The following is a 56,881-nucleotide window of genomic DNA, read 5'->3' on the forward strand; positions in this document are numbered from 1 at the left end:
GGGCGGGAGGGGTGGATCTTGGCATTAGTGCTCCGGTACGCCGGGCGGTTGCTCGGCGGGCTTGTCAGTGGGGGCTGGCAGCGGTTTTTGCGGCACCTTGGGGCCAGCGGTGACGATCACCAGTTTATCGGCTGACAGGTGTTTGTTCATGGCGGCCTTGACCTGTTCGACGGTAAGGGCCTGGGACTGCTGCATGAAGTCCTCGAGCCAGGTCAGCGGTAGGTTGTAGAAGCCGATGGCCCCCAGTTGGCCGACGATACTGGCGTTGCTGGCATTGGACAGCGGGAAGCTGCCGGCCAGCTCGCGCTTGGCGTCGTCCAGCTCTTGCTGGGTCGGGCCGCTTTTCAGGTAGTCGGCAAGGATGTCCTGGACCAGCTTGAGTGTGCCTTCGCTGAGTTCGGCGCGGGTTTGCAGGTTGATCATGAACGGGCCGCGTACCTGCATCGGGCTGAACACCGAGTAGACGCCGTAGGTGAGGCCGCGCTTTTCACGTACTTCACTCATCAGGCGGGTGCCGAACGCGCCACCGCCAAGGATCTGGTTGCCCAGCGACAGGGCTGGCCAGTCTGGGTCCTGACGGTCGATACCCAGTTCAGCCAGCATCAGGTGGGTCTGTTTGGACGGGAAGTCAATGTGGGTCAGGCCCGCCTTGGGCTCAGCGGGCTGGGCCGGTGCCGCCAGCGCCGGGCCCTTGGGCAGGCCGGCGGAAACCTGGGCGGCAATGGCTTCGGCTTCGGCGCGGCTGAGGTCGCCGACCAGGGCGATGACCGCGTTGCCGGCAGTGTAGGCCTTGGCATGGAAGGCGCGCAGCTGTGCCAGGGTGATGCCGTTGATGCTTTCGGCGGTGCCGTCGCTCGGGTGAGCGTAGGGATGGTCGCCGTAGAGCTTGCCGAACAGCGCCTTGCCAGCGATCTTGCCGGGGTTCTGCTTCTCGTATTCGAAGCCGGCCAGCATCTGGTTCTTGATGCGCTTGAGGGCGTCCTCCGGGAACGTGGGCTTGCCAGCGACCTCAGCGAACAGCTTGAGCGCCGGCTCACGCTTGTCCTGGGTGCTCAGGCTGCGCAGCGAGGCCACGGCCATGTCGCGGTACGAGCCGTTGCCGAAGTCTGCGCCGAGGCCTTCGAAGCCTTCGGCAATGGCGGTTACGTCCTTGCCTGCCACGCCCTCGTTGAGCATGGCGTTGGTCAAGGCGGCCAGGCCTGGCGTGGCGCCGTCCTGGCTGCTACCGGCGGCGAATGTGACGCGCAGGTCGAACATCGGCAGTTCGCGGGCTTCGACGAACAGCACCCGGGCGCCTTCGGCGGTGGTCCAGTTCTGGATGTTCAGCTGGCGCCGGCTGGGCGCCTTGCCATCCAGCTCGGCCAGTGACTGCAGGGTATTGGCCGGGCGGGCCGCAGTGCTGTCGGCCTTCGGCGCGTTGTCGGCCAGGGCCGGGGCCGCCAGCACTGCCGCCAGCGTAAGGGCGCGGATGCCCGTAGCCAGCAGGGTGAGGCGTGGTGCGCGACGATCACTCATGAGCGGACTCCTCGGGCAGTACATGGGCAACGCTCAGGCGTTCGCGGGTGAAGTAGGTGCGCGCAGCGTTCTGGATGTCTTGCGGGGTCACGCGCTTGAGCTCGTCCAGTTCGCTGTCGATCAGCTTCCAGGACAGGCCCACGGTCTCCAGCTGGCCGATGGTGGTGGCTTGGCTGCTGATGGAGTCGCGATCGTAGACCAGGCCGGCGATCACCTGGGCGCGCACGCGTTCGAGCTCTTCGGCGCTAGGGGGCGTGGTCTTGAGCTCTTCGAGCAGTTGCCAGATGCCCTTTTCCACGTCTGCCAGGGTTTTCTGCTTCTGCACGTTCGGCGTGGCCGAGATCAGGAACAGGCTGTCACCACGGGTGAAGGCGTTGTAGCTGGACGACGCCCCGGCCACCAGCTCCTGACCGCGCTCCAGGCGGGCCGGCATACGGGCACTGTAGCCGCCGTCGAGCAAGGCCGAGATCAGGCGCAGGGCATGCACCGTGCTCGGCTCCTGGGTGGTCGCCAGGCCGGGTACGTTGAAGCCGTAGATCAGGCTTGGCAACTGCGTGCGCACGTGCAGGGTCAGTTGGCGCTGGCCTGGCTCGGCCAGCTCCAGCGGCAGCTTGGCTGGCGGCACCGCGCGTTTGGGAATGCCGGCGAAGTACTTTTGCGCCAGGCCCTTGACCTCGTCGACGGTGACATCGCCGACCACCACCAGGGTGGCGTTGTTGGGCGCGTACCAGGATTCGTACCAGTGCCGCAGCTCCTCGACCTTCATGCGTTCGAGGTCGGCCATCCAGCCGATGGTCGGGGTGTGATAGCCACTGGCCGGGTAGGCCATGGCGCGGAACAGCTCGAATGCTTTCGAGTTGGGCTGATCATCGGTGCGCAGGCGGCGCTCTTCCTTGATCACTTCGATTTCGCGGCTGAACTCGTCGGCGGGCAGGCGCAGGCTGGCCAGGCGGTCGGCTTCGAGTTCCAGGGCCACTGGCAGGCGGTCGCGGGCCAGCACCTGGTAGTAGGCCGTGTAATCGTCGCTGGTGAAGGCGTTTTCTTCGGCGCCCAGGTCCCGCAGGATGCGCGAGCCCTCGCCGGGGCCGACTTTGGCGCTACCCTTGAACATCATGTGTTCCAGGGCGTGGGACAGGCCGGTCTGGCCCGGGTTCTCGTAGCTGGAGCCGACCTTGTACCAGATCTGCGAGACCACGACCGGTGCGCGGTGGTCTTCGCGCACGATCACCTTGAGGCCATTGTCGAGGATGAATTCGTGAGTCGGTTGCACATCGGCGGCGAAGGCCGCGAGCGGCAGGCAGAGCGTGCCGAGCAACAGGCCAGCGGCGCGGCGGGCTAGAGCATTCATACGGTGTTTAACCTGTTCGGCGGCCCGCAGGGTTTAGCGTCGGCGGGCCAGGAGGTGCTAGGATACTGATCCGGTTGCCTGGCGACCATGCCTGTCGCCGTTCTGGCCCGCAGGACACTAAGACAAAACGTTGCGCATGAACCAGCCGGCTTCAAGATAGTCTGTTCTGCGTATAGAGAATTCCCGATGCGCCATTGCTGGCGCATCGCTACCCTGAGATAGCCGTCCTCCATGTTTGGTTCCAACGACGACAAAAAAGCGCCGGCCGAGTCTGGCGAAAAGAAAGGCCTGTTCAGCTGGTTTCGCAAGAAGCCGCAGCAACCTGTCGCCGAACAGCCGCAAACGCCCGAGCCACAGTCTGCTGAACCGGTAGCGCCGCAGCCTGCCGTCGAGCTGCCTGAAGCGCCGCCGCTCGCGCCTTTGGCCGCGCCGGCCCCGGTTGCTCCCGAGGTGCCCCAGCCTGCGCTGCCGCCTACTGCCTTCAAGGCCCCCGAGCCCGAGCAGCCAGCGGCAGGTGCGGGCTTGCCCGCGAATCCGCAAGCCGCCACACCGGTCGAAAGCCCTTCGCCACTGGTGCAAGCCCCTGAGGCCCCGGTAGTTCGCGGCGCAGAACCGCCTGTCAGCAACCTGGTGCTGCCGGTCGCCGAAGAACCCGTGGCCCTGGTGCCGGACCTGGAGCCTATCGCCCCGCCAGCGATCCCTGAACGCCCGGTAGTCGCAGCGCCTGCCGCGCCTCAGCCGGCGCCCGTGGTTGTCGAGGCAGCAGCGGTCGCGGCGCCTGCCCCGGTCGAAGCTGAACCGGTTGCCGTACCGGTCGCCACCGAACAGTCCAAGCCCGGCTTCTTCGCCCGCCTCAAGCAAGGCCTGTCCAAGACCAGTGCCAGCATCGGCGAAGGCATGGCCAGCCTGTTCATGGGCAAGAAGGTTATCGATGATGACCTGCTCGATGAGATCGAAACCCGCCTGCTGACCGCCGACGTCGGCGTCGAAGCGACCTCGGCCATTGTCCAGAACCTGACCCAGAAGGTTGCCCGCAAGCAACTGGCCGATGCCGATGCGTTGTACAAGTCGCTGCAGGAAGAACTGGCCGCGTTGCTGCGCCCGGTCGAGCAGCCGCTGAAGATCCAGGCGCAGAACAAGCCCTACGTGATCCTGGTGGTCGGCGTGAACGGCGCTGGCAAGACCACCACCATCGGCAAGATGGCCAAGAAGCTGCAGTTGGAGGGCAAGAAGGTCATGCTGGCCGCGGGCGACACTTTCCGTGCTGCGGCCGTTGAGCAGTTGCAGGTCTGGGGCGAGCGTAACCAGATCCCGGTGATCGCCCAGCACACCGGTGCCGACTCCGCCTCGGTGATCTTCGATGCCGTGCAGGCCGCCAAGGCCCGTGGCGTCGATGTGCTGATCGCCGACACGGCCGGCCGTCTGCACACCAAGGACAACTTGATGGAAGAGCTGAAGAAGGTTCGCCGGGTCATCGGCAAGCTCGACGCCGAGGCGCCTCACGAGGTGCTGCTGGTGCTCGACGCCGGTACCGGCCAGAACGCCATCAGCCAGGCCAAGTACTTCAACCAGAGCGTCGAGCTGACTGGCCTGGCGCTGACCAAGCTGGACGGCACCGCCAAGGGCGGGGTGATCTTCGCCCTGGCCAAGCAATTCAGCATCCCGATCCGTTTCATCGGTGTCGGCGAAGGTATCGACGACCTGCGCACCTTTGAAGCCGAGCCGTTCGTCAAGGCGCTGTTCGCCGAGCGAGAGCATCCATGATCCGATTCGAACAGGTCGCCAAGCGCTATCCCAATGGCCATGTAGGCTTGCATGAGCTGAGTTTCCGGGCGCGCCGGGGCGAATTCCTGTTCGTCACCGGGCACTCGGGTGCCGGTAAGAGCACTTTGCTGCGTTTGTTGCTGGCCATGGAACGCCCGACCAGCGGCAAGCTGCTGCTGGCAGGGCAGGACCTGGGCCAGATCAGCAATGCGCAGATCCCCTTCCTGCGTCGGCAGATCGGTGTGGTGTTCCAGAACCACCAGTTGCTGTTCGATCGCACGGTGTTCAACAACATCGCCTTGCCGCTGCAGATCCTCGGTTTGTCCAAGGCCGATATCACCAAACGCGTGGATTCGGCGCTGGAGCGTGTGTCGCTGGCCGACAAGGGCGAGCTGTTCCCGGCGGACCTGTCCACGGGGCAGCAGCAGCGGGTGGGTATTGCGCGGGCCATCGTCCATCAGCCAGCCCTGTTGCTGGCCGACGAACCCACCGGCAACCTTGACCCGCGCCTGGCCGCGGAGATCATGGGCGTGTTCGAGGACATCAACCGCCTGGGCACCACGGTATTGATCGCCAGCCACGACCTGGCACTGATCGCGCGCATGCGCCACCGCATGCTGACGCTGCAGCGCGGCCGTCTGATCGGCGATGGGGAGGCCGGGCAATGAGCACTACACGTACGCCGAAGGTTTCCGAGCGGGTTGCGCCGAAACCCGCTGACCCGCAGCCTGGAAAGAAAAAACGCGACGACGATGACGGCCCGGACTTTCGCACCTTGCTGCATGCCTGGCTGGAGAGCCACCGGGCAAGCATGGCCGACAGCTTGCGTCGCCTCGGCAAGCAGCCGATCGGCAGCTTCTTTACCTGCCTGGTCATGGCCGTGGCCTTGAGCATGCCCATGGGCCTGTCGTTGCTGCTGAAGAACGTCGAGAAGCTCGGCGGGTCCTGGCAGCGCGCCGCGCAGATTTCGCTATACCTGAAGCTTGACGCTGGCAGCAAGGACGGCGAGGCCCTGCGTGACGAGATCAAGCGCATGCCCGGGGTGGCCGATGCGTTGTATGTCAGCCGCGACCAGGCGCTGGAAGAGTTCCAGCAGCAGTCCGGGCTGGGCGAGGCCTTGCGCGAACTCCCCGAAAACCCGCTGCCTGGCGTGGTGGTGGTGACCCCGAGCGAGGTCGACAAGCCCGCGCTGGAGGCGTTGCGTCAGCGCCTATCGGAGCTGCCCAAGGTCGAAGTGGCACAGCTGGACTTGGTATGGGTCGAACGCCTGGCGGCGATCCTCAAGTTGGGTGACCGCTTTGTCTTCGGGTTGGCGGTCATGCTGATTTCTGCGTTGCTGTTAGTAATCGGTAACACAATTCGTCTACATATTGAAAACCGCCGCACCGAGATCGAAGTCATCAAGCTGGTAGGCGGCACCGACAGCTACGTGCGCCGGCCTTTCCTGTACATGGGGGCCTTGTACGGCCTGGGTGCGGGTTTCTTGGCTTGGGGTATCCTGGCGTTCGGCCTCAACTGGCTGAACCAGGCGGTTGTCGGGCTGTCCGGCTTGTACGGCAGTGACTTCGCCCTGGGCGGCGTGCCGGCGTCCGATGGTCTGTCGCTCTTGATCGGAGCGGTGCTGTTAGGGTATATCGGTGCATGGATCGCGGTCGCTCGGCACTTGAACGAGCTAGCGCCTCGATAGTTTTTCCCGTGCCAGCATTGACTTTATTACCGTTTTGGGAACTTGTTCATCGGTTTCCGGTCAATGTTGGCAGTGCCCACAAGGCGCGAGTCTAGTAAGTCGGAGGTTCTTGAATGACCACATCGTTGCAACCTGCCTATGCCTTGGTACCCGGTGCAAACCTGGAAGCCTATGTGCACACGGTCAACAGCATCCCGCTGCTGACGGTCGAGCAGGAGCGTGATCTGGCCGAGCGTCTCTATTATGAGCAGGATCTTGAGGCCGCTCGGCAAATGGTGATGGCCCACCTGCGTTTCGTCGTACATATCGCCCGTAGCTATGCAGGCTATGGCCTGGCCCAGGCCGACCTGATTCAGGAAGGCAACGTCGGCTTGATGAAGGCCGTCAAGCGCTTCAACCCTGAGATGGGGGTGCGCCTGGTGTCCTTTGCCGTGCACTGGATCAAGGCAGAAATCCACGAATTCATCCTGCGTAACTGGCGCATCGTCAAGGTGGCTACCACCAAGGCCCAGCGCAAACTGTTCTTCAACCTGCGCAGCCAGAAGAAGCGTCTGGCCTGGCTGAACAACGATGAAGTTCATCGCGTGGCTGAAAGCCTTGGCGTTGAACCCCGTGAAGTGCGTGAGATGGAAAGCCGGCTGAGTGGTCAGGACATGGCCTTTGACCCGGCGGCGGAAGCCGACGACGACAGCGCTTTCCAGTCGCCAGCGCATTATCTGGAAGACCACCGCTACGATCCGGCGGTACAGCTGGAGGATGCCGACTGGAGTGACAACTCCACCAGCAACCTGCACGAAGCGTTGCAAGGCCTGGACGAGCGTAGCCGTGACATCCTCTACCAGCGCTGGTTGGCTGAAGAGAAGGCGACCTTGCACGAGCTGGCGGACAAATACAGCGTTTCGGCCGAGCGTATTCGGCAGTTGGAAAAGAACGCAATGAACAAGGTCAAGGCGTTGATCGCGGCCTGATTCGCGCCTTGCTGGATGAAAAGCCGTGCCCTGTGAGGGGCGCGGCTTTTTTATGGGCTTCTGGGGCTGCACTGCAGCCCCGGATAATCAGCGTTTGCGCGAGGCATCCAGCTGCATCAGGTAGCTAGGCCCGCCCAGCTGGCTCATCTGCCGCCGGATCCAACCCGCCCGATTGGCCACATAGGCGCTGGGCCGGCTGGCGCTCCACTTGATCGGGCTGGGCAGCACGGCAGCCAACTGCGCGGCCTGCTGGCGGCTGAGGCGGCTGGCATCGACACCGAAGTGGTAGCGCGCGGCAGCCTGGGCGCCAAACACCCCATTGCCCCATTCGGCGCTGTTGAGGTAAACCTCGAGGATCCGCTCTTTCGACCAGAACAGCTCGATCAGCGCGGTAAACCACGCCTCCAGGCCCTTGCGGAACCAGCTGCGGCCCGACCACAGGAACAGGTTCTTGGCCACCTGCTGGGTCAAGGTGCTGGCCCCACGAATGTTGCCACCCCGTTCGTTATAAGCCAGCGCTGCCTGAATGGCCGGGATGTCAAAGCCCCAATGGCTGGCGAACTTCTGGTCTTCACCGGCAATGACCGCCACCTTCAGGTCATCGGCGATGTTCTGCCACGGTTGCCAGTCGCGCTGCAGGTCGATTGGCTCGCCACTCACCCAGGACTGCACCTTGCGCTCGGCCATCAACGCCGTGCCGGGTGGCGGTACCCAGCGAAACACCAGCACCAGCACGATACTGCCGGCAGCGAACCAGAGCAGGGCGCGGGTGAGGCGGCGGATAAGGGATGGCAGCATGTCGATGGCTTGGCCGGGCAGGTGGAAGGGGCCATTATACAGACCCGATAGTAGGAGTCCTCCCATGCTTCGCAGCTTCCTGATGCTTGCCGCCTTTTTCGGCTTTACCGGTGTGGCCTTGGGCGCATTTGCCGCGCACGGGCTGAAAAACCGCCTTACGGCAGATTACCTGGCGATCTTTCATACCGGGGTTACCTACCAACTGGTGCATGCCCTGGCGATTTTCGGTGTTGCCGTGCTGGCGGCGCACTTGCCTGGGCGCCTGGTCGGCTGGGCCGGCGGTCTGTTCGCGCTGGGTATCGTACTGTTCTCCGGTAGCCTGTACCTGCTGACCCTGACGGGTGTAAGCAAGCTCGGCATCATCACGCCCATTGGCGGGCTGTGCTTCCTGGCCGGTTGGTTGTGCCTGGGCCTGGCAGCCTGGCGGCTGGGCTGACCGAGCGGTCCACAATCGCGACTAATGGCGTGCACCGCCCTTGGGTTCAAGGGTTGTTCAGCGCTAGAATGCGGGCCCCAAAGAACAACGGTGGCCGTGCGCATGCGCATTCAACTGAACGGTGAACCTTACGAACTGCCCGCTGGCGAAAGCGTCGCGGCCCTGCTGACCCGCCTGGAACTCACCGGGCGCCGGGTAGCCGTGGAACTGAACCTGGACATCGTGCCGCGTAGCCTGCATGACAGCACGCAGCTGAACGACGGCGACCAGGTCGAAGTGGTCCACGCCATCGGCGGCGGCTGATTACAGCTCGGCGGTTCACATGCAAGCCCAGTAACCTTTTCCCGAGGAACAACGATGAGCAACGTTCGTAGCGACAAGCCCTTTACCCTGGCCGGGCGCACTTTCCAGTCGCGCCTGCTGGTCGGCACCGGCAAATACCGTGACATGGAAGAAACCCGCCTGGCCATCGAGGCCTCGGGTGCCGAGATCGTCACCGTCGCTGTGCGTCGTACCAACATCGGCCAGAACCCGGGCGAGCCGAACCTGCTCGACGTACTGCCGCCAGACCGTTACACCATCCTGCCGAACACCGCTGGCTGCTACGACGCGGTCGAAGCCGTGCGCACCTGCCGCCTGGCCCGTGAACTGCTCGATGGCCACAACCTGGTCAAGCTGGAAGTCCTGGCCGACCAGAAGACGTTGTTCCCCAACGTGATCGAGACCCTCAAGGCCGCTGAAGTACTGGTCAAGGACGGTTTCGACGTGATGGTCTACACCAGCGACGACCCGATCATCGCCCGTCAGCTGGCCGAAGTCGGCTGCATTGCGGTCATGCCGCTGGCAGGCCTGATCGGTACCGGCCTGGGCATCTGCAACCCCTACAACCTGCAGATCATCCTGGAAGAATCCAAGGTGCCGGTGCTGGTCGATGCCGGCGTGGGTACCGCCTCCGATGCCACCATCGCCATGGAAATGGGTTGCGAGGCGGTGCTGATGAACTCGGCCATCGCCCACGCCCAGCAACCGGTGCTGATGGCCGAAGCCATGAAGCACGCTATCGTGGCAGGTCGCATGGCCTACCTGGCCGGCCGCATGCCGAAGAAACTCTATGCCAGCGCCTCTTCGCCGCTGGATGGTCTGATCAAGTAAGAGCTCCTGATGACTGAATCGCAAGAAACGCCGATCACCGCCGAAGGCGAAGAGCGCCCACACCGCCGTATCAAGAGTTTCGTGATGCGCGCCGGTCGCATGACCGAAGGCCAGCAACGCGGCCTGGACCAGGGTGGCCCACAGTTCATCCTGCCCCTGGCCGACAGCCCGGTGGACTATGACCAGGTGTTCGGCCGCGCTGCGCCGCGCACCCTGGAGATCGGTTTCGGCATGGGCCACTCCCTGCTGGAGATGGCGGCTGCCGCCCCTGAACTGGACTTCATCGGTGTCGAAGTACACCGTCCGGGTGTTGGCGCGCTGCTCAATGGCGTGTTGACCCAGGGCCTGAAGAACCTGCGGGTGTACGATTGCGATGCCATCGAAGTGCTGAACCGCTGCGTGGCCGACAACAGCCTCGACCGGTTGATGCTGTTCTTCCCGGACCCTTGGCACAAGGCACGCCATCACAAACGCCGCATCGTCCAGCTGGAGTTCGCCGAGCTGGTACGGCGCAAGCTCAAGCCCGGTGGCGTGTTCCACATGGCGACCGACTGGGAGCCGTATGCCGAGTACATGCTGGAGGTGATGAGCGCTGCGCCGGGTTACCGTAACCAGGCGGCGGATGGCGCCTATGTGCCGCGCCCGCAAGAGCGGCCGATCACCAAGTTCGAGCGCCGTGGTGAGCGCTTGGGGCATGGGGTTTGGGATTTGAAGTTCGAAAAGGTGGATTGATCACCTGATTCAGCCGATTGAACCGCAGCGCCTGCAGAAATGCAGGCAAAAAAAACCGCCTTGAGAGAGGCGGTTTTTTTATGCGAGCGTAGGACGGAGTCCCTGCTTACACGCAGCTCTGCAGACGCAGATCAACCCCGCCGATCAGCCACCACGCCGATCAACACCAGCACCACCAGCAGCACCGGTGCCAGCGCATAGTTATTGAACTGGCTCAGCCCCTTCACCACCCATGGCGTGGCATAGATCAGCGCCGCACCGCTGCCGATCATCACCAGCAAGGCCATCACTGGCACGCGCAGCGCGCCCGCCAAGCTGCCGATGCGTTGCTCGGCCCAGGCTTTGATATCGGTGCCGAACAGCACCAGCAGGCAGCCTACCAAGGCCAGCGAAATCTCCGACAGGTTGCTGCGGCTCCAGCGGGAAACCGTCGCGAGCAGATCAAGTACCAGATCCATGGGTCATCCTTAGGTCAAGAAATACTGCAGCAGGTCATTGAGGAACAACTGGCCGCGTGGCGTGGCTACCAGTCGATCCGGTTCGACCTGCAAAAGGCCCTTTTGTTCGGCAGCACGCCGTGCCTCGACCAGCTGTGCCAGCGGCAGGCCGGTGCGCTGGGTAAACAGTTCGGCTTCCACGCCATCGGTCAGGCGCAAGGCATTCATCAGGAATTCGAAGGGCAGCTCGTCGGCCGGCAGCAGCTTTTCACCGGCCTTGAACGGCTTGGCCAGGTTCAGGTAGTCCTTGGGCAGGCGGGTTTTCCAGGTGCGCAAGATGCGCCCGTCGGCGAAGGTCAGCTTGCCGTGGGCGCCGGCACCGATACCGATGAAATCACCAAAGCGCCAGTAGTTGAGGTTGTGCTTGGCTGCACGGCCTGGCTGGGCATAGGCGGAAACCTCGTACTGGCGGTAGCCGTGCTCGGCCATCAGCGCCTGCCCCGCTTCCTGGATGTCCCACAGGATGTCGTCTTCGGGCAGCTCGGGGGGCTGGTTCCAGAACACCGTGTTGGGCTCTACGGTCAGCTGGTACCAGGACAAGTGGGTTGGCCCCAGCTCGATGGCTTGGCGCAGGTCACCCAGGGCATCGTCCAGCGACTGCTCGGGCAGGCCGTGCATCAAGTCCATGTTGAAGTTGTCGAACCCTGCGGCGCGGGCCATGCCCGCAGCGCGGATCGCTTCGTCGCCATTGTGGATGCGCCCGAGCGCCTCGAGCTTGGCGGGCTGGAAGCTTTGCACGCCGATGGACAGGCGGTTGATGCCGGTTTGCCGGTACGCCTTGAATTTCTCCTGCTCGAACGTGCCTGGGTTGGCTTCCAGGGTGATTTCGATGTCTGGTGCGAACGGGATGCGTTGTTCAACACCGCGCAGCAGGCGGCCGAGGGCATTGGCGCTGAACAGGCTCGGCGTGCCGCCACCGAAGAAGATCGAGCTGATCGGGCGCCCCTGCACGGCCTCAAGCTCTTGATCGAGGTCGGTCAGCAGGGCGTCGACGTACGCCTCTTCAGGCAGCTCGGGGCCAGCCGCGTGGGAGTTGAAGTCGCAATAAGGGCACTTGCGCACGCACCACGGGATGTGGATGTACAACGCCAAGGGCGGCAGCACGGCGAAACCCGCCGCCCCCGTCGGGAACGGCCGGGTGGACAACGTTTCGATCATGCCAGGCCCAGGCGTTGACGCAGCAGGGCCATGGCGCGGGCGCGGTGGCTGAGCTGGTTCTTGTCGACCGGGGCGAGGTCCGCGCTCGAGCAATTGCGCTCCGGTACCCAGAACAGCGGGTCGTAGCCAAAGCCGTGCTCGCCGCTGGCTTCGAACATGATGCGCCCGTGCCACAGGCCTTCGCACAGGATCGGCAGTGGGTCGTCGGCGTGACGCACCAGCGCCAGCACGCAGACGAACTGCGCGCCACGCTCAGCCTCAGGCACCTCTTTCAAGGCCTCCAGCAGCTTGGCATTGTTCGCCGCATCACCCTTGCCATCGGCATAGCGTGCGGAGTAGATGCCCGGCGCACCACCCAGGTAGTCGACTGCCAGGCCCGAGTCGTCGGCCAGTGCCGGCAGGCCAGAGATGCGCGCGGCATTGCGTGCCTTGAGAATGGCGTTCTCGACGAACGACAGGCCGGTTTCCTCTGGCTCGACCTGGCTGAATTCGCCGATCGAGCGCAGCTGTACGGATGCTCCGAGCATCGCCTGGAGTTCCTTGAGTTTGCCGGCATTGTGGCTGGCCAATACGAGTTGCTGGAAATTCATCATTCGCCTGGGAACACTTCCTGGTTGAAGCTGAGAGAGTTACTGATGCCGCCGGTTTCGACATTGAGGTCGAAGGTCACGGTTTCGGGCTGTTCGATCTTGAACTGGGCGATGTAGTACACCGCACCCTGTTCGTTGATCTGCTTGAAGGACAGCGGGCTACTGCGCCCGGTCAGGTCCTTCACCGTGCCGCTGACGACCGCCATGGCCGGCTTGTTGGCCTTGAGCACGGCAATGTTGAGCACGCCCTGGTTCTTGCTGCGCACCAGGCCCGTGGCCGCAGCCACCTCTGGTGTCAGCATGCTCGAGGTGAACGCGCTGTAGTGTACCGTCACGTCGCCAAACACTTCCTTGCGCTCGGGACGGGCGGCATCGGCAGCCAGTACGGGCAGGGCCAGGCACAGGCTGATCAGGAACAGGGTCAGGCGACGCATGGTGCGATTCCTCCAGTGGGCGTCAAACCGCGAGCTGGTGCTCCTGCAGGCCAGGGCTGCTGACGCGATAGATGCCGATCTCACCTAGAAGATTAGGCCATAGCCGGCCGCCCCACCCATTACGGTGCAAGTGGTCGACGGCCAGGCGGTCAAGGACCTTGGCATGGCGCTCGTGGCACAGCTCTTCGAAGTCGGCGAAGGTGCAGAAGTGGATGTTCGGCGTGTTGTACCAGGTATACGGCATGAAGTCCGAAACCGGCATGCGGCCTTTGGTCGCCAGGTACCAACGGCAGCGCCAGTGGCCGAAGTTGGGGAAGGTGATGATGCATTGACGGCCCACGCGCAGCATCTCGTCGAGGATGCGGTCGGGGTACTCCACGGCCTGCAGGGCCTGGGTCATGATCACCACGTCGAAGCTGTTGCTGGCGAAGTTGCCCAGGCCCTGGTCCAGGTCCTGCTCGATGACGTTGACGCCCTTGGCCACGCACGCGGCGATGTTGTCGGGGTCGATCTCCAGGCCGTAACCGGTGACCTGCTTGCGGTCACGCAGCGAGGCCAGCAGTTCGCCACTGCCGCAGCCCAGGTCGAGTACCCGGCTGCCGGCGGGAATCCAGTCGTGGATGATTTCCAGATCGGCTCTCATGCTGTCCTCAGATGGCGATGCGGTTCATGTAGTTCGAGAAACCCTGCATGTAGCGAGGTGTGGGGATCAGGAAGGCATCGTGCCCGTAGGGCGAGTCGATCTCCAGGTAACAGACGTTCTTGCGTGCGGCCATCAGTGCGTCGACGATCTCGCGGGAACGGGCCGGCGAGAAGCGCCAGTCGGTGGTGAACGACATGATGCAGTAGTCTGCCGTGACGCCGGCGAGGGTGGCGGCAAGGTCGCCACCGTGGGCCGCCGCGGGGTCGAAGTAATCCAGCGCCTTGGTCATCAGCAGGTAGGTATTGGCGTCGAAACGGCCGGAAAACTCCTCGCCCTGATAGCGCAGGTAGCTTTCGACCTGGAACTCGACGCTGTGGAAGTCGTAGTTGAGCTTGTCGCTCTTGAGCTCACGGCCGAATTTTTCACCCATCGAATCATCGGACAGGTAGGTGATATGGCCCACCATGCGCGCCAACATCAACCCGCGCTTGGGGATCACGCCCTGGTCCTGGAACGAACCACCGTGGAATTCCGGGTCGGTGAGGATGGCCTGGCGGGCCACTTCGTTGAAGGCGATGTTCTGCGCCGACAGCTTGGGCGCCGAGGCGATATCGACGCAGTGCCGCACCCGGTCGGGGTAGGTGATGGTCCATTGCAGCGCCTGCATGCCACCGAGGCTTCCGCCCACGATCGCGGCCCACTGGCCAATGCCCAGGCGGTCGGCCAGGCGCACCTGGCTGTGCACCCAGTCTTCCACGGTCAGTACCGGGAAGTCGGCACCATAGGGCTTGCCGGTGGCCGGGTTGAGGCTGCTGGGGCCGGTGCTGCCATTGCAGCCGCCGAGGTTGTTCAGGCTGACCACGAAGAAACGGTTGGTGTCGATCGGCTTGCCGGGGCCGATGCAGCTGTCCCACCACCCTGGCTTGCGGTCGGTTTCGGCATGGTAGCCCGCGGCATGGTGGTGGCCGGACAAGGCATGGCAGATCAGCACGGCATTGCTCGCGCTGGCGTTCAGGGTGCCATAGGTCTCATAGACCAGCTCGTAGCTGGCTAGGGAGCGGCCACAGGCCAGTGCCAGCGGCTCTTCGAACCGGGCTGTTTGCGGTGTAACCAGACCGACGGAATCTTCGGGAAGGACAGTGGACATCGACCCTGCTCACGCTTGACGGAGGCGTAAGTCTAAAGAGCGCTACCCCCTGCGGCAAGCAATGGCTTGCCGCAGAAGGCGCCGATGGCCAAGGAGGGTGTCAGATCATCCGCCACAGCTCTTGCGGCATGCCCGCATAGGCGGCAAGCGGAGGCATGACGAACGACTGAATGACCTGAATGGCCAGGAAGGCGAAGATCGGCGAGATGTCCATGCCGCCCAGGTTTGGCACCAGGCGCCGGAACGGAGCCAGTACCGGTTCGCTGATCTGGTACGCGAGCTCCGCAGCCGGGTTGTGGCTGTTGGGTGCGACCCACGAGACGATCACCATGACGATCATCGCGACCCAGAAGATCTTCAGGAACAGCGAGGTGATGCCGATGATGGCCCACATCAACAGGTGCAGCACATCACCGAAGGTGCCATAGGTGACCATCAGCACGAAGGCCATCAGCAGCGCCTGAATGATCACCGCCAGCAGCAGGGACGAGGTGTCCAGGCCGCCGATGCTGGGGATGACGCGGCGGATCGGCTTGAGCAGCGGCTGGGTGGCGCGCACTGTGAACTGGCACAGCGGGTTGTAGAAGTTGGCCTTGACCAGTTGCAGCACGAAGCGCAACAGGACGATCACCAGGTACAGGCTGACCAGGGTTTGCACCACGAAAATCGCGGCGCCTGACAGTGCATTCATTTAGAGCTCCTTATTTGCCCAGTTGTTCGGCCAGCTCGGCGGACCGCGTCGCTGCGGCCTGCAGCGCCTGCTCGACGATGGCTTCGAAGCCGCTGGCCTGGAACGACTTGATCGCAGCTTCGGTGGTGCCGGCTGGCGAGGTGACGCGGCGGCGCAGTTCGGCAGCGTCTACATCGCTGGCAACGGCCATGCGCGCAGCGCCCAAAGCGGTCTGCAGGGTCAGCTGGGAGGCGGTTTCGCGGGGCAGGCCGAGTTTTTCGCCGGCGGCGGTCATGGCCTCGATCAACAGGAAGAAGTACGCCGGGCCGCTGCCGGAAACGGCGGTCACAGCGTCCAGTTGCTGCTCTTGATCAAGCCACAGGGCGGTGCCCACGGCAGACAGCAGTTGCTCGGCCTGCTGGCGTTGTGCCGTGCTGACTTGCTCGGTGGCATACAGGCCGCTGACGCCTTGGCGCAGCAACGCTGGCGTGTTGGGCATGCAGCGCACCACCGGGCGTGGGCCAACCCAGCTTTGCAGGCTGGCGCAGGTGATGCCGGCGGCGATGGAAACGATCAGTTGGCCTTCCTGCAGGTGGGCTTGCAGGGCCTGGCAGACGTCCTTCATGACCTGCGGCTTGACCGCCAGCACGATCACGTCGGCACCGGCGATTGCCTGGGCGTTGTCTTCGAAGGTTTCGATGCCGTGCTCGGCCTGGATGCGGGTGCGGGTCTCGGCGCCCGGGTCGCTGGCGCGGATCTGCGAAGCCTCCAGGCCCTGGGCACGCAGGCCGCCGATCAGGCTGGCGGCCATGTTGCCGGCGCCGATAAAGGCAATACGTGTCTTGCTCATGTCAGGTCCTTGTGGGAAAGAGTGAGTAAAGCATGGAATCAGACGGGCCCGTAATCGCGGGCGCCGAACAGGGCGGTGCCGATACGTACCCAGGTCGCTCCCTGGGCGATCGCCGCCTCCAGGTCGTGGCTCATGCCCATGGACAAGGTGTCCAGGCCAAGGTCCAGACCTTGCCGAAGCTCGCGCAGGGTGGCGAACGCCGCCTCCTGCACGGCACGCTCATCGCTAGGTTCAGGGATCGCCATCAGCCCACGCAGGCGCAGATTGGGCAGGCTGGCGACCGCCTTGGCCAATGCCGGAAGGTCGGCAGGGGCGCAGCCGGACTTGCTGTCTTCGCCACTGACATTCACCTGCAGGCAGATGTTCAGCGGCCCCAGTGCGGCAGGGCGCTGCTCCGAGAGGCGTTGGGCGATCTTCAGGCGGTCCACGGAATGCACCCAGTCGAAATGCTCGGCAATGGCTTTGGTCTTGTTCGACTGAATGGGGCCGATGAAGTGCCAGATCAAGGGCAGGTCGCCCAATGCCTGCTGCTTGGTCAGCGCTTCCTGCAGGTAGTTCTCGCCGACATCGCGCACGCCTGCGGCGTGGATTTCACGGATAGCGCTGGCGGGCTTGGTCTTGCTCACCGCCAGCAACTGGATGCTGGCCGGGTCCCGCCCGGCGGCCTGTGCGGCGCTGGTGATGCGGGCGGCGAGGGCGGATAGGTTGTCTGCTATGGTGGACATGGATCGATGCCGGCGGCGATAGGGTCTGCGGCATTCTACCTGCTTGATCGCCTTTGGGGAGTCTCATGGATGTGACCGACCTGTTGGCCCGTGCCGTGGAAGCGGGGGCTTCGGACCTGCACCTGGCTGCAGGCCAGGTACCGATGCTGCGCCTTGATGGCGAGCTGCAACGCATGGACGCGCCGCCACTGCTGTCGGCGGCCCTGAGCGATGCGATGACACCCTTGCTGGCGGATGAGCAGTGCCAGCAATGGGCACAGGGTGATGAGCTGGACGTCGCGTTGCAACTGCCAGCGCTGGGCCGCTTTCGCCTGAACCTGTTTCGCCAGTTGAACGGCCTGGCGGCAACCTTTCGCGTGATCCCGAAACGCATAGCGACGCTCGATGAACTCGACCTGGGCGAAGTGTTTCTAGCTGTTGCGCAGTGTACCGATGGCCTGGTTCTGGTGGGCGGGCCAACCGGCAGCGGCAAGTCCAGCACCTTGGCGGCGCTGCTCGATCAACTCAACCGCGAACGGCCTGTGCATATCATCACGCTGGAAGACCCTATCGAAGTTATCCACAGCAGCCAGCGCAGCCTGGTCAATCAGCGCGAAATTGGCCGCCATTGTGGCGGCTTCGCTCAGGGGCTGCGCAGTGCGCTGCGACAGGACCCGGATGTGATCGTGATTGGTGAGTTGCGTGATCTGCAGACCATACGCCTGGCGTTGCGGGCGGCGGAGACGGGGCACCTGGTGCTGGCGACGGTGCACACCCGTTCGGCCATCAATAGCATCGACCGATTGGTCGAGGTCTTTGCTGCCGAGGAAAAGCCACTGGTGCGGGCGATGCTGGCCGAGTCGTTGCGGGTGGTGGTGGCGCAGGTGCTGGTCAAGCGCGTGGGCGGCGGCCGTGTGGCGGCGCGGGAAGTGCTGGTGGCCAACACGGCGGTGCGTAACTTGATCCGTGAGGGGCGGCTGGCGCAGTTGCAGTCGGTGATGCAGTCGGGAGCCGCGGCGGGCATGCGGACGATGGAGGCGGCGTTGCGTGAGCTGCACGCTAAAGGATTGACCGAAACCTTGTAGCGGCCTTGCGTCGCGAAAGGGCCGCAGCGCGGCCCCAGGTTTTCAGCTTCGCATCAAAGATCGCCGGGGCCGCGCTGCGGCCCTATCGCGACGCAAGGCCGCTCCTACACATACACACAAAGCTTGATCAGCGCTTGGCCAACGCCAGTTGCTGCTCTTTCGGCAATACGCGCTTGGCCACGACATAGTGCTTCTGCCAGTAAGGCTTGCTCAGGTTGTCGATGCTCACCCGCTTGCCGCGGCGCGGGGCATGGATGAAGCGATCGTTGCCCAGGTAGATGGCAACGTGGTTCACCCGGCGGCTCTTGATGTTGAAGAAGATCAGATCACCCGGCTTGAGGTCGCCCTTGGCGACCTTAACGCCGTGGCCCTGGGCCATGGCATTAGACGTGCGCGGCAGGTCGACGTCGGCCACGTCGTTGAAGGCGTATTTGACCAGCCCGCTGCAGTCGAAGCCCTTCTTCGGGCTGCTGCCGCCCCACACATAGGGCGTACCGAGCACATTGACCGCGCGGCTGAGCACATCGCTGCTCTGCTTCGGCGACATGGCAGCCACCGGCGCGCTGCGGCTGCTGGCGGCATTGTTCGGGCGCGCGCGCAGCGTGGTGTGCTTGGTCGGCGCGTGTTTCACCGAGGCATTGGTGGTATAGCCGGTGAAACCATTGGGAAGACGTTGCTCACGATTGGTGGCGTGGGCGGCCAGGGGTAATAATAGACAGAGGGTCAGCCATGTCTTGAGTAAAGGCGGCATAGATGAAGCTCTTTATGAATAGTTATGTGTTGGGCGCGCAACTTTATAACAGCTTTTTGATCAATTTTTGATCCGTTGGTCGATTGGCAGGGTGCCATACGTCGGCCAGCAACGAGAAAGTCACATTTTTTCTTAGAAAATTTTCGGATAACCCACGAGGGCTATGAATGAACAGTTATCAACAGAGTGAACCGCTTCACGACACCCACAGCAAGGTCATCGGTTACCTGTTGTGGATTTTTGGCTTCACCGGCTCGCACCGCTTCTACTATGGCAAGCCGATCACCGGGACCCTTTGGTTCTTCACCTTGGGCCTGCTGGGCATCGGTTGGCTGATCGACCTGTTCCTGATTCCCGCGATGGACCGCGAGGCTGACTTGCGCTTCCGGGCCGGCCGAATCGACTACAACATCGCCTGGATTCTGCTGACGTTCCTGGGCATCTTCGGCGTGCATCGCCTGTACCAAGGTAAATGGGTCACCGCGATCATCTACTTCTTTACCGGTGGCCTGTTCCTGGTCGGCGTGCTGTACGACTTCTGGACCCTGAACAGCCAGATCTCCGAAGCCAACAGCGACCGGCGCTGAGGGTACGAAAAAAGGGTAAGAAAAAGGCCTTGGCGCATCACTGCGGCAAGGCCTTCTGGTTACTGGCGGGTCTGGCGCTGTTGCAACAGCAGGTTGCTGAAGCCAGCGCCGGCAAGCTGCTTCTGCGCCCCGGTCAGCTGTTCACGATTGCTGAACGGCCCGACCAGCACGCGGTACCAGGTCTCGTCCTTGACCGTGCCCGACTCCACCTTCACCGACTGGCCCAGCAGAATGATCTGCGCGCGGACCTTGTCGGCGTCAGCCTGCTTGCGGAACGAGCCGGCCTGCAGGAAGAACTGGGTGGTCGCCGCTGGCTTGATCACCGGCGGTGCCGGGGGTGGCGTCTGGCCCAGCAGTGCAGCCTGGGCCCGCGCCGTGTCGATCTTCGCCGCTTCCGCCGGGGTAACCGGGGTCACCGGCTGGGCTGGTACCGGTGGGGTTTTCTCGGGTACCGCTTCCGGCGGCACGATGACTTCGGACTCCGGCAGCAGGGTGTAGAAGTCGTACTTCGGCTTCACCGGCTGCTGCGGGGCGGTCGCTGGGGTCTTGCTGGCTTCGGCGGCCTTTTCCGGTTTTTGCTGCTCCGGCTTGGTGCGCGTAATGTCACCGCCACCCGGTTCCAGCTTCATCAGAAAGACGATGAACGCGCCTACGGTCAGCCCGACCGCCAGCCATACCCAGCCGGGAATCGGCTGTTTGGCCGGCGCCTGTTGGCGGCTGGCGCCGCGCTTTGGAGCAGGTTTTTTCTTGGCAGCCAACTTACATGCGCTCCAGGGTTTCCAGGCCGAGCAGTTCCAGACCTTGCTTGAGGGTGCGACCGGTCAGTGCGGCCAGGCGCAGGCGGCTTTGTTGCTGCTCTGGGGTGTCGGCAGCGAGGATCGGGCAGTTCTCGTAGAAGCTCGAGAACAGGCCCGCCAGGTCGTACAGGTAGCTGCACAGCACGTGCGGAGTGCCCTTGTCGGCCACGCTGTTGAGCACTTCGCCAAACTGCGCCAGGCGCGCGGCAAGGTCCTGTTCCTTCTCGGCCTGCAGCACGATCTGGCCATCGACCTCGTCGAAGCCCTTGCCCAGCTTGCGGAACACGCCCGCCACGCGGGTGTAGGCATACAGCAGGTAAGGCGCGGTATTGCCTTCGAAGTTGAGCATCAGCTCGAAGTTGAAGCTGTAGTCGCTGGTCCGGTGCTTGGACAGGTCGGCGTACTTGACCGCGCCGATGCCGACCACTTCACCGATGTGGCGCAGTTCGTCTTCGGACAGGCTCGGGTTCTTCTCCTTGACCAGGGCGTAGGCACGCTCCTTGGCCTCGTTGAGCAGGTCGATCAGCTTCACGGTGCCGCCGTCGCGGGTCTTGAACGGGCGGCCATCGGCGCCGTTCATGGTGCCGAAGCCCATGTGCTCCATCTGCATCGGGTGGCCGACGAAGCCGGCGCGGCGCGCCACTTCGAACACCTGGTTGAAGTGCAGGGCCTGGCGCTGGTCGACAAAGTACAGGGCGCGGTCGGCCTTGAGCACATTGCTGCGGTAACGCACCGCCGCCAGGTCAGTGGTGGCGTACAGGTAGCCACCGTCGGCCTTCTGCACGATCACCGGCAGGGGCTCGCCTTCGCTGTTCTTGAATTCTTCGAGGAACACGCACTGCGCGCCCTGGTCCTCGACCAGCAGGCCCTTGGCCTTGAGGTCGGCGACCACGTTGGCCAGGTCGTCGTTGTAGGCGCTTTCGCCCATGACGTCGGCCATGGTCAATTTGACGTTGAGCAGCTCGTAGGTTTTCTGGCAGTGGGACAGCGAAATGTCCTTGAAGCGGGTCCACAGCGCCAGGCACTCAGGGTCACCGGCCTGCAGCTTGACCACCAGGCCACGGGCACGGGTGGCGAATTCTTCGGATTCATCGAAGCGCTTCTTCGCCGCACGATAGAAGTTCTCCAGGTCCGACAGCTCGTCGCTGGTGATCGGGTTTTCCTGCAGGTAGGCCATCAGCATGCCGAACTGGGTACCCCAGTCGCCCACGTGGTTCTGGCGCACGACCTGGTCGCCAAGGAACTCCAGTACCCGTGCGACGCTGTCGCCGATGATGGTCGAGCGCAGGTGGCCGACGTGCATCTCCTTGGCCAGGTTGGGTGCCGACATGTCGATCACCACCTTCTCGCTGGCACCGGCCTTGCGCACACCCAGGTGGTCGTCGGCCAGGGCGGCGTCCAGGCGGTTGGCCAGGGCACTGGTGTTCTGGAAGAAGTTCAGGAAGCCCGGGCCGGCGATCTCGACCTTGCTGATGTCGTCACTGGCCGGCAGCGCGGTGATCAGCTTTTCTGCCAGGTCGCGTGGCTTCATGCCGGCCGGTTTGGCCAGCATCATCGCGATGTTGCTGGCGAAATCGCCGTGGGTCTTGTCCCGGGCGTTTTCCACCTGGATCGCCGGCGACAGCCCTTCAGGCAGCACACCGTCGGTGACGAGTTGGGTGAGGGCTTGCTGGATCAGCTGGCGAATGGTGTCTTTCATGGGGTTCTCTTTTCGACCGCAAGCGCGGTGGAGCGCTTCGATGCGCAGGTGGAAAAACTGGGCATTATCCGTTGCCGAGAGCGGGTTGCCAACCTTTGCCAAGGTTCGGGCTGTCAGTAAAGGTCTACCGGGTCCACATCCAGGGACCAGCGAACCTGCCGGCCGCTCGGCATCTGCTCCAACACTAGCAACCAGGCACTGATCAGTCGATGCAGAGGTGCCCGGGTATTGGCCTGTATCAACAGTTGGGCGCGGAAGCGGCCTGCTCGGCGCTCCATCGGAGCCGGTACGGGGCCCAACAGTTCAATACCTGGGAGCTGCTGTTCGGCCACCAGGCGCTCTGCCGCGCTGCAGGCTTCGTCGAGAAAACCCTCGGCCTGGCCCGGTTTGTGCGCCTCGGCGCGCAGCAGGGCGAGGTGCGAAAAGGGCGGCAGGCCGGCCGCGCGGCGCTCGTCCAGGGCCTGTTCGGCGAAGGCGAAATAGCCTTGTTCGGTCAGCTGTACCAGCAACGGGTGGTCGGCCAGATGGGTCTGGATGATGACCTTGCCGGGCTCTTCTGCACGCCCGGCGCGCCCGGCCACCTGCACGATCAATTGCGCCATGCGCTCGCTGGCGCGGAAATCGCCCGAGAACAGCCCGCCGTCGGCGTCAAGGATGGCCACCAGGGTCACCCGTGGGAAGTGGTGCCCCTTGGCGAGCATCTGGGTGCCCACCAGGATGCTCGGCTGGCCGCGCTGGATCGTGCCGAACAGGTTGTGCATGGCGTCTTTGCGCGCCGTGCTGTCACGGTCTACGCGCAGGATCGGGTAGTCCGGGAACAGCACCTTGAGGCGCTCTTCGGCCCGTTCGGTGCCCGCGCCCACCGGGCGCAGGTCGACGTGGTTGCACTGTGGGCACTGGTGCGGCAGGCGTTCGTCATAGCCGCAGTGGTGGCAGCGCAGCACGCCGGAACGTTGGTGCACGGTCATGCGTGCATCGCAGCGAGGGCATTCGGACAACCAGCCGCAATCGTGGCACAGCAACGTCGGGGCAAAGCCGCGGCGGTTGAGGAACACCAGCACTTGCTGGCCCGCTTCCAGGGTTTGGCGGATGGCCTGCTGTAACGGGCCGCTGATGCCGCTGTCCAGTGGCAGGCTTTTCACATCCAGGCGCAGCATGCGCGGCGGGCGGGCGCCGCCGGCGCGGTGGTTCATGCGTAGCAAGGTGTAACGGCCGGTCTGGGCGTTGTGCAGGGTCTCCAGCGAAGGCGTGGCCGAGCCGAGCAGGATCGGAATGTTCTCCTGGTGGGCGCGCACCAAGGCCAGGTCGCGGGCGTGGTAGCGCAGGCCTTCCTGCTGCTTATAAGAGCCGTCGTGTTCTTCGTCGATGATGATCAGGCCGGGGTTTTTCATCGGCGTGAACAGCGCCGAGCGGGTACCGATGATGATGTCTGCCTCGCCATCGCGGGCGGCCAGCCAGGCATCCAAGCGTTCGCGGTCGCCGACGGCCGAGTGCAACAAGGCAATGCGGGCGTTGAAGCGCTGCTCGAAGCGCGCGAGGGTCTGCGGGCCCAGGTTGATTTCCGGGATCAGTACCAGTGCCTGCTTGCCGGCCTCGAGTGTTTCGCGGATCAGCTGCAGGTAGACCTCGGTCTTGCCGCTGCCGGTCACCCCGGCCAGAAGGAAGGCATTGAAACTGCCGAACCCCGTGCATACCGCGTCGAAGGCGTTGCGCTGTTCTTCATTGAGCGGCAGTTCGGGCTGCGCCAGCCAGTGCTCGTGGCGCGGGGTCGGCAAGTGGCGGCGAACTTCGACCGTGACCAGTTCCTTGGCCAGCAGCAGGTCGAGGCTGTCCTTGTTCAGGTTGAGCTTGCCCAGAAGGCTGTGCGCCACGCCGTGTGGATGCTGCGCCAGGGTCTTCAGCGCATCGCGCTGGCGTGGGGCGCGAGCGATACGCGGGTCATCGTGGCGGGCATCAGCGGCCACATGCCAGAACCGCTCCTGGCGCATCTCTGCCGGTTCACCCTGGCGCAGCAAGGTCGGCAACGCCCAGTTCAGGGTGTCGCCCAGGCTGTGCTGGTAGTACTGGGCGGTCCATAAGCACAGCTTGAACAAGGCGGGTGGCAGCGGCGACACCGGGTCCAGCAGTGCGGTGGCCGGTTTGAGCTTGTCGGCGGGCACTTCGCTCTGGTCGCACACTTCCACCAGCACCCCGATCATCTCGCGGCGCCCGAAGGGCACGCGAATGCGCATGCCGGGCGTGAGGGGCTGGCGCGCCATGCTCGCCGGTGCCCTGTAGTCGAAAAGGCGACGCAGCGGGGAGGGCAGGGCAAGGCGCAGGATGACATCGGACACGCGGAAGGTCTCGCAAGGGCGTTTCAAAGACTGGCGAGCCTAGCAGACGACAGTCGGTGCAAGCGACAACTTGCGCTGAGGCTGGGCTCTGGTATTATTCGCCGCCTAATTACGTGCGGTATTCAACAATTGGTGTTGGGTGGCGGCACGCAGCTCGAGGAAGTGACCATGAAAGCAAATATTCATCCGAACTACGAAGTAGTTGCAGTCACCTGCAGCTGCGGCAACAAGTTTGAAAGCCGTTCGACCCTGGGTAGCACCCTGGCGATCGACGTTTGCAACCTGTGCCACCCGTTCTACACCGGTAAGCAGAAAGTCCTGGACACCGGTGGTCGCGTACAGAAGTTTGCCGATCGCTTCGGCATGTTCGGTGCCAAGAAGTAATAATGCGCATGGCGAATCCCTCGGGTTTCGCGCTGTTGCAAAAAAAAGCGCCCCTTGTGGGCGCTTTTTTTGTGGCCGCGATCTGGCATTTGCCGGCCCTGGCGTTCTGCCCGCTGCCGGCCAACCCGCAGCCCGTGGTGGTGCGGCAGGTGGTGGATGGCGATACCTTGCGCCTGACCGATGGCCGCAGTGTACGCATGATCGGCATCAATGCCCCGGAGATCGGGCGCAAGGGGCGTACCAGCGAGCCCTATGCCGAGGCCGCCAAGCGGCGCCTGCAGGCCTTGGTCAAGGCCAGCGACGGGCGTGTCGGGCTGGTGCCGGGTGCCGAGGCCAAAGACAAATACGGCCGCACGCTGGCACATATCTACGGCCGCAATGGCAACAATCTTGAAGCACAGCTGCTCAGCGAGGGGCTTGGCTACCGCGTCGCCGTTGCCCCCAATGTGCGCTTGGTGGGTTGCCAGCAACTGGCCGAGCAAGTAGCGCGCAAGGCGGGTATCGGCCTGTGGCGCAGTTCGCCGGTGGCGCGCGCGAGGGATGTCCGGCAGTCCGGCTTCGCTGTCATCGGTGGCCGCATTCAAGGTGTCGAGCGTAATCGCGGCGGCGTCTGGCTGACGCTGGATTCCACCGTGGTGCTGCAGGTTCCCGCTCGTCTGCAACGCAACTTCCCGCCCAGCTTCTTCGATAACCTCAAAGGACGCCAGGTCGAGGCGCGTGGCTGGGTGCTGGATCGTTCCCGCAAGGGCGGCCTGCAGCCTGGGCAGCGACGCTGGGTGTTGCCATTGACCGATCCGAGCATGTTGGAACGCATTTCAGGCTGAAAAGATGTAGACATTTCGCTATTGGATTGTACACACTGTCAGTCTTATGCCCCGTGGGTTATAGCGTAAAGTCGTAGGCTAAAGGCCTTGACACAAGTGACCGACCAGTCTTGTGACTCCCCGGCTCTTTGCGTATCCTCGGCGGTCCGTCAGAACAGTAAATAGCGGAATGCCCACCATGTCAGACCTGAAAACCGCCGCTCTCGAATACCACGCTCAACCTCGTCCGGGGAAACTGAGCGTCGAGCTCTCCAAGCCCACCGCCACCGCCCGCGACCTCGCCCTGGCTTACAGCCCAGGTGTTGCCGAACCCGTGCGCGAAATCGGCCGTGATCCAGAGCTGGCCTACAAGTACACCGGCAAGGGCAACCTGGTTGCGGTGATCTCTGATGGTACCGCCATCCTCGGTCTGGGTGACCTGGGCCCACTGGCCTCGAAGCCGGTCATGGAAGGCAAGGGTGTTCTGTTCAAGCGTTTCGCCGGTATCGATGTGTTCGACATCGAAGTCGAGTCGGAGAGCCCACAGGCCTTCATCGACACCGTTCGCCGCATTTCGATCACTTTTGGTGGCATCAACCTCGAAGACATCAAGGCACCCGAGTGCTTCGAAATCGAGCGCACCCTGATCGAACAGTGCGACATCCCGGTCTTCCACGATGACCAGCACGGCACCGCGATCGTTACCGCCGCCGGCATGATCAACGCCCTGGAAATCGCCGGCAAGAAGCTGGAAGAAGCCAAGATCGTCTGCCTGGGTGCCGGCGCTGCCGCCATCTCGTGCATGAAGCTGCTGGTCAGCATGGGTGCCAAGGTCGAAAACATCTACATGATCGACCGCAGCGGCGTGATTCACGCTGGCCGCGACGACCTGAACCAGTACAAGGCGCAGTTCGCCCACGCAACCGACAAGCGCACCCTGGCTGACGCCCTGAACGGTGCCGACGTGTTCGTTGGCCTGTCCGGCCCGAACCTGCTGAGCGCAGAAGGCCTGAAGTCGATGGCGGCCAACCCAATCGTGTTCGCCTGCTCGAACCCCGATCCGGAAATCTCGCCAGAGCTGGCTCACGCCACCCGCAACGATGTGATCATGGCCACCGGTCGTTCCGACTACCCGAACCAGGTCAACAACGTACTGGGCTTCCCGTTCATCTTCCGTGGTGCCCTGGACGTTCGCGCCAAGCGCATCAACGAAGAAATGAAGATCGCCGCCGCCATCGCCCTGAAAGACCTGGCCAAGCTGCCGGTGCCGAAGGAAGTCTGCGAAGCCTACGGCGTCGAAGGCCTGGAGTTCGGCCGTGAGTACATCATTCCGAAGCCTCTGGATGCCCGTCTGATCACCGTCGTTTCCGATGCCGTTGCCAAGGCAGCCATCGAATCCGGCGTGGCGACCCTGCCGTATCCGAAGCACTACCCGCTGAACAGCGTGGATGAAGTGTTCAACGGCTGATTCTGGTCGTAGCCACACAAGAAAGCCCCGGCTCGTGAGAGTCGGGGCTTTTTTTGTGTGCGCCAGGCATGGCGCGTTGCGCGTAAGCGCAACCCGCTTGGCTGTGGTGGCCAAGTGGGTGACTTGGAGGTGAAAGTCCTCTACACACCCGGCAAGGGGAAGTGTTAGCCGGAGGCAAGGGTGTCGCGGGTGACTGCGAATCTGAAGGAAGCCCGAGGCAAAATGCTGGCCTGACGAACAGGAAGCGGATAGAGGCGGCACAGCGGGGTGAGGTGGCACAAATCGCCAAAGCCCAATACTTGCACGGAGCGCTGTGACGTAGATCCGACAGGCATAAGCAGGAAGGTCGCGCGAATTACCCTGGGAGATCTGTACGTTTGCCATTGTGCTACCGCGCGTCGAAAGGCGACGGGATGAGCGTGCAGAAGTCAGCCGAAGCCGTAGTAAGTGGCGGTTAACCGCGCTACCAAGGGCCGAACAGGTTATGCCGCCAGTAGGCGTCACCGTCTCGTTGGTAACCGTAATGCAGAAATTTCCCACAGCGGAAACTGTCATCCCGAGTCCCGGCCAGAAGCCGAGGGTGACGCCTGACAGTGCAAAGGTATCGACGGCGTCCGTGACGTGGACGAACGCGGAGCCGGACACGCTGATGGAGCAGGTGCTTGCACCGGCCAACCTCAGACGTGCGTATCAACGCGTGGTCAGCAACAAGGGAGCACCGGGTGCCGATGGCATGACGGTCGCTGACTTGGCGGGCTACGTGAAACAGTATTGGCCAACCCTCAGGGCCAGGTTACTGGCCGGTGAATACCATCCCCAAGCAGTGCGAGCGGTTGAAATTCCCAAGCCGCAGGGCGGCACACGGCAACTGGGAATCCCCAGCGTCGTGGATCGCCTGATCCAGCAAGCACTGCAGCAGCAGCTCACACCTATCTTCGACCCACTGTTCTCGGACTACAGCTATGGTTTTCGTCCGGGCAGAAGTACGCATCAAGCCATCGAGATGGCTCGTGCTCATGTGACAGCGGGACACCGCTGGTGTGTGGAACTCGATCTGGAGAGGTTTTTCGATCGGGTCAATCACGACATCCTCATGGCCTGCATCGAACGTCGGGTCAAAGACAAGTGCGCACTCAGGCTTATCCGCCGCTACCTTGAAGCCGGGATCATGTCGGGCGGTGTCGTCAGCCCACGGCAGGAGGGAACGCCGCAAGGCGGCCCGCTTTCGCCGTTGCTGTCGAACATCTTGCTCGACGAACTCGACCGCGAGCTGGAGCGACGGGGCCATCGCTTCGTACGTTATGCCGATGATGCGAACATCTATGTGCGCAGTCCTCGGGCTGGCGAACGGGTGTTGGTCAGCGTCGAGCGCTTCCTGAGAGAACGTCTGAAGCTGACGGTGAACAGGAAGAAAAGCCAAGTGGCAAGGGCGTGGAAGTGCGACTACCTAGGCTATGGGATGAGCTGGCACCAGCAGCCAAGGCTGCGCGTGGCAAGGGTGAGCCTAGGCCGCTTACGCGACCGGCTCAGAATGCTGCTGCGTAGTGTACGGGCTCGCAAGGTGGCGACTGTCATCGAGCGAATCAACCCCGTCCTGCGAGGCTGGGCTGGCTACTTCAAGCTCATTCAGAGCAAAGGGCCTCTTGTGGATTTGGACGGCTGGGTCAGGCACAAACTTCGCTGCGTTATCTGGCGCCAATGGAAGCGGCCCTCCACGAGGGCGCGCAACCTGATGCGTCTAGGGCTGGGTGAGGAGCGTGCCTGTAAGTCGGCTTTCAATGGTCGCGGCCCATGGTGGAACTCTGGAGCGCCACATATGAATCAGGCGCTGCCGAAGAAGCTCTGGGATCGACTCGGGCTTGTCTCGATACTGGATACGATCAACCGGCTTAGCCGCATGACCTGAACCGCCGTGTACGGAACCGTACGCACGGTGGTGTGAGAGGACGGCGGGTGTAAACCCGCCTCCTACTCGATCTTGGAGGCGTAGGGGCAGTGGGATTCGTCACCACACTTTTGTCGGCTGCGAAATTGGGCGCCGCGCGGGCGGCGCTCGATTTACGCGCCCACTCAAACCTCAAGACAGCACTGCGCTTTTAGAACAGATCCATCGGCGCCGCTTCATCTGCCGGCAGCGGGCTGCCCGGTGCCGCACCGTTGCCCAGCTCATCCACCGACGGCGGCGAGTCTTCAGCCTTGAACAGCTCGAAATAGGCGTTGGGCGTGCTCGGCGAGGCGGCGCGACCGCTGACCGGGTCAACCCGCAGGCTGAGGATGCCTTCCGGCTCCGCAGGGGCGTGGTTGGGCTTGTCCTTGAGCGCCGCGCCCATGAAGCTCATCCAGATCGGCAGTGCCGCTGTGCCACCGTATTCGCGACGGCCCAGGGTTTCGGGTTGGTCGAAACCGACCCATACCGTGGTCACGTAATCGGCGTTGTAGCCGGAGAACCAGGCATCCTTGGACTCGTTGGTGGTACCGGTCTTGCCCGCCAGGTCGGTGCGGCCCAGGGCCAGTGCACGGCGGCCGGTGCCGCGTTTGATCACGTCCTGCAGCATGCTGGTGAGGATGTAGCTGGTGCGCCCGTCGATGATCTGCTCAGCCACTGCCGGCACTTGTGGCGCCGGTGTGGCCTGGCCAAAGGCGGCTGGCGCCTCGCCCGGCATCGCTACGGTGCTAATCGGCTGTTCAGGCGCGGCAAGGCCAGCCTGGTCCTCGGCACCTTGAGGTACACGGGCCGGGTTGGCGGTGAACAGTGTCTCGCCGTTGCGGCTCTCGATGCGATCGATCAGGTAGGGGGTGATCTTGTAGCCGCCGTTGGCAAAAGTGCTCCAGCCAGTGGCGATCTCCATCGGGGTCAGGGTAGCCGTACCCAGTGCCAGCGACAGGTTGCGGGGCAGGTCCTGCTTGTTGAAGCCGAACTTGGCGATGTAGTCGATGGTGCGGTCCACGCCCATTGCCTGCAGCAGGCGGATCGATACCAGGTTGCGCGACTTGTACAGCGCCTCGCGCATGCGGATCGGGCCGAGGAAGGTGTTGGTGTCGTTCTTCGGTCGCCAGACCTTGTCCAGGTACTCGTCGACGAACACGATCGGCGCATCGTTGACCAGGCTGGCGGCGGTGTAGCCGCTGTCCAGTGCCGCGCTATAGATGAAAGGCTTGAAGCTTGAACCGGGTTGGCGCTTGGCCTGCATGGCGCGGTTGTAGTTGCTCTGCTCGAACGAGAAACCGCCGACCAGGGCGCGGATGGCGCCGTTGTAAGGGTCGAGGGTGACCAGCGCGCTCTGTGCGCCCGGCACCTGGCTGAACTTGAGCGTGCCGTCATCCAGGCGTTGCAGGCGCACCAGGTCGCCGACCTGTGCAACATCTGCCGGGCTCTGCGGTGTGCGGCCCTGGGAGTTGCTATTGAGGAACGGGCGCGCCCACTTCATGGTGTCCCAGTCGACGGTTTCTTCTTGGCCGCTACGGGTCAGCACCGTAAGCCCGGCCTTGTCGACCTGGGTGACGATGGCCGGCTCAAGGCCGCCCAGGGTGCGCTGCTTGCCCAGCTCCAGCAGCCAGGCTGCGTGGGTCTTGCCCGGGAAGCGCGCATCGGGGCCGCGGTAGCCGTGGCGTTCGTCGTAGTCGGAAAGGCCGCCGAGAATGGCTTTGTTGGCCATCTCCTGCATGTCGCTCGGCACGGTCGTGGTGACACGGAAGCCTTCGGTGTAGGCATCGCTGCCATAGCGGCCGACCATCTCGGCGCGGGCCATTTCAGCGATGTACGGGGCGTTCACCTCGGGGGTCGGCACGTGGTAGCTGGCGTTGAGCGGTTCGGCCAGGGCGGTCTGGTAGCTGGCCTGGTCAATCTTGCCGAGCTTGTACATGCGGCCCAGGATCCAGTCGCGGCGCTCTTTGGCGCGCACCGGGTTGGCCAGCGGGTTGAAGCGCGAAGGAGCCTTGGGCAGGCCGGCGATCATTGCCATCTGCGCCAGGCTCACGTCGCGGATCGACTTGCCGTAGTAGACCTGTGCGGCCGCATCGATGCCGTACGCCCGGTTGCCCAGGTAGATCTTGTTCACGTACAGCTCGAGGATTTCGTCCTTGGTCAGCTCACGTTCGATCTGCAGGGCCAGGAGGATTTCGTTGGTCTTGCGCGAGAAGCTGCGTTCGCTGGTCAGGAAGAAGTTCTTCGCCACCTGCATGGTGATGGTGCTGCCACCGGTCTGGATATGACCGGTTTTGACCAACTGAGTGGCCGCGCGCATCAGGCTGCTGGGGTCGACGCCATAGTGATTGAGGAAGTTGTCGTCCTCGGCTGACAGAAGCGCCTGGATAAATTGTGGGGGGATTTCCGCGAAGCGGATCGGCGAGCGGCGCATTTCGCCGAACTCGGCAATCAGCTTGCCGTCGCTGCTGTACACCCTGAGGGGGATCTGCAACTGGATGCTTCTGAGTGACTCGACCGAGGGCAGGCTAGGGCTAAGATACAGAAACGCACCGCTCACACCGAGTACGAGCGCGCTAATGACTGCGACGGAAGACCACCAGAAGAACTTCAGCAGACGTATCAAGGCTTTTGGGCGTCCAGGTTGATAAGTGAATTGCGTACGGGTCCGGCGGACCAAAAACGCTGGGCATTATAAGCATTTTTTCGCCTCGCCGGGTGACCGGCCAGGCGGCCCGTCGATCCGTTCGGCCGTGCAGGCCTAGTGTTGACGCGGGTTTGCGGCATACAGCAAAGGAGCAGTGATGCTTGGACGTTTCGGCATGGATGCCGGTTCATTGATGGGGGTGGAAATTGCCCCCGACTCGGTTCGGGTTGTGCAGCTGCGGCGGCGCAATGGGCGTTGCCAGGTCGCGGCCTGGGCGCACGAACCGTATGAGCCCTACAGTGGCGGTGACTGGGCAAGCGACCCTGTGCGCGTGGTAGGTGCCTTGCAGCGTGCCTGCAGGCGCAGCGGCATTCGGCAGCGGCGGGCTGCGCTAGCGCTGCCGGCAAATCAGGTGATCTGCAAGCCTTGCCAGCTACCGGCAGGCCAGAGTGAGGCGGACATGGAAGCGCAGTTGCTGGCCGATGCCGATCGCCTGTTTCCCTTTGCGCTGGAGGATCTGGCCTTGGACTTTCAGGTGCTTGGCCCTTCCAAGGATCAGGCCGGCTGCCTGGATGTGATGGTGGCTGCCTGTCGCCAGCGCTCATTGGAGCCGATTGAAGCCCTGCTTGATGCCGCCGGGCTGCAGCTGGAGGTGATGGAAGTCGACAGCGTCGCGTTGCAGCGAATGTTGCCGCAGAGCGAGCTTGCGGGCTCGGCCTTGTTACGCCTGGAGGCGCAAGGTGCGACGTTGCATTGCTGGCAACAGGGCGTGCCAGCGCAGCGCCGCGAGTTGCACCTCGGGCAAATGCCTGCCCAATTGCATGCGCATTTGGCGGGCGAAGCCCAGCTGAAGTGCTTGCTGGTCGTCAGCAGCTCGGTGATCGAGCAGGGGTGGCTTGAAGGCCTGAGTGAAGCGGTGAACCTGCCCTGTCGGCAACTGCCGCTGCGTGCGGGGCTGGCGCCGGAAGACGGGGGCATGCTGCTGGCATGCGCCTTGGCCTCAGGGGGCATGCGCCCATGATGCGTCTGAACCTATTACCTTGGCGCGAGCGGCAGCGCCGCTCGATGCTTCGGCGCTTCCAGTGGATGTTGCTTGGCAGTGCAATCCTGGCGCTTTGTTGCGTGATGCTGATTGACCAACTGGCACGCCAGCGCGCCCAGCAGCAAGCGACGAGCAATGCCAGCCACCAGTCTGCGCTGGCGCTGCTGGGCAAGCAGCTGGAGCAGCACACCGACGTGCGTGCCGACCATGATGCCACCCAGGCGCAGGTTGCGGCCCTGGCCCGCCTGAGGGCCGATCAGGGGGTGCTGCCTGCCTTGCTCGCAGATGTGGAGGCCGCGTTGCCCGCAGGCTTGCAGCTCACTGAGCTAACGCTTGCGCACGGCCGTTTGCACGTCACCGGTGTGGCCGCATCCGGCGCCGTGGTCGCCCAGTTCATGCGCGACCTCGAACGCTCCGAAGTGTTGCAAGGCCTGGCACTCAAGCATGTGAAGCACCTGCCTTCGGGTGACGAGTTCGTCCTGACTGCGCGCGTGTCGGCGTTCTGGTCGTGAGTGCAGCGTGGTGGATGCGTTGGCAAGCAAGGGTCGAGCGGTCCCGCCGCTTCCGGTGGGGCGCTTCGTTCCTGCTGGGTGTGCTGGTGTTGGCGCTAGGGTGTGCAGTCCGCCTGCCGGAGCTACGGCAGGCTCAAGCGCAGGTAACTGCGCAGCATAAGCAGTTGAATGAGGCACATGCGGCCAAGGCGGCGCAGGTAGTTGAGCTGGCGCGCGCAGAGGGTTCTCTGGCTGCCGCGCGGCAGGCATTGCAGCTCGCCCGATGGCAACTTTCGGCAGGGCAGCGCATGAGTGACTTGCTCGATGCCCTGGCGGCCTCGGCGCATGAATATGGCCTGTTGTTCGAGCGGCTAGACATACATGACGAAGTGAGTCAGGCCGATTACCGAACCACCCCCCTGGATGTGCACGTGGTGGGGCGCTACACGGCGTTGCGCCTTTGGCTGGACGACTGGCTGGGCCAGGCGCGGCTGCTGCGCGTCGAAGACATGAGCCTGCATCAAGCCGAGGGGCGGCCTACCGTGTTGCGCTTGCGCCTGAGGGTTCATGCCTACCATGCCGATGCGGCGCCTCCGGCGCCCGCGTCACTGGCGGATTTGCCCGCCAGGGCAGCGGCCATGCCGCCTTTGCTCGACCCGTTCGCCTCTGGTGCGGCGCGAATGCCGCCCGGCGAACTGGGCGGCGTGCCCTTGGCACAGTTGGAAATGGTCGGCAGCCTGGTACGTGGCACAGCGTATGAAGCCCTGCTGCTGTCCGCAGGGCGGCTGTATCGCGTGCGCCCAGGTGATCGGCTGGGGCGCGATGAAGGTGTTGTGGTGCGTGTCGACGAGCGGCAGGTCGAAGTGCGCGAACGTTGGTTCATGGCCAGTGCCTGGCAAGAACGCACCGCGATACTCACGCTCCGAAAAGCCCTGGACAAGGAGGTCCCGGACCCGCATGAAGAAGCTCTGGAAATGGATGGTGGCGTGGGTCTTGGCGATCCCGCTAGCGTCGGCAACGCCCTACCGGGGTGAGCCGCTGTCGCTGAACTTTCAGGATGTGCAGGTGCGCGCGGTGTTGCAGGTGCTGGCGGACTACGCCGGTGTGAACCTGGTCGCCAGCGACGCGGTGCAGGGCAATATCACCCTGCGGCTTCAGGATGTGCCCTGGGACCAGGCGCTTGATCTGGTGCTGCGTAGCAAGGGCCTGGCCCGTCGCGAAGAGGGTAATGTGCTGCTGGTGGCGCCTGCGGCCGAGCTTGCCGGGCAGTCGCTCGACGCCCGCATGGGCCAGGTGCTGGATGCCCAGTTGCAACCCCTGCAGCGTGAGCTGATGCCGATCCATCACGCCGAAGCTTCAGCGCTCGCGCAACTGCTGCTGGCGACACTGGCGGACGACGGCATCCTGACCGGGCGAGGCAGTTTGAGCGTCGATGCGCGCACCAACACCCTGGTGGCCTACCAACCCGCCGATCGCCTTGACGAGCTGCGCCAACTGGTGGCGCAGCTGGATGTGCCGGTGCGCCAGGTGGCGATCGAGGCGCGTATTGTCGAGGCCAGCGTCGATTACGAAAAGAGCCTGGGGGTGCGTTGGGGTGGGCCTTTGTACGGTGAGCGCGTGCGGCCAGGCAAGGAGCTGTTCGTCGACCTTGGCGTGGAGCGTGCCGGCTCCAGTGTGGGCCTGGGTGTGCTGCGCGGGGGCATCTTGCTCGACCTTGAACTCAGTGCCATGGAGAAGAGCGGCAATGGCGAAATCATCTCGCAGCCGAAGGTGGTCACGGCCGACAAGGAAACCGCCAGGATCCTCAAGGGCACTGAAGTGCCCTACCAGGAAACCAGCAAGAGCGGCGCCACTTCGGTGTCGTTTCGCGAGGCTTCGCTGTCGCTCGAAGTCACCCCGCAAATCACCCCGGACAACAAGGTCATCATGACCGTCAGGGTAACCAAGGACGAGCCTGATTACGTCAATGCCTTGAACAACGTACCGCCGATCCGCAAGAACGAGGTCAATGCCAAGGTTCGCGTGGCCGACGGCGAGACGATCGTGATCGGTGGTGTCTACTCGACCACGCAAAACAATGTGGTCGACAAGGTGCCATTTTTCGGCGATCTGCCGTATGTTGGGCGGCTGTTTCGACGCGATGTATTACAAGAGAAAAAATCCGAGCTGCTGGTCTTCCTGACTCCGCGTATCATGAGTGACCAGGCGATTGCTGTGAGTCGTTGATTCTGTGCGAAATTTGATACTTGTGGGGCCCATGGGCGCTGGTAAAAGCACCATTGGACGCCTCTTGGCCAAAGAGCTGCGCCTGCTGTTCAAGGATTCCGACAAGGAAATCGAACTGCGATGCGGCGCCAACATCCCGTGGATCTTCGACAAGGAAGGCGAGCCGGGCTTCCGTGACCGTGAGCAGGCGATGATCGCCGAGCTCTGCGCGCTCGACGGTGTGGTGCTGGCCACCGGTGGCGGCGCGGTCATGCGTGATGCCAACCGTCAGGCGTTGTACCAGGGTGGCCGGGTCATCTACCTGCATGCCTCGGTGGAGCAGCAGGTCGGTCGTACCGCACGCGATCGCAATCGCCCGCTGTTGCGCACCGCCAACCCGGAAGCGACCCTTCGCGCCCTGCTCGAAGCCCGCGATCCGCTTTACCGCGAAATTGCCGACCTGGTCGTTGAAACCGATGAGCGGCCACCGCGCATGGTGGTGATCGATATTCTCGAGCGCTTGCAGCAGTTGCCGCCCCGATAAGCCGGGACTATTCTCGGCCACCAGCGCCGAGGCGAGGTTCAACTTACCGCGTGCGTCGCCCAAACGGCGCCGCACCCAAGTACATTGTGGGGATACATGCAGACACTAAAGGTCGACCTGGGCGAGCGTAGCTACCCGATCTACATTGGCGAAGGCCTGCTGGACCAGCCTGAGCTGCTGGCGCCGCATATTGCCGGGCGGCAGGTCGCCATCGTTTCCAATGAAACCGTCGCGCCTCTGTACCTCGAACGCCTGGCCAAGACCCTGGGTGCGTATTCAGTGTTGCCCGTGGTGTTGCCGGATGGCGAAGCCTACAAGAACTGGGAAACGCTGCAGCTGATCTTCGATGGCTTGCTCACCGCGCGACACGACCGCCGCACCACGGTGGTAGCCCTCGGTGGCGGCGTGATCGGCGACATGGCCGGCTTTGCCGCAGCCTGTTACCAGCGCGGTGTCGATTTCATCCAGGTGCCGACTACCCTGTTGTCCCAGGTCGATTCCTCGGTCGGTGGCAAGACCGGCATCAACCACCCGTTGGGCAAGAACATGGTCGGTGCCTTCTACCAGCCCAACGCAGTGCTGATCGATACCACCAGCCTCAAGACCCTGCCAGCGCGTGAACTGTCCGCAGGCCTGGCCGAAGTGATCAAGTACGGTCTGATCTGCGACAAGCCTTTCCTCGGTTGGCTCGAGGACAATATGAATGCCCTGCGTGCCCTGGATTCTGCGGCCCTGACCGAAGCCATCAGCCGCTCCTGCGCGGCCAAGGCTGCCGTGGTCGGCGCCGACGAGCGTGAATCGGGCGTGCGGGCGACCCTGAACCTTGGGCATACCTTTGGGCACGCCATCGAAACCCACATGGGCTACGGTGTCTGGCTGCATGGCGAAGCCGTGTCGGCGGGCACGGTGATGGCCCTGGAAATGTCCATGCGCCTTGGCTGGATCGACCAGGCCGAGCGTGATCGCGCAATCCGCCTGTTGCAGGACGCAGGTTTGCCGGTGGTGCCACCACAGGAAATGACCCCGGCGCATTTCATGGAGCATATGGCGGTCGACAAGAAGGTGCTCGACGGTCGTCTGCGTCTGGTGCTGTTGCGCCAGATGGGCGAGGCCGTGATCACCGACGACTATCCGAAAGAGATTCTTCAGGCCACGCTGTCGGCGGATTACCGCGCGATCGTGGCCCAGCTTTGAGGTTGTGACAGCGCAATGACCAGTTTGCATGCCGATGAGGCCTTTCTCGACCATTACCAGTTGAGCCACGATCCGTTCGCGCCCCGCGTGCCCGGTTTCAAGTTCTTCCCTGCCCAGCGCAAGCCGGTGCTGGGCCAGTTGCACCACCTGGCGCGTTACAGCCAGTTGATGCTGGTTGTCACCGGCCCCCTGGGCAGCGGCAAGACCCTGCTGCGCCAGGCCCTGGTGGCCAGCACCAACAAGCAGTCGGTGCAAAGCGTGGTGGTTTCCGCCCGTGGCGCCAGCGATGCGGCCAGTGTGCTTGGCCAGGTCGCGCAGTCGCTGGAAGTCGCCCAGCCTGAGGTCCAGGCTATCTTGTCCAAGGTGGTGCAACTGGCGCTGACCGGGCAGGAAGTGTATTTGCTGGTGGATGATGCGGAACAACTCGACGAGTCGGCACTCCAAGCGTTGCTGGAACTGGCAGCGGGTGTTCCGGAAGGGCGCCCGCACGTGTTCCTGTTCGGCGAATCGTCGCTGATTGCCGGGTTGGATGAGCTCAGCATCGAGGAAGAACGTTTCCACGTCATCGAACTCGCCCCCTACAGCGAAGAAGAGACCCGCGAGTACCTGGAGCAGCGTCTGGATGGCGCCGGCCGGGGCATCGAGGTGTTCACCCGTGAACAGATCGTCGATATCCATGAGCACTCCGACGGTTGGCCTGGCACTATCAACCAGGTTGCCCGTGACACTTTGATCGAAGCCATGATCGCCAGCCGTTCGACGGCCAAGCGACCATCCATGGGGTTGAAAATGCCTAAGAAACACGTGCTCGCGCTGTCCGCTGTGGTCGTGGTCGCCGTTGCTGCCGCGGTTCTCATGCCCAAGAAAGGCGACAAGGCACCTGCCGAGGTGCCGGCCGCCCAGGCTCAGTTGCCCCTCGGTGAAGGCCAGCCAGGTGCTGCCCAGGCCAATAATGGCAACCCGGCCATCGAATTCTCCGGCTCGTCCCAGCCGATGCCGCTGCCGTTGGTAGGTCAGTCGCAACCGGTGATGCGCGAGCCACTGGCCCAGGCCGCTGGCATGGGTGATGGCGAAGAAGGCAGCCCGGCGGGCAATACCGCACTGCAGCCTGGCAACCCGCCGACCGTGACCACCATCGCGCCACCGCAAGGTGTGCCGGCTGGCCCGGCCCCGGTACCCGCGCAGCCAATCGCCAGTGCCCCGGTTCAGCCGGTTGCGCCTGCGCCAAAACCCGTTGCAACCCAGCCTGCTAAACCGGTTGCACCCGCCAAGCCTGCCCCGGCGCCGACCCAGGTCGCTAGTGCCAAGCCGGCCGCCAAACCTGCCGAAAAACCAGTCGCCAGTGGCAGCGCCGGTGGGGGTTGGTATGCAGGCCAGAAACCGGGCAATTATGTGGTGCAGATCCTCGGTACCAGCTCTGAAGCCTCGGCCCAGGCGTTCGTCAAGGCCCAGGGTGGCGACTATCGCTACTTCAAGAAAAACCTGCAGGGCAAGCCGCTGTACGTCGTAACTTACGGCAGCTTCGCCAACCGCGACGCAGCGGTTGCGGCAATCAAGAACTTGCCAGCGAAGGTCCAGGCTGGTAAACCTTGGCCACGTACCGTCGCCAGCGTCCAACAAGAGCTGGCCTCGGCCCGCTGATACCTGCCGGGCGGCAACACCCCGCCGCCCAGTTGCTGAGCGAACCCTGACTTTTCGTCTAGCCTGCTGCGCCCGAGCGCGGCAGGCTTTTCTGTCCCAGACTGCCGGCCACAAGCCTCTCTTGCAGTCATGGCTGAAACGCTTCAGACTCCAGCCAAGCCGCTATCACGGCGCATGGCGCAAAAACATTCAAAATAGCGACATAAATTTTCAATGGTGAGACATGAAAATTTGTGGGCATCGCTGTCGCTGTGCAACAATGGTTTTCCATGGCCACCGCAAAAAAGCTGGCATTTGATCGGCGTGGATGGTAAGTGGTTGTTAAAAAAGAGATTTACCTCCGTTGAGAGGTGAACCTGGTGAGAAAGTGTCTATGAAAACAGGTCTGTACCATCCCGAAGAATTCAAGGACAACTGTGGTTTTGGCCTGATCGCCCATATGACGGGCGAACCGAGCCACCACCTTCTGCAAACCGCCATGCAGGCGCTGACGTGCATGACCCACCGCGGCGGTATCAACGCCGACGGCAAGACCGGTGACGGTTGTGGTCTGCTCATGCAGAAGCCCGATCAGTTCCTGCGGGCCGTGGCCCAGGAGCATTTTGCCGTCGAACTGCCCAAGCAGTACGCCGTCGGCATGGTGTTCTTCAACCAGGACCCGGTCAAAGCAGAAGCTGCCCGCGCCAACATGGACCGCGAAATCCTCGCCGCCGGCCTCACGCTGGTTGGCTGGCGCAAGGTCCCGATCGACACCAGCGTGCTCGGTCGCCTGGCCCTGGAGCGCCTGCCGCAGATCGAGCAGGTGTTCATCGGCGGTGAAGGCCTGAGCGATCAGGCATTCGCCATCAAGCTGTTCAGTGCCCGTCGTCGCTCGTCCGTGGCCAACGCCCACGACACCGACCACTACATCTGCAGCTTCTCGCACAAGACCATCATCTACAAAGGCCTGATGATGCCGCGCGATCTCGCGGCGTTCTATCCAGACCTGGATGACCCGCGCCTGCAGACCGCGATCTGCGTGTTCCACCAGCGCTTCTCCACCAACACGCTGCCGAAATGGCCGCTGGCGCAGCCGTTCCGCTTCCTCGCCCACAACGGCGAGATCAACACCATCACCGGCAACCGCAACTGGGCCATGGCCCGTCGCACCAAGTTTGCCAATGACCAGATCCCGGACCTCGAAGAACTCGGCCCGCTGGTCAACCGCGTCGGTTCCGACTCGTCGAGCATGGACAACATGCTCGAACTGATGGTCACCGGTGGCATCGACCTGTTCCGCGGCGTGCGCATGCTGGTACCGCCGGCCTGGCAGAACGTCGAGACCATGGACGCCGACCTGCGCGCCTTCTACGAATACAACTCCATGCACATGGAGCCGTGGGATGGCCCGGCCGGTATCGTCATGACCGAAGGCCGCCACGCGGTGTGCCTGCTCGACCGCAACGGCCTGCGCCCGGCGCGCTGGGTAACCACCACCAACGGCTACATCACCATCGCCTCGGAAATCGGCGTATGGGGCTACCAGCCTGAAGAGGTGATCGCCAAGGGCCGTGTCGGCCCGGGCCAGATCTTCGCGGTGGACACCGAAACCGGCCAGATCCTCGATACCGACGCCATCGACAACCGGCTGAAGTCGCGCCACCCGTACAAGCGCTGGTTGCGTCAGCATGCCACGCGCATCCAGGCGACCCTTACCGACGACCAGGGCGCGGCCAGCTACGACGCTGACCAGCTCAAGCAGTACATGAAGATGTTCCAGGTCACCTTCGAAGAGCGTGACCAGGTACTGCGCCCGCTGGGTGAGCAGGGCCAGGAAGCGGTCGGCTCGATGGGTGACGACACGCCGATGGCCGTGCTGTCGCAGCGCGTGCGTTCGCCGTACGACTTCTTCCGCCAGCAGTTCGCCCAGGTGACCAACCCGCCGATCGACCCGCTGCGCGAAGCGATCGTCATGTCGCTGGAAATCTGCCTGGGCGCCGAGCGCAATATCTTCCAGGAGTCCCCGGAGCACGCTTCGCGGGTGATCCTCAGCTCGCCGGTGATCTCGCCTGCCAAGTGGCGCTCGTTGATGAACCTGGAGCGCGAAGGCTTCGACCGCCAGCTGATCGACCTCAACTACGAGCAAGGTGTCGGCCTGGAAGCGGCTATCCGCAACATCGCCGACCAGGCTGAAGAAGCGGTGCGCGGCGGCAAGACCCAACTGGTACTGAGCGACCGCTACATCGCCCCGGGCAAATTGCCGGTGCACGCTTCGCTCGCCGTGGGTGCGGTGCACCACCGCCTGACCGAGCAAGGCCTGCGTTGCGACAGCAACATCCTGGTCGAAACCGCCACTGCCCGTGACCCGCACCACTTTGCCGTGCTGCTGGGCTTCGGTGCCTCGGCCGTTTACCCGTACCTGGCCTATGAAGTGCTGGCTGACCTTATTCGCACCGGCGAAGTGCTGGGCGACCTGGACGAGGTGTTCAAGTACTACCGCAAAGGCATCTCCAAGGGCTTGCTGAAGATCCTGTCGAAGATGGGCATCTCCACCATCGCTTCGTACCGCGGTGCGCAGCTGTTCGAAGCCATCGGCCTGGCCGAAGACGTGGTCGGCCTGAGCTTCAAAGGTGTATCGAGCCGCATCAAGGGTGCGCGTTTCGAAGACTTGGAAAGCGACCAGAAGCTGCTTGCTGCCGAAGCCTGGAGCGCGCGCAAGCCGATCCAGCAAGGTGGCCTGCTCAAGTTCGTCCACGGTGGCGAATACCACGCCTACAACCCGGACGTGGTCAACACCCTGCAGGCCGCTGTGCAGCAGGGCGACTACGCCAAGTTCAAGGAATACACCTCGCTGGTCGACCAGCGCCCGGTGTCGATGATCCGCGACCTGCTCAAGGTCAAAGTGGCTGACCAGCCGCTGGCGATCGAGCAGATCGAGCCGTTGGAGGCCATCCTCAAGCGCTTCGATTCCGCCGGTATCTCGCTGGGCGCCTTGTCACCAGAAGCCCACGAGGCGCTGGCCGAGGCCATGAACCGCCTGGGCGCGCGCTCGAACTCCGGCGAGGGCGGTGAAGACCCGTCGCGCTACGGCACGGTGCGCAGCTCCAAGATCAAGCAAGTGGCCACCGGCCGCTTCGGCGTCACCCCGGAATACCTGGTCAACGCCGAAGTGCTGCAGATCAAGGTGGCCCAGGGCGCCAAGCCGGGCGAAGGCGGCCAGTTGCCGGGCGGCAAGGTCAACGGCCTGATCGCCAAGCTGCGCTACGCGGTACCGGGTGTGACCCTGATCTCGCCACCGCCGCACCACGACATCTACTCGATCGAAGACTTGGCCCAGCTGATCTACGACCTCAAGCAGGTCAACCCGCAGGCGCTGGTTTCGGTCAAGCTGGTGGCCGAGGCAGGCGTTGGCACCATCGCTGCAGGCGTGGCCAAGGCCTATGCCGACCTGATCACCATCTCCGGCTACGACGGCGGTACCGGCGCTTCGCCGTTGACCTCCATCAAGTACGCCGGCGCGCCGTGGGAACTCGGCCTTGCCGAAACCCACCAGACCCTGCGCGGCAACGACCTGCGCGGCAAGGTGCGGGTACAGACCGACGGTGGCCTGAAAACCGGCCTGGACGTGATCAAGGCCGCCATCCTTGGCGCCGAGAGCTTCGGCTTCGGCACCGCACCGATGATTGCCCTGGGCTGCAAGTACCTGCGTATCTGCCACCTGAACAACTGCGCCACCGGCGTAGCCACCCAGAACGACAAGCTGCGCAAGGACCACTACATCGGCACCGTCGACATGGTGATCAACTTCTTCACCTTCGTCGCCGAAGAAACCCGCGAGTGGCTGGCCAAACTGGGCGTGCGCAGCCTGGGCGAGCTGATCGGCCGCACCGACCTGCTCGACATACTGCCAGGCGACACCGAGCGCCAGCAGTACCTGGACCTGTCGCCACTGCTGGGCAGCTCGCACATTCCTGCGGACAAGCCGCAGTTCTGCGAAGTCGACAAGAACCCGCCGTTCGACAAGGGCGAGCTGGCCGAGAAGATGGTCGAGATGGCCATGTCGGCGATCCGCGACCAGTCCGGTGGCGAGTTCAGCCTCGACATCTGCAACTGCGACCGTTCCATCGGCGCGCGTATCTCTGGTGAGATCGCCCGCCTGCACGGCAACCAGGGCATGGCCGCTGCGCCGATCACCTTCCGCTTCAAGGGCACTGCGGGCCAGAGCTTCGGCGTGTGGAACGCCGGTGGCCTGAACCTGCATCTGGAAGGCGACGCCAACGACTACGTCGGCAAGGGCATGACCGGTGGCAAGGTGACCATCGTGCCACCTGCCGGCAGCCCGTTCGAAACCCAGCACAGCGCCATCGTCGGCAACACCTGCCTGTACGGCGCCACTGGCGGCAAGCTGTTTGCCGCCGGTACCGCGGGCGAGCGCTTCGCTGTGCGTAACTCTGGCGCCCACGCTGTTGTCGAGGGCACTGGCGATCACTGCTGTGAATACATGACCGGCGGCTTTGTCTGCGTCCTGGGCAAGACTGGTTACAACTTCGGTTCTGGCATGACGGGCGGCTTCGCCTACGTGCTCGACATGGACAACAGCTTCGTCGACAAGCTCAACCATGAACTGGTGGAAATCCAGCGCATCAGTGGTGAAGCGATGGAGGCCTACCGCAGCCACCTGGCGCGGGTCCTTGCCGAATACGTGGACGAGACCGGCAGCGAGTGGGGGCGTGAGCTCTCGGAAAACCTGGACGACTACGTGCGTCGCTTCTGGTTGGTCAAGCCCAAGGCGGCCACCCTCAAGCAACTGCTGTCCAGCACCCGCGCCAACCCGCAGTAACAACAACTGCAAGTGGCAAGCCTCAAGCTGCAGGTAATGCAGTGCGAGGCTTGCCGGACCCAAGTGATCGACTTGCAGCTTGCAGCTTCTGGCTTGCGACTGCGGTAAAGAGGTTTTGAAAAATGGCTGAACGTCTGAACAACGACTTCCAGTTCATCGAAGTGGGGCGTAAAGACCCGAAGAAAAAGCTGCTGCGCCAGCGCAAGAAAGAGTTCGTCGAAATCTACGAGCCCTTCAAGCCGCAGCAGTCCGTGGAGCAGGCGCACCGCTGCCTGGGCTGCGGTAACCCGTATTGCGAGTGGAAGTGCCCGGTGCACAACTTCATCCCCAACTGGTTGAAGCTGGTTTCCGAAGGCAACATCCTGGCGGCGGCCGAGCTGTCGCACCAGACCAACACCCTGCCTGAGGTGTGCGGCCGGGTATGCCCGCAGGACCGTCTGTGCGAGGGTGCCTGCACCCTGAACGACGGTTTTGGCGCGGTGACCATCGGCTCGGTGGAGAAGTACATCACCGACACCGCCTTCGCCATGGGCTGGCGCCCGGACATGTCCAAGGTCAAGCCGACCGGCAAGCGTGTTGCCATCATCGGTGCCGGCCCAGCGGGTCTGGGCTGCGCTGACGTGCTGGTACGTGCCGGTGTGACCCCGGTTGTGTTCGATCGCAACCCGGAAATCGGCGGCTTGCTGACCTTCGGCATCCCCGAATTCAAGCTGGAAAAGACCGTGCTGAGCAATCGCCGCGAAGTCTTCACCGGCATGGGCATCGAGTTTCGCCTGAACACCGAGGTGGGCAAGGACATCACCCTGGAGCAACTGCTCGCCGAGTACGATGCCGTGTTCATGGGCATGGGCACCTACACCTACATGAAGGGCGGCTTCCCGGGTGAGGACCTGCCGGGGGTGCATGACGCGCTGGATTTCCTGATCGCCAACGTCAACCGCAACCTGGGCTTCGAAAAGTCGCCTGAAGATTTCGTCGACATGCAGGGTAAGAAGGTCGTGGTACTGGGCGGTGGTGACACCGCGATGGACTGCAACCGCACTTCGATTCGCCAGGGCGCCAAGTCGGTGACCTGTGCCTACCGCCGTGACGAGGCCAACATGCCGGGCTCGCGCAAAGAGGTGAAGAACGCCAAGGAAGAAGGCGTGAAGTTCCTCTATAACCGTCAGCCGATCGCCATTGTCGGCGAGGACAAGGTCGAAGGCGTCAAAGTGGTCGAGACCCGTCTCGGCGAGCCGGATGCCCGTGGCCGTCGCAGCCCTGAGCCGATCCCGGGCTCCGAAGAGATCCTGCCGGCTGACGCCGTGGTGATCGCCTTCGGCTTCCGCCCGAGCCCGGCGCCGTGGTTCGAGCAGTTTGGCATCCAGATGGACAGCCAGGGTCGCGTGGTAGCACCGGAGAAAGGTAAGTTCAAGCACCAGACCAGCAACCCTAAAGTGTTTGCCGGTGGCGACATGGTGCGGGGTTCGGACTTGGTGGTAACGGCCATTTTCGAAGGCCGTACAGCGGCTGAAGGTATTCTGGACTACCTCGAAGTCTGACCGATTGCGGGGGCTGCACAGCAGCCCTTGGCATACTTTGTATACAAAATTGCTTGATCCACGGCACCCAATAGACAAAACGCATGGCCTCGGCCGTGCCTTTTGTGCTGGCGTCTGAGAAAATGCCCGCACTTTTTTGCCGGATGCCGACATGACTGCCCTGAAGAACGATCGTTTCCTGCGTGCACTGCTCAAGCAACCCGTAGACGTCACCCCGGTGTGGATGATGCGCCAGGCCGGCCGCTACCTGCCGGAATACCGCGCCAGCCGCGCCAAGGCCGGTGACTTCATGAGCCTGTGCATGAACCCGCAGTTCGCCTGCGAGGTCACCCTGCAGCCGCTGGACCGCTACCCGCTGGACGCGGCGATCCTCTTCTCGGACATCCTCACCATCCCCGACGCCATGGGCCTGGGCCTGTACTTCGAGACCGGCGAAGGCCCGCGTTTCAAGAAGGTGATCAGCACTCCGGCCGACATCGAAGCGTTGCCGATTCCCGACCCGCAAAAAGACCTGGGCTACGTGATGGACGCGGTCAGCACCATCCGCCGCGAGCTCAACGGCCGCGTGCCGCTGATCGGCTTCTCCGGCAGCCCCTGGACCTTGGCCACCTACATGGTCGAAGGCGGCTCGTCCAAGGACTTCCGCAAGACCAAGGCCATGGCCTACGACAACCCAGAGGCCCTGCACCTGCTGCTGGACAAGCTGGCCCAGTCGGTCACCAGCTACCTCAACGGCCAGATCCTGGCCGGCGCACAGGCGGTGCAGATCTTCGACACTTGGGGTGGCAACCTGTCGGCGGCGGCTTACCAGGAGTTCTCCCTGGCCTACATGCGCAAGATCGTCAGCGGCCTGATCCGTGAGCACGATGGGCGCAAGGTGCCGGTCATCATGTTCACCAAAAACGGTGGCCTGTGGCTGGAGAGCATTGCCGAAGCGGGTGCAGATGCGCTGGGCCTGGACTGGACCTGCGACATCGGTGATGCCCGCCGCCGTGTCGGTGACAAGGTTGCGCTGCAAGGCAACATGGACCCGACCGTGCTGTACGCCAAGCCTGAGGCCATCCGCAAGGAAGTGGCGCGCATTCTGGCCAGCTATGGCAAGGGCACTGGCCACGTGTTCAACCTCGGCCATGGCATTACGCCTGAGGTCGACCCGGAGCACGCCGGTGTGTTCATCAACGCCGTGCATGAGCTGTCGGCGCAGTACCACCAGTGATCTGATGCAGCTGCAACAAAGAACCCGGCCTTGATGCCGGGTTTTTTGTTGCATTAAGTTTGAGTTCAGCGATCGTCGTTAATCTGGTCCCATCGAAACCGAAACAGGACCTGATCCTCATGAAAATCCGTTACCTTGCTCTGATCCTCGCTCCCCTGTTCAGCACCGCTGCCCTGGCGGCCAGCTATACCGGCCCGGGTGCCCAGTCGGTGACCACCGTGGCGGCTGCAAACGATGCCGCAGATGACACACCGGTGGTGCTGCAGGGGTATGTGACCAAGAAGGTCAACAACGACGACAAGTACGAGTTCAAGGACACCACCGGCACCATCACCGTCGAAATCGACGATGAAGACCTGCCACCGACCCCGTTCAATGACAAGACCAAGGTCAAGCTGACCGGCGAGGTGGAGAAGCACTTGATGAGCCGCGAAGTGGATGTGGATATTGTCGAGATCGTCAACTGATCCACGATTTCGGGGCCGCAACGCGGCCCCTTGTTCAAGGTGTCTTAGGCGCCAGCTTGCTCAGGTGCCATGCCACCAGCAACGCTATCGTCAGCAAGCCACCGATGAACAACCCGATCCCGTTCCAGCCCCACTGGTGCCAGAACACCCCGCCCGCCGTCCCCGCCACACTCGACCCCGCGTAATAGCTGAACAGGTACAGCGACGATGCCTGCCCCTTGGCCTTCAATGCCCGTCGCCCGATCCAGCTGCTGGCCACCGAGTGCGCGCCGAAGAAGCCGAAGGTGAACACCAGCATGCCGAGGATCACCATCAGCAGCGGGCTGGCCAATGTCATCAACAAGCCGCTGGCCATCACCACGATACTGACCCAGAACACCTTGCGCCGCCCCAGCTTGTCGGCCAGCGCGCCCACCTGCGCAGAACTGTAGATACCCGACAGGTACACCACCGACAGCAGGCCGACCAACGCCTGGTTCATGTGGTAAGGCCCTGCCAGCAAGCGGTAGCCGATGTAGTTGAACAGCGTGACGAAGGCCCCCATCAGCAGAAACGCCTCAAGGAACAGCCAAGGCAGCCCGGCGTCCTTGAAGTGCATGACGAAGCCATTCAGCAGGCTACGCGGGTTCGCGGCCTGCGGGCGGAAGTTGCGCGATTCGGGCAATACCTTCCAGAACACCAGCGCCGCGACCAAGGCCAGGCCACCGATGGTCAGCATCGCCGTGTGCCAGCTGACGAAGTCGATCAGCACCCCGGTGATCAGCCGCCCGCTCATGCCGCCGATGGCGTTGCCACCAATGTACAAGCCCATGGCCAGGCCGATGTGCTGCGGGTGGATCTCTTCGCTCAGGTAAGTCATCGCCACTGCCGCCAGGCCGCTCAGCGAAAGGCCGACCAGTGCTCGCGTCGCCAGTACGGCTTCCCAGGTCGGCATCACCGCACTGGCCAGGGTCGACAGGGCCGCACAGACCAGCGCAAAGACCATCACCGGCTTGCGGCCGATGCGGTCAGAGATCGGCCCGGTGATCAACAGGCCGAACGCCAGCATTGCGGTCGAAACCGACAACACCAGGCTGCTCTGGGCCGCGTTGATGGAAAACTCCTGCGACAACAGCGGCATCATCGGCTGCACGCAGTAAAGCAGGGCGAAGGTGGCGAAGCCGCCGCTGAACAGGGCCAGTACAGTCTTCATGAAGGCGGGGGTGCCTTTTTCGATCCACATGTCGTTCAGGGGGGCAGGTTCTGGGTCGGCGGGTAGGGGGGCTACAGCAGTTTTCACGGGCGGGTACCTCTGGCGCAATGAAAAAAGCATATAGCTGGCTAATGATTACATCCAATATATTGTTCGACCTATTTAAGACGTTCTACGACTTGTTTGGAGCCGATTATGGAACTGCGCCATCTGCGTTACTTCATCGCCGTGGCCGAAGAGCTGCACTTTGGCCGTGCGGCCCAGCAGCTGGGCATTTCGCAGCCGCCCTTGAGCCAGCAGATCCAGGCGCTGGAGCAGGAACTGGGGGCTCGCCTGTTCGAGCGTACCAACCGTCGGGTCGAACTGAGTGAAGCGGGGCGGTTGTTTCTGGAAGAAGCCCGCCAAGTGCTGGCGCAAGTCGAAAAGGCGGCCGACGTGGCCCGGCGTGCGCAATTGGGTGAGCTGGGCGAGATGAAGATCGGCTTTACCTCGTCGGCACCGTTCACGTCGAAGATCCCCAAGGCCATCCATGCTTTTCGCCAGCGTTTTCCGGCGGTGCACCTGAACCTCAAGGAAATGAGCAGCCGCGATGTTGCCGAAGCGGTTTTCGACGAGTCGATCGAAGTGGGGCTGATGCGGCCCATGCCATTGCCGGAAGGGCTGGTGGCGACCGAGCTGTTTCGCGAACCGTTGGTGGCGGTGATCAATGCCTCGCATCCATTGGCCGTGGGTACCGAGCAGGGGGTGCACATGGCCTCCCTGGCACCGGAGCCGTTCGTGTTCTTCCCGCGCAGCTATGGCAGCGGGCTGCATGCGCAATTGCTCAGCCTGGCGCGCCACGCGGGGTTCAGCCCGCATTTTGCCCAGGAGGCGGGCGAAGCGATGACCATCATCGGGTTGGTGTCGGCGGGCTTGGGGGTGTCGGTACTACCGGCGTCGTTCCAGCGCATGCGCATCGAGGGTGTGGTGTATCGCACGCTGCTGGACGAAGGCGCGACGACGGCAGTGTGGCTGGTGCAGCGTGAGCGCGGGGGCTCGGCGATGGCCAAGGCCTTCGCCGAGCTGTTGACCGGGCAAGTGTGGTGAGGTGAATGGCTGGCCATCTTCGCCCGACAATTGCCACTGGCCTTAGCTGCCGAGGCGCCACATACTCGGGCATTCGTTGATACACGGAGGTCTCTCATGCGTCGCGTGGTGTTCAATCAGAAAGGTGGCGTGGGCAAGTCGAGCATCGCTTGTAACCTGGCGGCGGTCAGCGCCAGCGAAGGTTACCGGACCTTGTTGATCGACCTGGATGCCCAGGCAAACTCGACTCAGTACCTCACCGGCCTGACGGGTGAAGATATCCCCATGGGGATCGCCGACTTCTTCAAGCAAAGCCTGTCCAGCGGGCCCTTCAGCAAGAAGAACAAAGTCGATATCTACGAAACACCGTTCGACAACCTGCATGTGGTCACGGCGACTGCCGAGCTGGCCGACCTGCAGCCCAAGCTCGAAGCCAAGCACAAGATCAACAAGCTGCGTAAGTTGCTCGACGAGCTGGATGAGGATTACGAACGGATCTACATCGATACGCCGCCTGCGCTCAATTTCTATGCGGTATCTGCGTTGATCGCGGCGGATCGTGTGCTGATACCCTTCGACTGTGACAGCTTCTCGCGCCAGGCGCTCTACGGCCTGCTGGCCGAAATCGAAGAGCTCAAGGACGACCACAACGAAGACCTGATGGTCGAAGGCATCGTGGTCAACCAGTTCCAGTCCCGCGCCAGCCTGCCGCAGCAGATGCTCGACGAGCTGCTGGCCGAGGGTTTGCCGGTGCTACCGGTGTACCTGAGCAGCTCGGTGAAGATGCGCGAGTCGCACCACGCCAGCTTGCCGTTGATTCACCTGGAGCCACGGCACAAGCTGACGCAGCAGTTTGTGGAGTTGCATTCGCTGCTTGAGGAAAATAGTTGAGATAGGTCTGGGGATCGTGTCAGGGCTGATAGGTGCATGCCTTGGGGGTTGCAGCATCCATGAAATCGAGCGCCGCCCGCGCGGCGCATCGCGAGCGGGCGGCGCTCGATTTCATGGGCGCCAAAGATGCCATGGCATGCACCTGAAACCAGCGCTAAACCCCCTGGCTGCGTAGCCACTCCAGCAACGACTGCAGCGGAAACGCCCCAGCCTGGCGACTGACTTCTCGACCGTTCTTGAACAGGATCAGGCTAGGGATCGAGCGGATGCCCAATTGCCCTGCCAGGTTGCGGTTGGCTTCGCTGTCCAGCTTGGCCAAGCGGCAGCGCCCGCTCAACTGGCGGGCCGCCTGTTCGAAGGTGGGGGCGAACGATTTGCACGGGCCGCACCAGTCGGCCCAGACGTCCACCAGCAGCGGCAGGTCGCCTTTGACCTGGCTGGCGTAGCTGGCTTCGGTCAGTTCGAAGGGCTGGCTCAGCAGCACCTCCTGTTTGCAGCGGCCGCATTTTGGGGCGTCGCTCAGGCGTGTGGCGGGCAGGCGGTTGAGGCCGTTGCAGTGGGGGCAGGGGATCAGCAGTGGGTCGGTCATTTGGGTTTCCTTTGAAATTTTGGGGACCGTGCGCCGGCCCCCGGATCACGAAGAACAGCTGATCTCCAGGTGCTTGCCCCACTCAGGCGGCCGCTGGGCATAGGCCTGCATCCCGGCCTGCTCGTCGAACGGCCGGCTCAGTACCTGATGCAGCCGCCGCACCTCACTGTAGTCACCCGTTTCGGCCGCTTCGATGGCCTTCTGCGCCAGGTAATTGCGCAGCACGTACAGCGGGTTCACCGCATGCATGCGCTCACGGCGCCCTTGTTCATTGGCTGCCTCGCGCTGACAACGGGCCAGGTAATCCACGCTCCAGGCATCAAAACCCGCCAGGTCGATGAAATCGTCACGCACCACCTGCAGTGCCTCGGCCACTGGCTGGTCGCCCAGCTTGCGGAAGAACAGGGTGTAATCCACGCCCCCCTTTTGCATGCACTGCAGCAGGCGCTCGATCAACGCCAGGTCTTCGTCTTCGGCGCTGGTCAGCCCCAGGCGGCGGCGCATGAGGTCCAGGTAATGCGCCTGGTACAGCGGCAGGAACAGCCCCAGCGCTTCCTTCAGCGGTTCCACCTCGATCACCGTGGTCAGGGCCTGGGCCAGCGCACTGAGGTTCCAGTGGGCAATCGGCACCTGGTTGCTGTAGCTGTAACGGCCGCGATCATCGGAATGGTTACAGATGAAGTTGGCGTCGAAGTCGTCGAGGAAGGCATAGGGGCCGAAATCGAAGGTGATGCCCAGGATCGACATGTTGTCGGTGTTCATCACCCCGTGGCAGAACCCATAGGCTTGCCAGCGAGCGATCAGCTCGGCGTTGCGCTCGACGATGGTGCGGAACATGGCCAGGTAGGGCTGTTCGGCCTCGCGGCATTCGGGGTAGTGCTGTTCCAGCACATGGTCGATCAGCACGCGCTGCTGTTCCGGCTGCTTGGTGTAGTAGAAGTATTCGAAATGGCCGAAGCGCACGTGGCTCTGCGCCAGGCGGGTGAGCATGGCGGCGCTCTCTTGGGTTTCGCGCCAGACCGGGGTGCTGGAGCCGATCACGCACAGCGCCCGGCTGGTCGGGATGCCCAAGGCATACAGGGCTTCGGAGGCAAGAAACTCGCGGATCGACGAGCGAAGCACGGCACGGCCGTCGCCCATCCGCGAATACGGCGTCTGGCCGGCGCCCTTGAGGTGCAGGTCCCAGTGTTCGCCCGCCTCGTTGAGCACCTCGGCCAGCAGCAGGCCGCGGCCATCGCCCAGGCGCGGGTTGTAGGAGCCGAACTGGTGGCCGGAGTAGACCATCGCGCGTGGGTCGGCCTCTTCCCAGAGTTTCTGGCCGCTGAACACTTCGGCGAACAAGGGCGAATCGGCCTGGGCTGGGTCCAGGTCGAGCAGGGCCATGGCCGACGCGCTTGCCACCACCAGGCGTGGGTCTGCGATGGGCTCGGGCAGGACCTGGGTAGAGAACGCATCGCCCAGGCGGGCGAAGCGGTTGTCGAAGGTGAGTTGGTCGAGGGCTTTCACGGGCTGCTCCTGGGGTTCAGCACAGAATAAAGCATTCGAGCCCACTCAGGCCTGCGCAGTGCCATCCGATTTCGGCTGTTCCACGGGCACCAGCTGCTGCTTGCCGCCCTTCGTGTCCATCAGGAACACCTCGACCTGGCGCACCGAGATCTTGATGTTGTGCGCCTTGAACTCGCGGTTGATGTAGCGGTTGATCTCGTCCAGGGTCGGGTTGCGGTCCCCCAGGTCACGCACGTGCATGCGCAGTTCGTGGTCCAGCGAGCTTTCGCCGAAGTTCAGGAAGTACACGATCGGCTCCGGGTCCTTGAGCACCCTTGGGTTTTCGTGGGCGCCCTTGAGCAGCAGGTCGCGCACCAGGTCCAGGTCGGAGCCGTAGTCGATGCCCAGTTTCAGCGTCACCCGGGTAACCGTGTCGGTCAGCGACCAGTTGATCAACTGGCCGGTGATGAAGGTCTTGTTGGGGACGATGATGTCCTTGCGGTCGAAGTCGGTGATGGTGGTGGCGCGGATGCGGATCTTGCTCACCGTGCCGGACAGGTTGCCGATGGTGATGGTGTCGCCGATGCGCACCGGGCGCTCGAACAGGATCATGATGCCGGAGATGAAGTTGGCGAAGATCTCCTGCATGCCGAAGCCCAGGCCGACCGACAGCGCCGCCACCAGCCATTGCAGCTTGTCCCAGCTGACCCCCAGGGTCGACAGGGTGCTGACGATGCCGATACCGACGATGGTGTACGACAGCAGCGTGGTGGTGGCGTAGGCACTGCCCTGGGCCAGGTTCAGGCGCGACAGCACCAGCACCTCCAGCAAACCTGGCAAGTTACCGGCCAGGGCGAAGGTGATGCCGACGATCACCAGCGCGCCAAGCAGGTCGCCGAGGCTGATCGGCACCATGCTGGCGGCCGCGCCGGTGCCGCTGGTGTATTCGTACAAGGTGAAGTTGTTGAGGTAGGCGAACACCGAGATCAGGTCCGACCATACCCAGTACAGGCCGGCGATGAAGCCGCCGAGCAAGGCCAGGCGGATAAGGCGCAGCGACTGCTGGTTGACCTGTTCGATGTCCAGCGTCGGCTCTTCGGTGATGACTTCGCCATCCAGCCCTTCCTTGGCCGCTGCACGTTTGCTCAGGGCGCGCTGGTAGGCCAGGCGCCGCGCGGCCACAGACAGGCCACGGACAAAGGCGGCCTCGATCACCAGCCAGAACATCAGCAGGTAGAGGGTGTAGATCAGCCGGTCGGTGAGCTTGAGGGCGGTGTAGTAGTAACCGAAGCACACCGCTACGAACAAGGCGATGGGCAGGGCCGTGAACGCCACCCCGACCGCCCGGCGGAACAGCGAGGTGTCGCGATGCGCCGGGCTGCTCAGCAGCAGGCGGCTGAGCAGCCAGGCCATCAGCGCGTAGCAGGTCAGCACTACGCCGATGCCGAGCACGTCATCAGCCAGCGCCGAAGGTTGATGTTCGGCCACCGCCACCACGCCGACCAGTGCCAGCACCACGGTGCCAAGCCTGCGCACCCAGCCGCGCAGGAACTCGACCTGGGGCTTGTGCCAGCGGAAGTGGATTTCCGCCACGCCGCCAGGCGCCAGGATGCGGTAGGCGGTGTAGAACACCAGCCAGGCCTGGGCCAGTTGCCAGAGCGCGGCGCCCAGGTTGGCATTCTGCCCGCGGGCGTCGATCTGCAAGGCATAGCTGCACAGCGCCAGGCCCAGGCTCACCGGCATCGCCAGGAGGATATTGATCAGGATCGCCTGGGGCGTGTGCCACTGGCTGTCCCGGCGGAAGTGGCCGATGTCCTGGTGCACCTTGCCGAGCCGTTGATACAGGTACTTGCGCCGCCACAGCAGGCCGCCGATCACCAGCAGCAGCGGCAGGAACAGCAACGGCCGCTGGCTCAGGCCGTCGGCCAGTTCCTTGATGCCCGAGCCCCAGGGCAGGCTGGCGACCTGGTCGGCGAACCGCTCAGGGACGTAGCGCAGCCAGTCCCAGTCCAGCGGCTTGTTGCTGGGGATCCAGAACATCTGCTCGTCGAGGGTGGTGCGCAGGCCTTGGGCGGTGCCCAGCAGTTGCTTCTGGTTGAGCTGCAGGGTGATCGATTCGTTGAGCAGGGCCGAGAGTTCGCGGTTGAGGCGCTCCAGCAGGTCGCTGCGGGTGATCGCCACTTCCAGCAGCGCTTTGCGCAGTGGCGGGGTGACGTCTTCCGGCGGTTGGTTGGCCAGCAGCTTGTCGACATAGGTGACCGGGCTGCTCATCTGCTCGCGCTGCTGGTTGATCTCGAACTGGTACAGGCGGGTGTCGGCGATCTGGTCGGCCAGGTCGCGGTCGACCTTCAGGTGCGGCAGGGTCTGCTTCTGCTTGTAGAGGATCTTGGACAGCAGCAGGCTGCCCTTGAGCACGTTGATCTGCTCGTCCAGCGCCTGGTCGGCCTGGGTCAGGCTGTCGAGCTGCTGCTTGGTGCGCAGGTTCTGCTGGGTCAGTTCGTTGAGGCGATCGGTGCTTTTGAGCAGGTAGTCGGAAAGCTTGAGGTTGATCGTGCTTTCGCTGGCCAGCAGGCTGCTGCCGCCGGCCTTCTGGGCTTCGATCGACTGCTGGGTGACGGCCTCCTGGGACTGGGCCAGGCGCTTGTCGTTGATCAGCGTTTGCAGGTCCTGGATTTCCTGCTCCAGGCGCGCCGCGCGCTCGATCAGCAGGTCGTGTCGGGCATTGCCAAGGTCTTGCAGCAGGCTGTTGCCGGCCAGCTCCTGACGGCGCAGCAGGGTCAACGCGTTGAGCGAGGCCAGCTCGGCGTTGAGCTGGTTGCGTTGGTCGGCGTTGAGCGCCTTGCCGTTGTCCTTGCCCGACTTGAGGTTGTTGTTGATCTGCTGGGTGCGGGCCTGGCTGTTGCTGATCTCGGCCTGGGCGCGCTCTGGGCGGGTCTGGGAATTGATGATCAGGCTGTTGGCTTCGGACAGCGCCTTTTGCAGCTCACCCTGCAGGGTGCTGCGCTCGCTGAGCAGTTGCTCCAACTGCGGCACCGTGAGGGTGGCGTAGCGCTGGGCGACCGGTTGCGGCTTGCTGTCCTTGAGCCTGGCCAGTTCTTTCTGGCTGTCGTTGGTTTCTTTCGGCGCGCCGGCCAACTGTTGCTTGAGCGCGGCCAGCTTCTTCTCGCTGTCTTCCTTGCTGGCAAGCAGGCTCAGGGTTTGCTCCAGCACCTGCTGCAGGGCCTTTTGATCGGCCTCGGGCAGCTTGCGCTCGGCAATCTTGTCGAGGCTGTGCTGGATGCTGGCAGTGGTCGGCGCTTCGGCCGCGGCGTTCGCGGTGGCCGCGAACGAGAAGGACAGGCACAACCCGAGTAGGGCTGTGCGAAGGTACACGCGCAGGGACATAGGCAGACTACATTGTGGATCGGGGCAGAATCGCAGTTTAGAGGAACAATCCTGGTCCGGGTCGCGTTCCTTCGGGGAATCTGACGCCCACTTTCTGCACATTGTTCCCGTCCATGGTCGCCACGGTCCAGATCGTGCCATGCCATTCGACCTGGTCGCCTACTACTGGAGCGCCTCCGACCTTCTGTCGGATGAACTGCGCCAGCGGCATTTTCGCGTCCAGGCCGTCGAGTTTCAGGCCATAAAGCGCCGCCACGGCGCCAAGTTCGGCATCGCCTTCAAGCACGAAGTCGCCGAAGAAGCGCAGGTCCAGGCCACGTTGCGGCGCCTGGCTGAACAGCTTGCCCAGCGCGGGCAAGTTATGTTCGTGGCCGATCACGCAAAGCATGTCGCCGACTTCCAGCACGGTACTGCCCGATGGGTGCAGCAGTTGCTCGCCACGGAACAGCGCGGCGATACGGGTGCCCTCAGGCATCTTCAGCTCGCGCAGGGCAGCGCCGATGCACCATTTTTCCGCCCCCAGGCGGTAGACGAACAGCTCCCACTCGCTGGTGATGTGCACTTCCAGGGCAGAGCGTGAGATGGGCGCAGGGTCTGGCGGTACGGTGACCTTCAGCAGCTTGGCCATCCACGGCAGGCTGGTGCCCTGCACCAGCAGTGACACCAGCACGATGAAGAACGCCAGGTTGAAGAACAGCTGTGCATCCGGCAGCCCGGCCATCAGCGGGAACACCGCCAGAATGATCGGTACCGCACCGCGCAGGCCGACCCAGGAAATGAAGCCCTTTTCGCGACCGTGGAAGGCCTTGAACGGCAGCAGTGCGGCAACCACCGACAGCGGCCGGGCGATCAGGATCATCCACAGGGCCAGGCCCAAGGCGGGCAAGGCGATGGGTAGCAGGTCGTGGGGTGTGACCAGCAGGCCCAGCACCAGGAACATGCCGATCTGCGCCAGCCAGGCCATGCCGTCGAGCATGTGCAGGATGCCATGGCGGCTGCGGATCGGCTTGTTGCCCAGCACCAGGCCGCACAGGTACACGGCAAGGAAGCCGCTACCATGCAGGGCGTTGGTCAGCGAGAACACCACCAGGCCGCCGGCCACGACCAGAATCGGGTACAAGCCGCCGGCCAGGTTGATGCGGTTGACCAATTGCAGCATCAGCCAGCCGCCGCCCAGGCCCAGCAGGCCGCCGATACCGAACTCGCGCAGCAGGTGGCCCAGCAGGCTCCAGTGCAGGCCGGTCTGGCCGCTGGCAATCATCTCGATCAGGGTAACGGTGAGGAACACCGCCATCGGGTCGTTGCTGCCCGACTCGATCTCCAGCGTGGCCGTGACCCGTTCGTTCAGCCCTTTGCCACCCAGCAGCGAGAACACTGCTGCGGCGTCGGTGGAGCCGACGATGGCGCCGATCAACAAGCCCTGGATCAGGCTCAGGTCGAACAGCCAGGCCGCGACCAGGCCGGTGAGGGCGGTGGTGATCATCACGCCGACGGTGGCCAGCGACAAGGCCGGCCACAACGCCACGCGGAAACTGGCCACACGC

General features: G+C 63.4%; 49 protein-coding genes (1 of these 49 cut by a window edge). 27 read left to right on the plus strand and 22 right to left on the minus strand.

All coding sequences use genetic code 11. The features are described from left to right. Positions 1 to 24 precede the first annotated feature (24 nt). Positions 25 to 1,515 carry a pitrilysin family protein gene (locus HU770_RS08185; RefSeq protein ID WP_095063907.1) on the minus strand — a complete coding sequence of 497 codons (1,491 nt, stop codon included), beginning with the start codon at positions 1,513 to 1,515 and terminating at the stop codon, positions 25 to 27. Further along, the gene (locus HU770_RS08190; RefSeq protein ID WP_186663465.1) at positions 1,508 to 2,863 is read right to left on the minus strand and encodes a pitrilysin family protein; all 1,356 of its coding nucleotides are present in this window, start codon (positions 2,861 to 2,863) and stop codon (positions 1,508 to 1,510) included. The genes HU770_RS08185 and HU770_RS08190 overlap by 8 nt, the downstream gene beginning before the upstream one ends. Positions 2,864 to 3,094: 231 nt before the next feature. Here HU770_RS08190 and ftsY point away from each other — a divergent pair, with 231 nt between their 5' ends. The 4 genes from ftsY (at position 3,095) to rpoH (ending at position 7,282) form a co-directional block, all read left to right on the plus strand. Next, a complete protein-coding gene (ftsY, locus tag HU770_RS08195; protein ID WP_186663466.1) occupies positions 3,095 to 4,627 on the plus strand; it encodes a signal recognition particle-docking protein FtsY in 1,533 nt (510 codons plus the stop codon). Continuing rightward, positions 4,624 to 5,295: a cell division ATP-binding protein FtsE gene (ftsE, locus tag HU770_RS08200; protein WP_186663467.1), complete on the plus strand. Its 672-nt coding sequence runs from the start codon at positions 4,624 to 4,626 to the stop codon at positions 5,293 to 5,295. The genes ftsY and ftsE overlap by 4 nt, the downstream gene beginning before the upstream one ends. Then, entirely contained in the window at positions 5,292 to 6,314 is a 1,023-nt protein-coding gene (gene ftsX / locus HU770_RS08205; RefSeq protein WP_186663468.1) for a permease-like cell division protein FtsX, read from the plus strand. The genes ftsE and ftsX overlap by 4 nt, the downstream gene beginning before the upstream one ends. Before the next feature lie 113 nt (positions 6,315 to 6,427). Next, on the plus strand, positions 6,428 to 7,282 hold the full coding sequence (rpoH, locus tag HU770_RS08210) for an RNA polymerase sigma factor RpoH (protein WP_012312302.1): 855 nt from the start codon (positions 6,428 to 6,430) through the stop codon (positions 7,280 to 7,282). An 87-nt stretch (positions 7,283 to 7,369) separates the two neighbouring features. On the opposite strand, the gene mtgA is transcribed toward rpoH, so the two are convergent. Next, complete coding sequence (gene mtgA / locus HU770_RS08215) at positions 7,370 to 8,080, minus strand: monofunctional biosynthetic peptidoglycan transglycosylase (protein WP_186663469.1); 711 nt, start codon at positions 8,078 to 8,080, stop codon at positions 7,370 to 7,372. 64 nt (positions 8,081 to 8,144) lie between these two features. On the opposite strand from mtgA, the gene HU770_RS08220 reads away from it, so the two are divergent. The 4 genes from HU770_RS08220 to trmB all read left to right on the plus strand — a co-directional run bounded on the left by HU770_RS08220 (position 8,145) and on the right by trmB (position 10,400). Then, positions 8,145 to 8,516 carry a DUF423 domain-containing protein gene (locus HU770_RS08220; protein ID WP_033702030.1) on the plus strand — a complete coding sequence of 124 codons (372 nt, stop codon included), beginning with the start codon at positions 8,145 to 8,147 and terminating at the stop codon, positions 8,514 to 8,516. A gap of 102 nt (positions 8,517 to 8,618) precedes the next feature. Beyond that, positions 8,619 to 8,819 carry a sulfur carrier protein ThiS gene (gene thiS / locus HU770_RS08225; protein WP_033702586.1) on the plus strand — a complete coding sequence of 67 codons (201 nt, stop codon included), beginning with the start codon at positions 8,619 to 8,621 and terminating at the stop codon, positions 8,817 to 8,819. 54 nt (positions 8,820 to 8,873) lie between these two features. Further along, positions 8,874 to 9,668, plus strand: coding sequence for a thiazole synthase (locus tag HU770_RS08230; RefSeq protein ID WP_015272152.1), 795 nt, complete (start codon positions 8,874 to 8,876; stop codon positions 9,666 to 9,668). Between the two features lie 9 nt (positions 9,669 to 9,677). Next, positions 9,678 to 10,400, plus strand: a complete 723-nt coding sequence (gene trmB, locus HU770_RS08235) for a tRNA (guanosine(46)-N7)-methyltransferase TrmB (RefSeq protein WP_186652932.1) — start codon at positions 9,678 to 9,680, stop codon at positions 10,398 to 10,400. Positions 10,401 to 10,531: 131 nt separating this feature from the next. On the opposite strand, the gene HU770_RS08240 is transcribed toward trmB, so the two are convergent. The 9 genes from HU770_RS08240 to HU770_RS08280 all read right to left on the minus strand — a co-directional run bounded on the left by HU770_RS08240 (position 10,532) and on the right by HU770_RS08280 (position 17,114). Next, entirely contained in the window at positions 10,532 to 10,858 is a 327-nt protein-coding gene (locus tag HU770_RS08240) for a DUF3392 domain-containing protein (RefSeq protein WP_033702028.1), read from the minus strand. A 9-nt stretch (positions 10,859 to 10,867) separates the two neighbouring features. Next, on the minus strand, positions 10,868 to 12,055 hold the full coding sequence (hemW, locus tag HU770_RS08245) for a radical SAM family heme chaperone HemW (protein WP_186663470.1): 1,188 nt from the start codon (positions 12,053 to 12,055) through the stop codon (positions 10,868 to 10,870). Then, the gene (gene rdgB / locus HU770_RS08250) at positions 12,052 to 12,648 is read right to left on the minus strand and encodes an RdgB/HAM1 family non-canonical purine NTP pyrophosphatase (protein WP_033702026.1); all 597 of its coding nucleotides are present in this window, start codon (positions 12,646 to 12,648) and stop codon (positions 12,052 to 12,054) included. The genes hemW and rdgB overlap by 4 nt, the downstream gene beginning before the upstream one ends. Then, positions 12,645 to 13,079: a DUF4426 domain-containing protein gene (locus HU770_RS08255; protein WP_033702024.1), complete on the minus strand. Its 435-nt coding sequence runs from the start codon at positions 13,077 to 13,079 to the stop codon at positions 12,645 to 12,647. Before HU770_RS08255 ends, rdgB begins: the two co-directional genes overlap by 4 nt. A 22-nt stretch (positions 13,080 to 13,101) precedes the next feature. Then, entirely contained in the window at positions 13,102 to 13,722 is a 621-nt protein-coding gene (metW, locus tag HU770_RS08260) for a methionine biosynthesis protein MetW (RefSeq protein WP_033702023.1), read from the minus strand. A gap of 7 nt (positions 13,723 to 13,729) precedes the next feature. Continuing rightward, positions 13,730 to 14,869 carry a homoserine O-acetyltransferase gene (locus tag HU770_RS08265; RefSeq protein WP_033702022.1) on the minus strand — a complete coding sequence of 380 codons (1,140 nt, stop codon included), beginning with the start codon at positions 14,867 to 14,869 and terminating at the stop codon, positions 13,730 to 13,732. 100 nt (positions 14,870 to 14,969) lie between these two features. After that, a complete protein-coding gene (locus HU770_RS08270) occupies positions 14,970 to 15,560 on the minus strand; it encodes a YggT family protein (RefSeq protein ID WP_033702021.1) in 591 nt (196 codons plus the stop codon). A 10-nt stretch (positions 15,561 to 15,570) separates the two neighbouring features. Continuing rightward, a complete protein-coding gene (proC, locus tag HU770_RS08275; RefSeq protein ID WP_033702020.1) occupies positions 15,571 to 16,389 on the minus strand; it encodes a pyrroline-5-carboxylate reductase in 819 nt (272 codons plus the stop codon). Between the two features lie 38 nt (positions 16,390 to 16,427). After that, entirely contained in the window at positions 16,428 to 17,114 is a 687-nt protein-coding gene (locus tag HU770_RS08280; RefSeq protein WP_186663471.1) for a YggS family pyridoxal phosphate-dependent enzyme, read from the minus strand. A 65-nt stretch (positions 17,115 to 17,179) separates the two neighbouring features. Here HU770_RS08280 and HU770_RS08285 point away from each other — a divergent pair, with 65 nt between their 5' ends. Next, positions 17,180 to 18,178 carry a PilT/PilU family type 4a pilus ATPase gene (locus tag HU770_RS08285; protein WP_047582189.1) on the plus strand — a complete coding sequence of 333 codons (999 nt, stop codon included), beginning with the start codon at positions 17,180 to 17,182 and terminating at the stop codon, positions 18,176 to 18,178. Positions 18,179 to 18,305: 127 nt separating this feature from the next. On the opposite strand, the gene HU770_RS08290 is transcribed toward HU770_RS08285, so the two are convergent. After that, positions 18,306 to 18,929, minus strand: a complete 624-nt coding sequence (locus tag HU770_RS08290; protein WP_186652928.1) for a C40 family peptidase — start codon at positions 18,927 to 18,929, stop codon at positions 18,306 to 18,308. Positions 18,930 to 19,096: 167 nt separating this feature from the next. Here HU770_RS08290 and HU770_RS08295 point away from each other — a divergent pair, with 167 nt between their 5' ends. Then, a complete protein-coding gene (locus HU770_RS08295; RefSeq protein WP_033702015.1) occupies positions 19,097 to 19,516 on the plus strand; it encodes a TM2 domain-containing protein in 420 nt (139 codons plus the stop codon). Positions 19,517 to 19,575: 59 nt separating this feature from the next. Here the strand turns inward: HU770_RS08295 and HU770_RS08300 are convergent, their stop codons facing one another. The 3 genes from HU770_RS08300 to HU770_RS08310 form a co-directional block, all read right to left on the minus strand. Then, positions 19,576 to 20,274: an SPOR domain-containing protein gene (locus tag HU770_RS08300; RefSeq protein WP_033702014.1), complete on the minus strand. Its 699-nt coding sequence runs from the start codon at positions 20,272 to 20,274 to the stop codon at positions 19,576 to 19,578. A gap of 1 nt (position 20,275) precedes the next feature. Beyond that, positions 20,276 to 22,012, minus strand: a complete 1,737-nt coding sequence (argS, locus tag HU770_RS08305) for an arginine--tRNA ligase (RefSeq protein ID WP_186663472.1) — start codon at positions 22,010 to 22,012, stop codon at positions 20,276 to 20,278. 113 nt (positions 22,013 to 22,125) lie between these two features. Continuing rightward, positions 22,126 to 24,345 carry a primosomal protein N' gene (locus HU770_RS08310; protein ID WP_186652925.1) on the minus strand — a complete coding sequence of 740 codons (2,220 nt, stop codon included), beginning with the start codon at positions 24,343 to 24,345 and terminating at the stop codon, positions 22,126 to 22,128. 168 nt (positions 24,346 to 24,513) lie between these two features. Here HU770_RS08310 and rpmE point away from each other — a divergent pair, with 168 nt between their 5' ends. The 4 genes from rpmE (at position 24,514) to ltrA (ending at position 28,906) form a co-directional block, all read left to right on the plus strand. Then, a complete protein-coding gene (gene rpmE / locus HU770_RS08315) occupies positions 24,514 to 24,729 on the plus strand; it encodes a 50S ribosomal protein L31 (RefSeq protein WP_033702012.1) in 216 nt (71 codons plus the stop codon). A gap of 2 nt (positions 24,730 to 24,731) precedes the next feature. Beyond that, positions 24,732 to 25,553, plus strand: coding sequence for a thermonuclease family protein (locus HU770_RS08320; protein WP_186652923.1), 822 nt, complete (start codon positions 24,732 to 24,734; stop codon positions 25,551 to 25,553). 178 nt (positions 25,554 to 25,731) lie between these two features. Continuing rightward, a complete protein-coding gene (locus HU770_RS08325) occupies positions 25,732 to 27,000 on the plus strand; it encodes a malic enzyme-like NAD(P)-binding protein (RefSeq protein WP_027592351.1) in 1,269 nt (422 codons plus the stop codon). A gap of 484 nt (positions 27,001 to 27,484) precedes the next feature. Continuing rightward, positions 27,485 to 28,906 (plus strand): group II intron reverse transcriptase/maturase, encoded by a 1,422-nt coding sequence (gene ltrA, locus HU770_RS08330; protein WP_186663473.1) that lies wholly within the window; start codon positions 27,485 to 27,487, stop codon positions 28,904 to 28,906. Positions 28,907 to 29,096: 190 nt separating this feature from the next. On the opposite strand, the gene HU770_RS08335 is transcribed toward ltrA, so the two are convergent. Then, positions 29,097 to 31,550, minus strand: coding sequence for a penicillin-binding protein 1A (locus HU770_RS08335; protein ID WP_186663474.1), 2,454 nt, complete (start codon positions 31,548 to 31,550; stop codon positions 29,097 to 29,099). Positions 31,551 to 31,728: 178 nt separating this feature from the next. Between HU770_RS08335 and pilM the strand changes: the two genes are divergently transcribed. The 11 genes from pilM to HU770_RS08390 all read left to right on the plus strand — a co-directional run bounded on the left by pilM (position 31,729) and on the right by HU770_RS08390 (position 46,731). Beyond that, the gene (gene pilM / locus HU770_RS08340; RefSeq protein WP_186652920.1) at positions 31,729 to 32,592 is read left to right on the plus strand and encodes a pilus assembly protein PilM; all 864 of its coding nucleotides are present in this window, start codon (positions 31,729 to 31,731) and stop codon (positions 32,590 to 32,592) included. Then, positions 32,589 to 33,125, plus strand: a complete 537-nt coding sequence (locus HU770_RS08345) for a PilN domain-containing protein (RefSeq protein WP_186652918.1) — start codon at positions 32,589 to 32,591, stop codon at positions 33,123 to 33,125. Before pilM ends, HU770_RS08345 begins: the two co-directional genes overlap by 4 nt. 14 nt (positions 33,126 to 33,139) lie before the next feature. Then, the gene (locus tag HU770_RS08350; RefSeq protein WP_186663475.1) at positions 33,140 to 34,138 is read left to right on the plus strand and encodes a pilus assembly protein PilP; all 999 of its coding nucleotides are present in this window, start codon (positions 33,140 to 33,142) and stop codon (positions 34,136 to 34,138) included. Further along, a complete protein-coding gene (locus HU770_RS08355; protein WP_186663476.1) occupies positions 34,062 to 35,330 on the plus strand; it encodes a secretin N-terminal domain-containing protein in 1,269 nt (422 codons plus the stop codon). Before HU770_RS08350 ends, HU770_RS08355 begins: the two co-directional genes overlap by 77 nt. Before the next feature lie 4 nt (positions 35,331 to 35,334). Then, positions 35,335 to 35,853 carry a shikimate kinase AroK gene (gene aroK / locus HU770_RS08360; RefSeq protein WP_033702005.1) on the plus strand — a complete coding sequence of 173 codons (519 nt, stop codon included), beginning with the start codon at positions 35,335 to 35,337 and terminating at the stop codon, positions 35,851 to 35,853. 96 nt (positions 35,854 to 35,949) lie between these two features. Then, positions 35,950 to 37,047: a 3-dehydroquinate synthase gene (gene aroB / locus HU770_RS08365; protein ID WP_047582202.1), complete on the plus strand. Its 1,098-nt coding sequence runs from the start codon at positions 35,950 to 35,952 to the stop codon at positions 37,045 to 37,047. A 15-nt stretch (positions 37,048 to 37,062) separates the two neighbouring features. Then, entirely contained in the window at positions 37,063 to 38,688 is a 1,626-nt protein-coding gene (locus tag HU770_RS08370) for an AAA family ATPase (protein WP_033702003.1), read from the plus strand. 373 nt (positions 38,689 to 39,061) lie between these two features. Next, positions 39,062 to 43,507, plus strand: a complete 4,446-nt coding sequence (gene gltB, locus HU770_RS08375) for a glutamate synthase large subunit (RefSeq protein WP_095063901.1) — start codon at positions 39,062 to 39,064, stop codon at positions 43,505 to 43,507. A 122-nt stretch (positions 43,508 to 43,629) separates the two neighbouring features. Continuing rightward, the gene (locus HU770_RS08380) at positions 43,630 to 45,048 is read left to right on the plus strand and encodes an FAD-dependent oxidoreductase (RefSeq protein WP_033702001.1); all 1,419 of its coding nucleotides are present in this window, start codon (positions 43,630 to 43,632) and stop codon (positions 45,046 to 45,048) included. 151 nt (positions 45,049 to 45,199) lie between these two features. After that, entirely contained in the window at positions 45,200 to 46,264 is a 1,065-nt protein-coding gene (gene hemE, locus HU770_RS08385; RefSeq protein ID WP_033701999.1) for a uroporphyrinogen decarboxylase, read from the plus strand. Between the two features lie 119 nt (positions 46,265 to 46,383). After that, the gene (locus tag HU770_RS08390; RefSeq protein WP_186652910.1) at positions 46,384 to 46,731 is read left to right on the plus strand and encodes a NirD/YgiW/YdeI family stress tolerance protein; all 348 of its coding nucleotides are present in this window, start codon (positions 46,384 to 46,386) and stop codon (positions 46,729 to 46,731) included. Between the two features lie 34 nt (positions 46,732 to 46,765). On the opposite strand, the gene HU770_RS08395 is transcribed toward HU770_RS08390, so the two are convergent. After that, entirely contained in the window at positions 46,766 to 47,953 is a 1,188-nt protein-coding gene (locus tag HU770_RS08395) for an MFS transporter (protein ID WP_202883864.1), read from the minus strand. Positions 47,954 to 48,118: 165 nt separating this feature from the next. Between HU770_RS08395 and HU770_RS08400 the strand changes: the two genes are divergently transcribed. Both HU770_RS08400 and HU770_RS08405 read left to right on the plus strand, forming a co-directional pair. Further along, positions 48,119 to 49,009, plus strand: a complete 891-nt coding sequence (locus HU770_RS08400) for a LysR family transcriptional regulator (protein WP_033701996.1) — start codon at positions 48,119 to 48,121, stop codon at positions 49,007 to 49,009. 96 nt (positions 49,010 to 49,105) lie between these two features. Next, positions 49,106 to 49,879 (plus strand): ParA family protein, encoded by a 774-nt coding sequence (locus HU770_RS08405; RefSeq protein ID WP_186663477.1) that lies wholly within the window; start codon positions 49,106 to 49,108, stop codon positions 49,877 to 49,879. Between the two features lie 154 nt (positions 49,880 to 50,033). Here HU770_RS08405 and trxC read toward each other — a convergent pair whose 3' ends face one another. The 4 genes in view from trxC to HU770_RS08425 are tightly spaced (at most 45 nt apart) and all read right to left on the minus strand, a layout consistent with a single transcriptional unit that may run on beyond the window. Continuing rightward, positions 50,034 to 50,468, minus strand: coding sequence for a thioredoxin TrxC (gene trxC / locus HU770_RS08410; RefSeq protein ID WP_033701991.1), 435 nt, complete (start codon positions 50,466 to 50,468; stop codon positions 50,034 to 50,036). 45 nt (positions 50,469 to 50,513) lie between these two features. Next, positions 50,514 to 51,974 (minus strand): protein adenylyltransferase SelO, encoded by a 1,461-nt coding sequence (gene selO, locus HU770_RS08415; RefSeq protein ID WP_186663478.1) that lies wholly within the window; start codon positions 51,972 to 51,974, stop codon positions 50,514 to 50,516. Between the two features lie 45 nt (positions 51,975 to 52,019). After that, a complete protein-coding gene (mscK, locus tag HU770_RS08420; RefSeq protein ID WP_186652901.1) occupies positions 52,020 to 55,337 on the minus strand; it encodes a mechanosensitive channel MscK in 3,318 nt (1,105 codons plus the stop codon). A gap of 37 nt (positions 55,338 to 55,374) precedes the next feature. Then, positions 55,375 to 56,881: the 3' portion of a potassium/proton antiporter gene (locus HU770_RS08425; protein WP_033701986.1), read on the minus strand. 236 nt of this gene lie beyond the right edge of the window; the window shows 1,507 of its 1,743 coding nt (coding positions 237-1,743); its start codon lies beyond the right edge, outside the window — the gene reads right to left on this strand; its stop codon occupies positions 55,375 to 55,377.

This window comes from Pseudomonas sp. SWRI68, from assembly GCF_014269165.1.
Classification (GTDB): Bacteria; Pseudomonadota; Gammaproteobacteria; order Pseudomonadales; family Pseudomonadaceae; genus Aquipseudomonas; species Aquipseudomonas capeferrum.

What these genes read in the sequence shown, in the direction of transcription:
- HU770_RS08185 (WP_095063907.1), bottom strand. Translation starts at nt 1,515, where the DNA reads ATGAGTGATCGTCGCGCACCACGCCTCACCCTGCTGGCTACGGGCATC.
- HU770_RS08190 (WP_186663465.1), bottom strand. Translation starts at nt 2,863, where the DNA reads ATGAATGCTCTAGCCCGCCGCGCCGCTGGCCTGTTGCTCGGCACGCTC.
- ftsY (WP_186663466.1), top strand. Translation starts at nt 3,095, where the DNA reads ATGTTTGGTTCCAACGACGACAAAAAAGCGCCGGCCGAGTCTGGCGAA.
- ftsE (WP_186663467.1), top strand. Translation starts at nt 4,624, where the DNA reads ATGATCCGATTCGAACAGGTCGCCAAGCGCTATCCCAATGGCCATGTA.
- ftsX (WP_186663468.1), top strand. Translation starts at nt 5,292, where the DNA reads ATGAGCACTACACGTACGCCGAAGGTTTCCGAGCGGGTTGCGCCGAAA.
- rpoH (WP_012312302.1), top strand. Translation starts at nt 6,428, where the DNA reads ATGACCACATCGTTGCAACCTGCCTATGCCTTGGTACCCGGTGCAAAC.
- mtgA (WP_186663469.1), bottom strand. Translation starts at nt 8,080, where the DNA reads ATGCTGCCATCCCTTATCCGCCGCCTCACCCGCGCCCTGCTCTGGTTC.
- HU770_RS08220 (WP_033702030.1), top strand. Translation starts at nt 8,145, where the DNA reads ATGCTTCGCAGCTTCCTGATGCTTGCCGCCTTTTTCGGCTTTACCGGT.
- thiS (WP_033702586.1), top strand. Translation starts at nt 8,619, where the DNA reads ATGCGCATTCAACTGAACGGTGAACCTTACGAACTGCCCGCTGGCGAA.
- HU770_RS08230 (WP_015272152.1), top strand. Translation starts at nt 8,874, where the DNA reads ATGAGCAACGTTCGTAGCGACAAGCCCTTTACCCTGGCCGGGCGCACT.
- trmB (WP_186652932.1), top strand. Translation starts at nt 9,678, where the DNA reads ATGACTGAATCGCAAGAAACGCCGATCACCGCCGAAGGCGAAGAGCGC.
- HU770_RS08240 (WP_033702028.1), bottom strand. Translation starts at nt 10,858, where the DNA reads ATGGATCTGGTACTTGATCTGCTCGCGACGGTTTCCCGCTGGAGCCGC.
- hemW (WP_186663470.1), bottom strand. Translation starts at nt 12,055, where the DNA reads ATGATCGAAACGTTGTCCACCCGGCCGTTCCCGACGGGGGCGGCGGGT.
- rdgB (WP_033702026.1), bottom strand. Translation starts at nt 12,648, where the DNA reads ATGATGAATTTCCAGCAACTCGTATTGGCCAGCCACAATGCCGGCAAA.
- HU770_RS08255 (WP_033702024.1), bottom strand. Translation starts at nt 13,079, where the DNA reads ATGCGTCGCCTGACCCTGTTCCTGATCAGCCTGTGCCTGGCCCTGCCC.
- metW (WP_033702023.1), bottom strand. Translation starts at nt 13,722, where the DNA reads ATGAGAGCCGATCTGGAAATCATCCACGACTGGATTCCCGCCGGCAGC.
- HU770_RS08265 (WP_033702022.1), bottom strand. Translation starts at nt 14,869, where the DNA reads ATGTCCACTGTCCTTCCCGAAGATTCCGTCGGTCTGGTTACACCGCAA.
- HU770_RS08270 (WP_033702021.1), bottom strand. Translation starts at nt 15,560, where the DNA reads ATGAATGCACTGTCAGGCGCCGCGATTTTCGTGGTGCAAACCCTGGTC.
- proC (WP_033702020.1), bottom strand. Translation starts at nt 16,389, where the DNA reads ATGAGCAAGACACGTATTGCCTTTATCGGCGCCGGCAACATGGCCGCC.
- HU770_RS08280 (WP_186663471.1), bottom strand. Translation starts at nt 17,114, where the DNA reads ATGTCCACCATAGCAGACAACCTATCCGCCCTCGCCGCCCGCATCACC.
- HU770_RS08285 (WP_047582189.1), top strand. Translation starts at nt 17,180, where the DNA reads ATGGATGTGACCGACCTGTTGGCCCGTGCCGTGGAAGCGGGGGCTTCG.
- HU770_RS08290 (WP_186652928.1), bottom strand. Translation starts at nt 18,929, where the DNA reads ATGCCGCCTTTACTCAAGACATGGCTGACCCTCTGTCTATTATTACCC.
- HU770_RS08295 (WP_033702015.1), top strand. Translation starts at nt 19,097, where the DNA reads ATGAACAGTTATCAACAGAGTGAACCGCTTCACGACACCCACAGCAAG.
- argS (WP_186663472.1), bottom strand. Translation starts at nt 22,012, where the DNA reads ATGAAAGACACCATTCGCCAGCTGATCCAGCAAGCCCTCACCCAACTC.
- rpmE (WP_033702012.1), top strand. Translation starts at nt 24,514, where the DNA reads ATGAAAGCAAATATTCATCCGAACTACGAAGTAGTTGCAGTCACCTGC.
- HU770_RS08320 (WP_186652923.1), top strand. Translation starts at nt 24,732, where the DNA reads ATGCGCATGGCGAATCCCTCGGGTTTCGCGCTGTTGCAAAAAAAAGCG.
- HU770_RS08325 (WP_027592351.1), top strand. Translation starts at nt 25,732, where the DNA reads ATGTCAGACCTGAAAACCGCCGCTCTCGAATACCACGCTCAACCTCGT.
- ltrA (WP_186663473.1), top strand. Translation starts at nt 27,485, where the DNA reads ATGCCGCCAGTAGGCGTCACCGTCTCGTTGGTAACCGTAATGCAGAAA.
- pilM (WP_186652920.1), top strand. Translation starts at nt 31,729, where the DNA reads ATGCTTGGACGTTTCGGCATGGATGCCGGTTCATTGATGGGGGTGGAA.
- HU770_RS08345 (WP_186652918.1), top strand. Translation starts at nt 32,589, where the DNA reads ATGATGCGTCTGAACCTATTACCTTGGCGCGAGCGGCAGCGCCGCTCG.
- HU770_RS08350 (WP_186663475.1), top strand. Translation starts at nt 33,140, where the DNA reads ATGCGTTGGCAAGCAAGGGTCGAGCGGTCCCGCCGCTTCCGGTGGGGC.
- HU770_RS08355 (WP_186663476.1), top strand. Translation starts at nt 34,062, where the DNA reads ATGAAGAAGCTCTGGAAATGGATGGTGGCGTGGGTCTTGGCGATCCCG.
- aroB (WP_047582202.1), top strand. Translation starts at nt 35,950, where the DNA reads ATGCAGACACTAAAGGTCGACCTGGGCGAGCGTAGCTACCCGATCTAC.
- HU770_RS08370 (WP_033702003.1), top strand. Translation starts at nt 37,063, where the DNA reads ATGACCAGTTTGCATGCCGATGAGGCCTTTCTCGACCATTACCAGTTG.
- gltB (WP_095063901.1), top strand. Translation starts at nt 39,062, where the DNA reads ATGAAAACAGGTCTGTACCATCCCGAAGAATTCAAGGACAACTGTGGT.
- HU770_RS08380 (WP_033702001.1), top strand. Translation starts at nt 43,630, where the DNA reads ATGGCTGAACGTCTGAACAACGACTTCCAGTTCATCGAAGTGGGGCGT.
- hemE (WP_033701999.1), top strand. Translation starts at nt 45,200, where the DNA reads ATGACTGCCCTGAAGAACGATCGTTTCCTGCGTGCACTGCTCAAGCAA.
- HU770_RS08390 (WP_186652910.1), top strand. Translation starts at nt 46,384, where the DNA reads ATGAAAATCCGTTACCTTGCTCTGATCCTCGCTCCCCTGTTCAGCACC.
- HU770_RS08395 (WP_202883864.1), bottom strand. Translation starts at nt 47,953, where the DNA reads ATGTGGATCGAAAAAGGCACCCCCGCCTTCATGAAGACTGTACTGGCC.
- HU770_RS08400 (WP_033701996.1), top strand. Translation starts at nt 48,119, where the DNA reads ATGGAACTGCGCCATCTGCGTTACTTCATCGCCGTGGCCGAAGAGCTG.
- HU770_RS08405 (WP_186663477.1), top strand. Translation starts at nt 49,106, where the DNA reads ATGCGTCGCGTGGTGTTCAATCAGAAAGGTGGCGTGGGCAAGTCGAGC.
- trxC (WP_033701991.1), bottom strand. Translation starts at nt 50,468, where the DNA reads ATGACCGACCCACTGCTGATCCCCTGCCCCCACTGCAACGGCCTCAAC.
- mscK (WP_186652901.1), bottom strand. Translation starts at nt 55,337, where the DNA reads ATGTCCCTGCGCGTGTACCTTCGCACAGCCCTACTCGGGTTGTGCCTG.